This is a genomic window from Neobacillus sp. PVCKKU3, from assembly GCF_058323225.1.
Map to the genome: position 1 here is coordinate 1 of NZ_JBLVQN010000016.1, position 57,671 is coordinate 57,671.

54 protein-coding genes and 1 riboswitch (1 of these 55 running past the window's edge) are annotated in these 57,671 nt (G+C 43.9%); of the genes, 46 read left to right on the plus strand and 8 right to left on the minus strand.

Annotated features, from left to right (window positions below; genetic code table 11):
* Positions 1-32: 32 nt before the first annotated feature.
* Both ACNQGS_RS12410 and ACNQGS_RS12415 read right to left on the minus strand, forming a co-directional pair.
* Positions 33-1,307 (minus strand): TolB family protein, encoded by a 1,275-nt coding sequence (locus ACNQGS_RS12410; protein WP_491487563.1) that lies wholly within the window; start codon positions 1,305-1,307, stop codon positions 33-35.
* 399 nt (positions 1,308-1,706) lie between these two features.
* A complete protein-coding gene (locus tag ACNQGS_RS12415; RefSeq protein ID WP_491487565.1) occupies positions 1,707-1,859 on the minus strand; it encodes a hypothetical protein in 153 nt (50 codons plus the stop codon).
* Positions 1,860-1,905: 46 nt separating this feature from the next.
* Between ACNQGS_RS12415 and ACNQGS_RS12420 the strand changes: the two genes are divergently transcribed.
* The 15 genes from ACNQGS_RS12420 (at position 1,906) to purD (ending at position 16,616) form a co-directional block, all read left to right on the plus strand.
* Positions 1,906-2,775: a mechanosensitive ion channel family protein gene (locus tag ACNQGS_RS12420; protein ID WP_491487566.1), complete on the plus strand. Its 870-nt coding sequence runs from the start codon at positions 1,906-1,908 to the stop codon at positions 2,773-2,775.
* A 60-nt stretch (positions 2,776-2,835) separates the two neighbouring features.
* On the plus strand, positions 2,836-3,378 hold the full coding sequence (locus tag ACNQGS_RS12425) for a DUF2179 domain-containing protein (protein WP_491487567.1): 543 nt from the start codon (positions 2,836-2,838) through the stop codon (positions 3,376-3,378).
* Positions 3,375-3,572, plus strand: a complete 198-nt coding sequence (locus tag ACNQGS_RS12430; protein WP_491487568.1) for an NETI motif-containing protein — start codon at positions 3,375-3,377, stop codon at positions 3,570-3,572. Before ACNQGS_RS12425 ends, ACNQGS_RS12430 begins: the two co-directional genes overlap by 4 nt.
* A gap of 87 nt (positions 3,573-3,659) precedes the next feature.
* Positions 3,660-3,761: riboswitch (purine riboswitch) on the plus strand.
* Positions 3,762-3,896: 135 nt separating this feature from the next.
* Positions 3,897-4,385 carry a 5-(carboxyamino)imidazole ribonucleotide mutase gene (gene purE, locus ACNQGS_RS12435; protein WP_491487569.1) on the plus strand — a complete coding sequence of 163 codons (489 nt, stop codon included), beginning with the start codon at positions 3,897-3,899 and terminating at the stop codon, positions 4,383-4,385.
* A complete protein-coding gene (gene purK, locus ACNQGS_RS12440) occupies positions 4,372-5,526 on the plus strand; it encodes a 5-(carboxyamino)imidazole ribonucleotide synthase (protein WP_491487570.1) in 1,155 nt (384 codons plus the stop codon). Before purE ends, purK begins: the two co-directional genes overlap by 14 nt.
* Before the next feature lie 3 nt (positions 5,527-5,529).
* Complete coding sequence (gene purB / locus ACNQGS_RS12445; RefSeq protein ID WP_491487571.1) at positions 5,530-6,828, plus strand: adenylosuccinate lyase; 1,299 nt, start codon at positions 5,530-5,532, stop codon at positions 6,826-6,828.
* A 108-nt stretch (positions 6,829-6,936) separates the two neighbouring features.
* The gene (gene purC / locus ACNQGS_RS12450) at positions 6,937-7,650 is read left to right on the plus strand and encodes a phosphoribosylaminoimidazolesuccinocarboxamide synthase (protein ID WP_378587915.1); all 714 of its coding nucleotides are present in this window, start codon (positions 6,937-6,939) and stop codon (positions 7,648-7,650) included.
* Positions 7,643-7,897 (plus strand): phosphoribosylformylglycinamidine synthase subunit PurS, encoded by a 255-nt coding sequence (gene purS / locus ACNQGS_RS12455; protein WP_491487572.1) that lies wholly within the window; start codon positions 7,643-7,645, stop codon positions 7,895-7,897. The genes purC and purS overlap by 8 nt, the downstream gene beginning before the upstream one ends.
* The gene (gene purQ / locus ACNQGS_RS12460) at positions 7,894-8,577 is read left to right on the plus strand and encodes a phosphoribosylformylglycinamidine synthase subunit PurQ (RefSeq protein ID WP_491487573.1); all 684 of its coding nucleotides are present in this window, start codon (positions 7,894-7,896) and stop codon (positions 8,575-8,577) included. The genes purS and purQ overlap by 4 nt, the downstream gene beginning before the upstream one ends.
* Positions 8,561-10,792: a phosphoribosylformylglycinamidine synthase subunit PurL gene (purL, locus tag ACNQGS_RS12465; protein ID WP_491487574.1), complete on the plus strand. Its 2,232-nt coding sequence runs from the start codon at positions 8,561-8,563 to the stop codon at positions 10,790-10,792. Before purQ ends, purL begins: the two co-directional genes overlap by 17 nt.
* Positions 10,768-12,177, plus strand: coding sequence for an amidophosphoribosyltransferase (gene purF / locus ACNQGS_RS12470; protein ID WP_491487575.1), 1,410 nt, complete (start codon positions 10,768-10,770; stop codon positions 12,175-12,177). The genes purL and purF overlap by 25 nt, the downstream gene beginning before the upstream one ends.
* A gap of 5 nt (positions 12,178-12,182) precedes the next feature.
* Entirely contained in the window at positions 12,183-13,217 is a 1,035-nt protein-coding gene (purM, locus tag ACNQGS_RS12475) for a phosphoribosylformylglycinamidine cyclo-ligase (RefSeq protein WP_491487576.1), read from the plus strand.
* Positions 13,214-13,816 carry a phosphoribosylglycinamide formyltransferase gene (purN, locus tag ACNQGS_RS12480; protein WP_491487577.1) on the plus strand — a complete coding sequence of 201 codons (603 nt, stop codon included), beginning with the start codon at positions 13,214-13,216 and terminating at the stop codon, positions 13,814-13,816. Before purM ends, purN begins: the two co-directional genes overlap by 4 nt.
* On the plus strand, positions 13,794-15,329 hold the full coding sequence (gene purH / locus ACNQGS_RS12485) for a bifunctional phosphoribosylaminoimidazolecarboxamide formyltransferase/IMP cyclohydrolase (protein ID WP_491487578.1): 1,536 nt from the start codon (positions 13,794-13,796) through the stop codon (positions 15,327-15,329). Before purN ends, purH begins: the two co-directional genes overlap by 23 nt.
* Positions 15,330-15,344: 15 nt before the next feature.
* Positions 15,345-16,616 (plus strand): phosphoribosylamine--glycine ligase, encoded by a 1,272-nt coding sequence (gene purD / locus ACNQGS_RS12490; RefSeq protein ID WP_491487579.1) that lies wholly within the window; start codon positions 15,345-15,347, stop codon positions 16,614-16,616.
* 58 nt (positions 16,617-16,674) lie between these two features.
* Here purD and ACNQGS_RS12495 read toward each other — a convergent pair whose 3' ends face one another.
* Complete coding sequence (locus ACNQGS_RS12495; protein ID WP_491487580.1) at positions 16,675-16,986, minus strand: YgaP family membrane protein; 312 nt, start codon at positions 16,984-16,986, stop codon at positions 16,675-16,677.
* Positions 16,987-17,152: 166 nt separating this feature from the next.
* Between ACNQGS_RS12495 and ACNQGS_RS12500 the strand changes: the two genes are divergently transcribed.
* The 9 genes from ACNQGS_RS12500 to ACNQGS_RS12540 all read left to right on the plus strand — a co-directional run bounded on the left by ACNQGS_RS12500 (position 17,153) and on the right by ACNQGS_RS12540 (position 29,088).
* Positions 17,153-18,898, plus strand: coding sequence for an adenine deaminase C-terminal domain-containing protein (locus ACNQGS_RS12500; protein WP_491487581.1), 1,746 nt, complete (start codon positions 17,153-17,155; stop codon positions 18,896-18,898).
* A 72-nt stretch (positions 18,899-18,970) separates the two neighbouring features.
* Positions 18,971-20,023 (plus strand): DUF3048 domain-containing protein, encoded by a 1,053-nt coding sequence (locus ACNQGS_RS12505; protein ID WP_491487582.1) that lies wholly within the window; start codon positions 18,971-18,973, stop codon positions 20,021-20,023.
* A gap of 24 nt (positions 20,024-20,047) precedes the next feature.
* Positions 20,048-20,353, plus strand: a complete 306-nt coding sequence (locus ACNQGS_RS12510; RefSeq protein ID WP_491487583.1) for a YerC/YecD family TrpR-related protein — start codon at positions 20,048-20,050, stop codon at positions 20,351-20,353.
* 154 nt (positions 20,354-20,507) lie between these two features.
* Positions 20,508-21,191, plus strand: a complete 684-nt coding sequence (gene pcrB, locus ACNQGS_RS12515; protein ID WP_491487584.1) for a heptaprenylglyceryl phosphate synthase — start codon at positions 20,508-20,510, stop codon at positions 21,189-21,191.
* A gap of 71 nt (positions 21,192-21,262) precedes the next feature.
* Positions 21,263-23,584, plus strand: a complete 2,322-nt coding sequence (gene pcrA, locus ACNQGS_RS12520) for a DNA helicase PcrA (RefSeq protein ID WP_491487585.1) — start codon at positions 21,263-21,265, stop codon at positions 23,582-23,584.
* A gap of 99 nt (positions 23,585-23,683) precedes the next feature.
* A complete protein-coding gene (ligA, locus tag ACNQGS_RS12525; protein WP_491487656.1) occupies positions 23,684-25,690 on the plus strand; it encodes an NAD-dependent DNA ligase LigA in 2,007 nt (668 codons plus the stop codon).
* Positions 25,691-25,702: 12 nt separating this feature from the next.
* Positions 25,703-26,866 carry a CamS family sex pheromone protein gene (locus ACNQGS_RS12530; protein WP_491487586.1) on the plus strand — a complete coding sequence of 388 codons (1,164 nt, stop codon included), beginning with the start codon at positions 25,703-25,705 and terminating at the stop codon, positions 26,864-26,866.
* A 179-nt stretch (positions 26,867-27,045) separates the two neighbouring features.
* Positions 27,046-28,593, plus strand: a complete 1,548-nt coding sequence (gene pruA / locus ACNQGS_RS12535; protein ID WP_491487587.1) for an L-glutamate gamma-semialdehyde dehydrogenase — start codon at positions 27,046-27,048, stop codon at positions 28,591-28,593.
* Positions 28,594-28,902: 309 nt separating this feature from the next.
* Positions 28,903-29,088 carry a hypothetical protein gene (locus tag ACNQGS_RS12540; protein WP_491487588.1) on the plus strand — a complete coding sequence of 62 codons (186 nt, stop codon included), beginning with the start codon at positions 28,903-28,905 and terminating at the stop codon, positions 29,086-29,088.
* A gap of 112 nt (positions 29,089-29,200) precedes the next feature.
* Here ACNQGS_RS12540 and ACNQGS_RS12545 read toward each other — a convergent pair whose 3' ends face one another.
* A complete protein-coding gene (locus ACNQGS_RS12545) occupies positions 29,201-30,085 on the minus strand; it encodes an alpha/beta fold hydrolase (RefSeq protein WP_491487589.1) in 885 nt (294 codons plus the stop codon).
* Positions 30,086-30,290: 205 nt separating this feature from the next.
* On the opposite strand from ACNQGS_RS12545, the gene nirB reads away from it, so the two are divergent.
* The 8 genes from nirB to fosM all read left to right on the plus strand — a co-directional run bounded on the left by nirB (position 30,291) and on the right by fosM (position 39,588).
* Positions 30,291-32,717 carry a nitrite reductase large subunit NirB gene (gene nirB, locus ACNQGS_RS12550; RefSeq protein ID WP_491487590.1) on the plus strand — a complete coding sequence of 809 codons (2,427 nt, stop codon included), beginning with the start codon at positions 30,291-30,293 and terminating at the stop codon, positions 32,715-32,717.
* 6 nt (positions 32,718-32,723) lie between these two features.
* Positions 32,724-33,044 (plus strand): nitrite reductase small subunit NirD, encoded by a 321-nt coding sequence (nirD, locus tag ACNQGS_RS12555; protein ID WP_213147771.1) that lies wholly within the window; start codon positions 32,724-32,726, stop codon positions 33,042-33,044.
* A gap of 27 nt (positions 33,045-33,071) precedes the next feature.
* On the plus strand, positions 33,072-34,541 hold the full coding sequence (gene cobA, locus ACNQGS_RS12560) for a uroporphyrinogen-III C-methyltransferase (RefSeq protein ID WP_491487591.1): 1,470 nt from the start codon (positions 33,072-33,074) through the stop codon (positions 34,539-34,541).
* Positions 34,542-34,553: 12 nt separating this feature from the next.
* Positions 34,554-35,171, plus strand: coding sequence for an NAD(P)-binding protein (locus tag ACNQGS_RS12565; RefSeq protein ID WP_491487592.1), 618 nt, complete (start codon positions 34,554-34,556; stop codon positions 35,169-35,171).
* A 199-nt stretch (positions 35,172-35,370) separates the two neighbouring features.
* Positions 35,371-36,963: a malate synthase A gene (gene aceB / locus ACNQGS_RS12570; protein ID WP_491487593.1), complete on the plus strand. Its 1,593-nt coding sequence runs from the start codon at positions 35,371-35,373 to the stop codon at positions 36,961-36,963.
* Positions 36,964-37,038: 75 nt separating this feature from the next.
* Entirely contained in the window at positions 37,039-38,322 is a 1,284-nt protein-coding gene (gene aceA / locus ACNQGS_RS12575) for an isocitrate lyase (RefSeq protein ID WP_491487594.1), read from the plus strand.
* A 319-nt stretch (positions 38,323-38,641) separates the two neighbouring features.
* Positions 38,642-39,076 carry a YueI family protein gene (locus tag ACNQGS_RS12580; RefSeq protein WP_491487595.1) on the plus strand — a complete coding sequence of 145 codons (435 nt, stop codon included), beginning with the start codon at positions 38,642-38,644 and terminating at the stop codon, positions 39,074-39,076.
* 89 nt (positions 39,077-39,165) lie between these two features.
* Positions 39,166-39,588, plus strand: coding sequence for a FosM family fosfomycin resistance protein (gene fosM, locus ACNQGS_RS12585; RefSeq protein WP_491487596.1), 423 nt, complete (start codon positions 39,166-39,168; stop codon positions 39,586-39,588).
* 23 nt (positions 39,589-39,611) lie between these two features.
* Here fosM and ACNQGS_RS12590 read toward each other — a convergent pair whose 3' ends face one another.
* Positions 39,612-40,061, minus strand: coding sequence for an OsmC family protein (locus tag ACNQGS_RS12590; RefSeq protein WP_491487597.1), 450 nt, complete (start codon positions 40,059-40,061; stop codon positions 39,612-39,614).
* 96 nt (positions 40,062-40,157) lie between these two features.
* Between ACNQGS_RS12590 and ACNQGS_RS12595 the strand changes: the two genes are divergently transcribed.
* From ACNQGS_RS12595 to ACNQGS_RS12650, 12 genes are all read left to right on the plus strand, one after another.
* Complete coding sequence (locus ACNQGS_RS12595) at positions 40,158-40,640, plus strand: VanZ family protein (RefSeq protein ID WP_491487598.1); 483 nt, start codon at positions 40,158-40,160, stop codon at positions 40,638-40,640.
* Between the two features lie 171 nt (positions 40,641-40,811).
* Complete coding sequence (locus ACNQGS_RS12600; protein ID WP_491487600.1) at positions 40,812-41,558, plus strand: IclR family transcriptional regulator; 747 nt, start codon at positions 40,812-40,814, stop codon at positions 41,556-41,558.
* 151 nt (positions 41,559-41,709) lie between these two features.
* Positions 41,710-43,032 carry an ABC transporter substrate-binding protein gene (locus ACNQGS_RS12605; RefSeq protein WP_491487601.1) on the plus strand — a complete coding sequence of 441 codons (1,323 nt, stop codon included), beginning with the start codon at positions 41,710-41,712 and terminating at the stop codon, positions 43,030-43,032.
* Positions 43,033-43,156: 124 nt separating this feature from the next.
* Positions 43,157-44,035 (plus strand): carbohydrate ABC transporter permease, encoded by an 879-nt coding sequence (locus ACNQGS_RS12610; RefSeq protein WP_491487602.1) that lies wholly within the window; start codon positions 43,157-43,159, stop codon positions 44,033-44,035.
* Positions 44,032-44,853 (plus strand): carbohydrate ABC transporter permease, encoded by an 822-nt coding sequence (locus tag ACNQGS_RS12615; RefSeq protein WP_213147760.1) that lies wholly within the window; start codon positions 44,032-44,034, stop codon positions 44,851-44,853. The genes ACNQGS_RS12610 and ACNQGS_RS12615 overlap by 4 nt, the downstream gene beginning before the upstream one ends.
* Before the next feature lie 53 nt (positions 44,854-44,906).
* Positions 44,907-46,055 (plus strand): galactonate dehydratase, encoded by a 1,149-nt coding sequence (gene dgoD, locus ACNQGS_RS12620; protein ID WP_378587982.1) that lies wholly within the window; start codon positions 44,907-44,909, stop codon positions 46,053-46,055.
* 20 nt (positions 46,056-46,075) lie between these two features.
* The gene (locus ACNQGS_RS12625) at positions 46,076-47,017 is read left to right on the plus strand and encodes a sugar kinase (RefSeq protein WP_491487603.1); all 942 of its coding nucleotides are present in this window, start codon (positions 46,076-46,078) and stop codon (positions 47,015-47,017) included.
* Positions 47,018-47,038: 21 nt separating this feature from the next.
* On the plus strand, positions 47,039-47,695 hold the full coding sequence (locus tag ACNQGS_RS12630) for a bifunctional 4-hydroxy-2-oxoglutarate aldolase/2-dehydro-3-deoxy-phosphogluconate aldolase (RefSeq protein WP_491487604.1): 657 nt from the start codon (positions 47,039-47,041) through the stop codon (positions 47,693-47,695).
* 175 nt (positions 47,696-47,870) lie between these two features.
* Complete coding sequence (gene gatC, locus ACNQGS_RS12635) at positions 47,871-48,164, plus strand: Asp-tRNA(Asn)/Glu-tRNA(Gln) amidotransferase subunit GatC (protein WP_491487605.1); 294 nt, start codon at positions 47,871-47,873, stop codon at positions 48,162-48,164.
* A gap of 13 nt (positions 48,165-48,177) precedes the next feature.
* Positions 48,178-49,629 (plus strand): Asp-tRNA(Asn)/Glu-tRNA(Gln) amidotransferase subunit GatA, encoded by a 1,452-nt coding sequence (gene gatA / locus ACNQGS_RS12640; protein ID WP_491487606.1) that lies wholly within the window; start codon positions 48,178-48,180, stop codon positions 49,627-49,629.
* Between the two features lie 12 nt (positions 49,630-49,641).
* On the plus strand, positions 49,642-51,069 hold the full coding sequence (gene gatB, locus ACNQGS_RS12645) for an Asp-tRNA(Asn)/Glu-tRNA(Gln) amidotransferase subunit GatB (RefSeq protein ID WP_491487607.1): 1,428 nt from the start codon (positions 49,642-49,644) through the stop codon (positions 51,067-51,069).
* Positions 51,070-51,821: 752 nt separating this feature from the next.
* Positions 51,822-52,967 (plus strand): cation:proton antiporter, encoded by a 1,146-nt coding sequence (locus ACNQGS_RS12650; protein WP_491487608.1) that lies wholly within the window; start codon positions 51,822-51,824, stop codon positions 52,965-52,967.
* 505 nt (positions 52,968-53,472) lie between these two features.
* Here ACNQGS_RS12650 and ACNQGS_RS12655 read toward each other — a convergent pair.
* Positions 53,473-53,904, minus strand: a complete 432-nt coding sequence (locus ACNQGS_RS12655; RefSeq protein WP_491487609.1) for a VOC family protein — start codon at positions 53,902-53,904, stop codon at positions 53,473-53,475.
* 143 nt (positions 53,905-54,047) lie between these two features.
* Here ACNQGS_RS12655 and ACNQGS_RS12660 point away from each other — a divergent pair, with 143 nt between their 5' ends.
* A complete protein-coding gene (locus tag ACNQGS_RS12660; protein ID WP_491487657.1) occupies positions 54,048-54,581 on the plus strand; it encodes a DUF1697 domain-containing protein in 534 nt (177 codons plus the stop codon).
* Between the two features lie 655 nt (positions 54,582-55,236).
* Here ACNQGS_RS12660 and putP read toward each other — a convergent pair.
* Positions 55,237-56,715: a sodium/proline symporter PutP gene (putP, locus tag ACNQGS_RS12665; protein ID WP_491487610.1), complete on the minus strand. Its 1,479-nt coding sequence runs from the start codon at positions 56,713-56,715 to the stop codon at positions 55,237-55,239.
* Between the two features lie 223 nt (positions 56,716-56,938).
* Here putP and ACNQGS_RS12670 point away from each other — a divergent pair, with 223 nt between their 5' ends.
* Positions 56,939-57,487: a thioredoxin family protein gene (locus tag ACNQGS_RS12670; protein WP_491487611.1), complete on the plus strand. Its 549-nt coding sequence runs from the start codon at positions 56,939-56,941 to the stop codon at positions 57,485-57,487.
* A gap of 50 nt (positions 57,488-57,537) precedes the next feature.
* Here ACNQGS_RS12670 and plsY read toward each other — a convergent pair whose 3' ends face one another.
* Positions 57,538-57,671: the 3' end of a glycerol-3-phosphate 1-O-acyltransferase PlsY gene (gene plsY / locus ACNQGS_RS12675; RefSeq protein WP_491487658.1), read on the minus strand. 493 nt of this gene lie beyond the right edge of the window; 134 of the gene's 627 nt are visible here — the last part of the coding sequence; its start codon lies beyond the right edge, outside the window — the gene reads right to left on this strand; it ends in the stop codon at positions 57,538-57,540.

Here is a 57,671-nt window from a genome sequence, read left to right on the forward strand (position 1 = left end):
AGACAACCTGAAAAGGTTGTCTTTTTTGTTGGCTATTTAGGATTGAATGATGCATGAGAACCGTCCCCACGCATCACCCCAGTATATAAATCATATACCTCTTCCCAATTCCACTTTTCATAATAACTGCTTGGGACCGTAATGTTTTTAATCCAATGTTTTTCTATTTTATTAAAGCGGGAAACAAGTACGTCTGCTTTCTGTCGGTCAGTCCTTATCCAATAAAGCTGTCCCTTTCCAACCATTGGTACAAAATCACCTTTATTTTTTGGAGGAAAGGTAATTTGCTTTTGGTTCCCAGTAAGGAGATTTACCTCTAATAACTGAGGAAGAGGCCGTTCATCCAGTCTGCCCTCCTTACTTTCGACTGATCGGGAAACAACCACTACCGTTTCATTTTTCCAAACTAAATCCCGGTCGGCATATCCCTTAGCCTGCATTATAAGCTCTTTTTTCAAAGGAGTAGGCCTCACCAGCAACAAATGCTTATTATAAGTCGCTTCCCTTCCGACTCCGCCAATATAAGCTAAATTAGTCCCGCCAGGCGCCCACTGTATCCATTCCTCATAGCTTAACATCTCATCTACCTTTTTAAAAACAGCCCCATCAGCAGATAGCAAACAGAGCGTATTTGCATCTGCTGACATGGAAGCAGTCGGAATTAATAAAAAGCTAATCCAGCCCTTATCAGATGACCACTTAAACGAGCTTGTGCTGACAAAGTATTTATCCTCCCTAACTGGTATTGTAAACAGGTTCTTTACAACCGGCCTTTGCCTGTCCACCTCTAACATAACCCTTGATAAAATATTATCAGAATGAAGTTGTTCACTTTTTTTGGCGGAGATCAATAAACCATCCCCGTTAGGAATCCAAGAAAAGTTCTCCACGCCTTGAGCCAGCGTCGAAGCCAGAAAGGATTTAGAAGGTTTAGTATCTACTACATAAAGAGTCTTGTTGACGAGATAAGCAAGTTTATTTTCACGGATGGCCCATTGAAAGTTTTTGTTAACTTTTGAAGCCATCTTAAAATGTTTATTAGTATGAAGATTACAGAGCCATAGCTCGCCATCATAAACGATATTTCCATCCTGTTTAACGGCCTTTAAATAGGCAAGCCATTGTCCGTCATAGGACCACTTTGGGTACCTTACATATTCACCTTCCGTCAACTTCCTTTCTTTAGTGCCGGTTTTTATCCATAAATCATCATGGCGGATAAACGCGGTTTTTTCCTGATGTGCAGCAAATGCAGCATTTTGAAATGTACAAGTAAGCAAAATGGCAAGCAGAACGGTTCTAATCACGAAATCACCCCATTTGACCTGATGCAAAGGGCCGGTTCTAGACTGCTGAAAAACACGACCCTTTGCCTAGGTTTTTTTAAGACAATAAAATGGCTGAGTGGAAGTTGAGACATCCATTATTCGCCCTTCTTAAAAGACCATCATAAGGTCTTAAAGACTAAAATGGCACACGCCAAGTGAAAAAATGGTCTTCATAAGGTCAATGAAGACCAAAATGGCTCAAGCCAAGGAGGAAAATGGTCTTCATAAGGTCAATGAAGACCAAAATGGCTCAAGCCAAGGAGGAAAATGGTCTTCATAAGGTCAATGAAGACCAAAATGGCTCAAGTCAAGAAGGAAAATAGTCTTCATAAGGTCAATGAAGACCAAAATGGCTCAAGCCAAGAAGGAAAATGGTCTTCATGGTTCTTTTGCTTCACTTTCACGGCTTCTAAACAAAAAACGTCCCCATGCTTCACCTGTGTTTCCCCATGTTTCAATATTTTCCCCTAAAAATAGTAAATCCTGCGATTCTTTGTAAAGAATAAGGATATGCGGGATGAAGTGATGCACAAGAACCGTCCCTATGCTTCACCCATGCTTCACTGGAGGTGGAATGATGGCATGGTTTGATTGGCTTCATGAGTATAGATTGACGAGTATCTTTTTTGCGGCTGTGATTGCTTGGTTGGGTGTGTTTGTGATTAATCGGGTTATTCATAAGTTTTTTCAGCAGACGCATTTTATTGAGGAGCGGAAAGAGGAGACGATTGCGAGTATGGTCCGCTCCTTTACTCGATATTTAGCGACGATTGGGGTTATTTTCTACGCGCTCTCCCAATATGTCGATAATTTTGGGAGATTTCTCGCCGGCGCGGGAGTGGTCGGGGTCATTGTCGGTATTGGTGCACAAAGCTTGATTAGGGACCTTCTCTCGGGCACTTTTTTAATTTATGAAAAACAGCTCCATAAAGGAGATTTTATTACGATCAATAACACTTTCAGTGGAACGGTTGAGGAAATTGGTCTTAGGTTTATTAAAATTAGGGAGTGGAGCGGGAAGCTGTTAACGATCAGCAATGGGGAAATCAAACAAATTCATAATTATAATATTGAACAAATGCGCGTGATTGAAAACGTGGTGATCAGCTATCGGGAGAATCCCGAAGAGGTTTTATCGGTCTTGGAGCTGGCCTGTGAAAAAATAAATGAAGTTAATCAAGACTGTTTAAAGATGGACGGGGAAAATTGTATTGTAGAGCCCTTTAGCGTTTTTGGCATTACCGCCATCAATGCTAACTATCATGGGATTGAGTATACCATTACCGGACTGGTCGATGACGCTTTTTATTGGGAAGCCGGCATTAAGGCGAGAAGGATTATTGCCCAAACACTTTATGATCACGACATCATGCTTGCGGAGGATACGCTGTTCATTAAACAGGCAGCGAATCGGCTTGCCGGGGAAAAAAGCGAACGTCCCTTCTGACTGACCTTGGTGGGATGAATGTGTTAAAGTAGGGGAAGCACCGTTTAGGAGGTCTTTTGTATGTTAGAAAATAGTTATGTAATGGTAGCAATTATCCTCATTATTAATATTGTATATGTGTCTTTTTTTACTATAAGGATGATTCTAACTTTAAAAGGGCAGAGGTATTTGGCCGCGTTCCTTAGCATGATTGAGGTAGTCATTTATGTGATGGGGCTGGGTCTGGTTTTAAACAATTTAAATGAGATACAGAACCTGATTGCCTATGCAGTCGGTTATGGGATTGGCGTTATTGTCGGTATGAAAATTGAAGAGAAGTTGGCTCTCGGCTATATTACCGTCAATGTCATCACAGCGGAATATGATAAGAATTTGCCGAAGATTTTGAGGGAAAAGGGCTATGGCGTGACCGACTGGGAGGCGCATGGGCTGGAAGGAAACCGAATGGCCTTGCAGATACTCACTCCAAGAAAGTTTGAGTTAAGATTATATGATGCGATTAAAAATATTGATCCAAAAGCCTTCATCATTGCCTATGAGCCAAAAACTATTTATGGCGGTTTCTGGGTCAAATCTGTGAAACGAGGGAAATTATTTAAATGAGTAAAAAGAAAATGCAATTTGAGGTCCTTGAAAATGAGAGTATTGAGGAGTGTCTGAACCGAATCAAACAGCAGGGGTATACGCCTGTAAGCCGAATAGAGAAACCTATTTTTCAAGAGGTCAAGAAAGGCAATGAAACCGTTTATGAGCCAGCCGGGAGAAAAATTATCTTTGAGGCAAGGGTTATCGAGTAAAACACGAACATTACAGTAGTATTTGAAAATAATGTTCGATTATTGGTTGACAGCCTACCAAAATGCTTGGTAAGATAAGTTTAGAAATTACAAAATTATTCTTACCCTCATATATCAATGGGAATATGGCCCATAAGTCTCTACCCAATAACCGTAAATTATTGGACTATGAGGGAAAGTCAATATGTTCGGCACATAAGGGGTATCCCCCTTAGATTTGTGTTCTTGATTTTCCATGCCCGGACAAATGGCTTTCTCTTCTAGAGATACCATTTGTCCGGGTATTTTATTTTTCTAAAAAAGTTTTATAGGGGGACCAGCGGAATGAAGAACTTGGTCGGCGTAATTATGGGAAGCAAGTCGGACTGGGAAACTATGAAGCATGCATGCGATATTTTGGAAGAACTTGAAATCCCATATGAAAAGAAAGTCGTTTCTGCACATCGGACACCAGATTTGATGTTTTCATACGCAGAAGATGCCAGACAAAAAGGCTTAAAGGTAATTATCGCTGGAGCAGGCGGGGCAGCGCATTTGCCTGGCATGGTGGCTGCGAAAACAACTCTTCCTGTCATCGGTGTTCCTGTCCAGACGAAGGCTTTAAACGGACTCGACTCTTTGCTGTCAATTGTGCAAATGCCAGGCGGTGTACCGGTTGCGACGGTTGCGATTGGCAAGGCTGGCGCGATGAATGCCGGGCTTTTGGCGGCACAAATTCTCGCTGCCACTGACGTGGAGTTAGCGAGCAGATTAGAAGCAAGGCGGGAAGCGACTAAAAACGCAGTGTTAGAAAGCAGTGATGAACTTGAATAATAAAGTTATATTACCAGGCGCGACAATCGGTATTATTGGCGGCGGCCAGCTTGGCAGAATGATGGCGTTGGCAGCCAAGGCTCAAGGCTTTAGGATCGCCGTTTTAGAGCCGACAGCGGACTCTCCTTGCGGGCAAGTGGCAGATGTGGAAGTCATCGGCGCTTATGATGACCGTGAGGCAATCGGCCGGTTAGCTGCGGTAAGTGACGTGATCACGTATGAATTTGAAAATATTGATGCAGATACATTAAGCTGGCTTTGCGAACAAGCCTATGTTCCGCAGGGACCAAAGCTATTGACCATTACCCAGAACCGAATCACAGAGAAGGCGGCGATTCGGAACGCAGGGGCTGAAGTCGCTCCATACGAAGAGATTTATAGTGTGGAAGATTTATTTTTAAAAATTGAAGCCGTGGGCTATCCTGCTGTATTAAAAACGGCAAGAGGCGGCTATGACGGAAAAGGCCAGCTGGTCATAAAGGAACATAGTGATTTAGAAAAAGGGGAAGCCCTTATTAATCATGGCGAATGTGTGCTAGAGCAATGGGTCCCATTTGAAAAAGAAATTTCCGTGATTGTGACGCGCAGACTGGATGGGGAAACAGCGATTTTACCAGTAGCGGAAAACATTCACGTAGACAATATATTGCATCAGACGATTGTTCCGGCACGGATTTCAGAGGCAACAAAAGCCCTGGCGATTCAAAAGGCAAAACAGATTGCCGACTCCCTTGGATTAGTTGGTACGCTTGCGGTAGAGATGTTTGTGACTGCTGATGGTGAAATTTACATTAACGAATTGGCACCGCGGCCGCACAATTCCGGGCACTACTCCATTGAGGCCTGCCAGACATCGCAATTTGAGCAGCATATCCGCGCGATTTGCAGCTGGCCATTAGGAAGCACGGAGCTATTAAAACCAGTTGTTATGGTCAACCTATTAGGGGAGCATCTTGAAAGCTTATATCAAGAAATTCCGGCCATGAATGATTGGAAGGTTCACTTGTACGGAAAAAAAGAACCAAAGGTGAAGCGAAAAATGGGCCATGTTACTATTTTGCGTGATAATGTAGAAGATGCCCTTGACGAAATCCAAAAGAGCAGCATTTGGGCGGCTGCCACAGTAAAGATCGGAGGATAAAAGATGATTGATCGTTATACGAGACCAGAAATGGGAGCCATTTGGACGGAGGAAAACCGCTTTAATGCTTGGCTTGAAGTAGAGATTTTAGCCTGTGAGGCGTGGGCCGAGTTAGGCGAGATTCCAAAAGAGGATGTCAAGAAGCTGCGCGAAAATGCTTCCTTTAATATTGACCGGATTAAGGAAATTGAAGAAGAAACAAGACATGATGTCGTTGCCTTTACCCGTGCCGTATCTGAAACACTAGGTGAAGAGCGTAAATGGGTGCATTACGGCTTAACCTCTACGGATGTGGTTGATACAGCCCTCTCCTATGTTTTAAAGCAGGCCAATGCGATTTTATTTAAGGACATCGAAAACTTTATTGAGATTTTGCGAAATAAGGCGATTGAACATAAATATACGGTTATGATGGGCCGGACACACGGCGTACATGCGGAGCCAACAACGTTTGGCTTAAAGCTTGCCCTTTGGTATGAAGAAATGAAGCGGAACCTGGAGCGTTTTAAGCAGGCTTCCCAAGGTGTGGAGTTTGGGAAAATCTCCGGTGCAGTTGGAACGTATGCCAACATCGATCCGTTTGTCGAACAGTACGTTTGTGAAAAGTTAGGTATTCAACGGGCGCCGATTTCTACACAGACCTTGCAGCGTGACCGTCATGCTCATTACATGTCAACATTGGCGTTAATTGCCACTTCGATTGAAAAATTTGCCGTAGAAGTCCGCGGCTTACAAAAAAGTGAAACGCGTGAGGTAGAAGAGTTTTTCGCAAAAGGACAAAAAGGGTCATCGGCGATGCCGCATAAGCGCAACCCGATTGGTTCCGAGAATATGACAGGGATGGCCCGCGTGATTCGCGGCTACATGATGACGGCTTATGAGAATGTTCCACTATGGCATGAGCGCGATATCTCTCATTCTTCCGCTGAGCGGATTATCCTGCCAGATGCCACAATTGCGTTGAATTATATGTTGAACCGTTTTGGAAATATCATTAAGAATTTGACGGTTTATCCGGAAAACATGAAGCGCAATATGGATCGTACGCTTGGCTTGATTTACTCTCAGCGCGTGCTGCTAGCACTGATTGATAAAGGCTTATCCCGCGAAGCGGCTTACGACACTGTCCAGCCAAAGGCAATGGAAGCTTGGGAAAAGCAGGTTCCATTCCGCAGCTTAGTCGAAGCGGAAGAAAAAATTACCTCAAAGCTGTCTGCTGAGGAAATTGCCGATTGCTTTGATTACAGCTACCACCTACAGCATGTGGATACCATTTTTGATCGATTAGGATTAAATGCTTAAGGCAGCAAGTTAACACGAAAAAAATTAAACAGGGGCATCACTAACATGGTTATGCCCCTTTACCTATATTGAAGATTCCTAATATTGAAAAATAAGGAGCGACCCAAGATGAAAGAAATGCTATATGAAGGAAAAGCGAAGCGTATCTATTCAACTGAAGACCCGCAAATTGTTTTAATCGAGTATAAAGACTCTGCCACCGCTTTTAATGGACAAAAGAAGGCTGACATCACCGGTAAAGGCCGTTTGAATAACGAGATTACTAGTTCGCTATTTTTAAAACTTAAAGAACAAGGAATAGACTCGCATTTCATCAAACGCGTATCCGAAACCGAGCAATTAGTAAAAAAAGTCTCCATTATCCCACTTGAGGTCGTCGTCCGCAATATAGCTGCAGGATCCTTCTCAAAACGTTTGGGAGTCGAAGAAGGCCGCCCGCTATCAGCGCCAATCGTGGAATTTTATTTAAAAAACGATGACTTGGGTGACCCGCTCGTCACAAAAAGCCACATCCTCGAACTGAAAGCCGCAACAACTGAAGAAATCAGTATTTTACGAGATAAAGCACTGCAAATCAATGAAGTGTTAATAAACTTTTTCGATAACCTTGGCGTTAATCTTATTGACTTTAAACTTGAATTTGGCAAAGACCAAGATGGACAAATTTTATTAGCCGATGAAATTTCCCCTGACACCTGCCGCCTGTGGGATCAGAAAACAAACGAAAAGCTTGATAAGGACGTATTCCGCCGTGATTTAGGTAGCTTAACCGAAGCCTATGAAACTATTCTTAAAAGACTTGGAGGACATCAGCATGTATAAAGTTAAGGTATTCGTCACATTAAGAGAAAGCGTATTGGACCCGCAGGGAAAGGCAGTTACCCATTCCCTTCACTCTTTAAGTTACCCGGAAGTAGCTGATGTCCGCATCGGCAAATACATGGAATTGACTCTTGAAAAATCAGGACGGGATATCGATGAAGTCATCAACGAAATTTGCAGCAAGCTGCTTGCCAATCCGGTTATCGAAGACTACCGATACGAAGTAGAGGAGTGTGTCGCACAGTGAAATTTGCGGTCATCGTTTTTCCGGGATCCAACTGTGATATCGATATGTACCATGCCGTAAAAGACGAACTCGGTGAGGAAGTCGAATACGTTTGGCATGACACAGACAACTTAGACGAATTTGACGGAATTCTCCTCCCAGGCGGTTTCTCTTATGGGGATTACCTCCGCACAGGTGCGATTGCCCGCTTTAGCAAGGTCATGAAGGAAGTCATCAAAGCGGCCGAGGCCGGCAAGCCAGTAATGGGAGTATGCAACGGATTTCAAATACTCTTAGAAGCAGGTCTGCTGCCAGGGGGGATGAGACGAAACGAGAGTCTTTCCTTTATTTGCAAACCAGTAGAATTAAAGGTAGAAAATAACGAATCCATGTTTACAGGTGAATACGAACAAGGGCAAACCATCACCATTCCAGTCGCCCACGGCGAGGGAAATTATTATTGCGACGAAGCAACACTCGAACAATTAAAGGCAAATAACCAAATCGTCTTTACCTATCAGCAAAACCCGAACGGAAGTCTCGCTGATATTGCCGGAATCATCAATGAAAAAGGAAACGTGCTCGGAATGATGCCGCATCCAGAACGTGCTGTTGATAGCTTGCTCGGAAGCGCGGACGGTCTGAAAATGTTCCAATCAATCGTAAAGGCTTGGAGGGAAGCACATGTTGTTAAAGCTTGAACCAAATCCAGAACAGATTAAGCAAGAGAAACTATATCAGCAAATGGGTTTATCCGATGACGAATTTGCCTTGGTTGAAAATATCTTGGGCCGGACACCGAATTATACCGAAACAGGCCTTTTCTCCGTCATGTGGTCTGAGCACTGCAGCTACAAAACCTCAAAGCCTGTATTGAAAAAGTTCCCAATCAGTGGCCCGAAGGTTCTTCAAGGTCCTGGCGAGGGTGCAGGGATCGTTGACATTGGCGACGGTCAGGCGGTTGTATTTAAGATTGAAAGCCACAACCATCCATCTGCAATTGAACCATATCAAGGCGCAGCAACTGGAGTAGGCGGGATTATCCGTGATGTATTTTCGATGGGAGCACGCCCAATTGCCCTATTAAACTCGCTTCGTTTTGGAGAGCTGGATTCTTCCTCCAGAGTCAAATACCTTTTTAAAGAAGTCGTTGCCGGGATTGCCGGTTATGGAAACTGTATCGGAATCCCTACTGTTGGCGGCGAAATCCAATTCGAGGATTGCTATGAGGGCAACCCGCTCGTTAACGCAATGTGTGTTGGCCTTATCGACCACAAGGATATTAAAAAAGGCCAAGCGCACGGTGCTGGAAACACCGTTATGTATGTCGGCGCAAAAACCGGCCGCGATGGCATTCACGGAGCAACCTTTGCTTCTGTAGAATTAACCGAAGAGTCGGATAAAGACCGCCCAGCAGTTCAAGTCGGTGACCCGTTTATGGAAAAACTCCTTCTAGAAGCTTGTCTTGAGTTGATTCATTCCGATGCCCTTGTTGGCATTCAAGATATGGGTGCAGCGGGACTTACAAGCTCCTCTGCTGAAATGGCCAGCAAAGCCGGAATGGGTATCGAGATGAACCTTGACCTTGTTCCGCAGCGGGAAACTGGCATGACTGCCTATGAAATGATGTTGTCAGAATCACAGGAACGCATGCTGGTGGTCGTGAAAAAAGGCCGTGAGCAGGAAATCGTCGATCTTTTTGAAAAATATGATTTAGAGGCTGTTGCAATTGGAAAGGTAACGGATGACAAGAAACTGCGCTTGATTCATCACGGTGATGTGGTAGCCGACGTTCCGGTCGATTCCTTAGCGGAGGACGCGCCTGTTTACAACATGCCATCCATGGAGCCTGCATATTTTGCAGAATTCCAGGCGATGGAGAACGAAATTCCACAAGTAGAAAACTTACAAGAAACACTGGTAAAACTATTAAGCCAGCCAACTGTTGCCAGCAAGGAATGGGTTTATCAACAATACGATTATATGGTTCGCACCAATACAGTCATCGCTCCGGGATCGGACGCTTCCGTAGTAAGAATCCGCGGCACCCGCAAAGCACTGGCAATGACAACTGACTGTAATTCCCGCTTCGTCTATTTAGACCCGGAAACAGGCGGACAAATTGCTGTGGCGGAAGCAGCAAGAAATATCATCTGTTCTGGCGCGGAACCACTAGCGATTACCGATAACCTTAATTTCGGTAACCCGGAAAAGCCGGAAGTATTTTGGCAGATTGAAAAAGCGGCCGACGGTATCAGTGAAGCCTGCCGGGTATTAGAAACACCAGTTATCGGTGGAAACGTCTCTTTATATAACGAAACTAGCGGTACTGCGATTTATCCGACACCTGTTATTGGGATGGTTGGACTCATCGAAGACCTTGATCATATTACAACCCAGCACTTTAAAACCAGCGGTGACCTGATTTATTTAGTCGGAGAAACGAAGGATGAATTTGGCGGCAGCGAGCTGCAAAAACTCCTTAACAATGGCCAGGTTTTTGGAAAGGCACCGGAATTAAATATTCAAATCGAAAAAGACAGACAACAGCAAGTTCTTACAGCGATTCGTGCCGGAGTGGTTCAGTCTGCTCATGACTTGTCAGAAGGCGGCCTTTCAGTCGCTTTAGCAGAATGTCTGTTTGAAAATCCACAGCTTGGAGCGAAAGTGAATGTCGCTGGAAACCTAGTTTCTGCCTTATTCAGTGAAACGCAGTCCCGTTTCCTTTTATCTGTGAAAAAGGAACATCAAGCTGAGTTTGAAAGTTTAGTAGAAGCCGCCTTGATCGGCGAAGTGAATAATTCAGGAACAATGAGTGTGGTATCTGGAGAGCAAACTGTCCTTGAGTCGTCTGTGGAAGAATTAAAAGCTGCCTGGAAGGGGGCAATCCCATGCTTGCTGAAATCAAGGGATTAAACGAGGAGTGCGGAGTCTTTGGTGTTTGGGGCCATAAGGATGCAGCCCAGCTGACTTATTACGCGCTGCATGCCCTGCAGCACCGCGGCCAGGAAGGAACCGGCATTGTCGTTAATGACGGCAATACACTGAAAGTGGTCAAGGGCGAAGGACTGGTTACAGAAATTTTTACTGCTGATAGAATGGCTGAGTTAACTGGCAACACAGCGATTGGTCATGTCCGCTATGCAACAGCAGGCGGAGGGGGATATGAAAATGTCCAGCCCCTCCTGTTTCATTCGCAAACAGGGAGTCTGGCACTTGCCCATAATGGCAACCTAGTAAATGCGAATTCTTTAAAACATCAGCTCGAAGCCCAGGGCAGCATTTTTCAAACGAGCTCAGATACAGAGGTTCTCGCCCACTTAATCAGAAGAAGCGGATTTCCAAACATGAACGACAAGGTGAAAAACGCTCTTTCGATGCTAAAAGGAGCCTATGCGTATTTGATTTTGACCGAAACTGAATTAATGGTGGCACTCGATCCTCATGGATTACGGCCGCTTTCACTTGGCTGCCTTGGCGATGCTTATGTGGTCGCTTCGGAAACATGTGCGTTTGACGTAATTGGCGCCGAATATATTCGCGATGTTGAGCCAGGAGAGTTATTAATCATCAATGAAAATGGAATCAAGTCAGAGATGTTTTCGGTCAGTTCAACAAAAGCGATTTGTACGATGGAATATGTTTATTTTTCAAGACCGGACAGCAACATCCAGGGAATCAATGTGCATACCGCCCGCAAAAATATGGGGAAAAGATTGGCCATGGAGGCGCCAATTGAGGCAGATGTGGTGACAGGAGTTCCAGATTCCAGCATCTCTGCTGCAATTGGCTATGCCGAAGAGTCGGGTATTCCCTATGAGATGGGCTTAATTAAAAATAAATATGTCGGCCGGACTTTTATCCAGCCGTCCCAGTCGCTCCGTGAGCAAGGGGTAAAAATGAAGCTGTCGGCTGTCCGAGGGGTAGTCGAAGGGAAGCGTGTCGTCATGGTCGATGACTCGATTGTCCGCGGAACAACGAGCAGAAGAATTGTCAAAATGCTAAAGGAAGCAGGGGCAACTGAGGTGCATGTTGTCATCAGCTCACCGCCAATCAAAAACCCATGCTACTACGGAATCGATACATCCTCAAAGGAAGAATTAATTGCTTCAGATAAATCGGTTGAGGAGATCAGACAGCTGATTGGAGCAGATTCCTTAACGTTCTTAAGCCTTGAAGGGATGCTTGTCTCCCTTGGTCAGACAGAAGGAACAAACGGATGTTGCCTTGGCTGTTTTACCGGAAATTATCCGACTGAAATCTATCCAGATACACTTCAATACTACTACCAAAAGGGGTGACAGCAGTGGCTAATGCATACAAACAAGCTGGTGTTGATATCGAAGCAGGCTATGAAGCCGTAGCAAGAATGAAAAAGCATGTCCAAAAAACAGCCCGGGCCGGCGTCTTGGGCGGCCTCGGCGGTTTTGGCGGGATGTTTGATTTATCGACCCTAAACTTAAAAGAGCCGGTCTTGGTGTCAGGAACGGACGGGGTAGGAACTAAACTAAAGATTGCTTTTGCGATGGACCGCCACGATACAATCGGCATTGATGCCGTAGCGATGTGCGTCAATGATATTGTTGTTCAAGGTGCAGAGCCATTGTATTTCCTTGATTACATTGCAACGGGCAAAGCGCTCCCCGAAAAGATTGAAGCAATTGTCAAAGGGATTGCCGATGGCTGCGAGCAAGCCGGATGTGCCTTAATTGGCGGAGAGACAGCGGAAATGCCTGGACTCTACCGTGGAAATGAGTATGACCTGGCAGGTTTTGCGGTCGGAGCGTGTGAAAAGTCCAACTTGATTACCGGTGAAACGATTAAGGCCGGCGACGTCCTGATTGGTCTTGCGTCAAGCGGTATCCATAGCAATGGCTATTCCTTAGTACGGAAGGTATTTAACGATTGGTCATTGATTGAATTTGTGAATGAACTTGGCTGCACCTTGGGAGAAGAATTGCTGAAACCGACAAAAATCTATGTAAAGCCGATTTTGTCAGCATTGAAAAAATTCAACATCAAAGGCATGGCCCACATCACTGGCGGCGGATTTATCGAGAATATCCCAAGGATGCTCTCAGGCGGACTAGGGGCGGAGCTCGATGAGAAAAACTGGAATATTCCATATGTGTTTAAGCTGATCTCCGAGCTTGGACAAATTGACTATAAAGAGATGTATAATATTTTTAATATGGGAATTGGTATGGTAATAGCGGTGGATAAGGAAGATGCTGCTGATGTGCTTGAGCACTTTAAACAATGCGGCGAAACTCCTTATGAAATCGGAGTAGTAACTGATAGCGAAGGCATCAAAATTAATGGCAGGGGTGGACGTCGATGAAAAATATCGCAATCTTTGCATCCGGAAGCGGAAGTAATTTTCAAGCGATTGTCGACGCTGTCCAAGCGAAGCAGCTTTCAGCAAACCTCTCCTTGCTTGTTTGCGATCAACCGGGGGCTTATGTAATTGAACGGGCGCGGGAGGCTGAAATCTCCACATTCGTTTTTAACGCCAAAGACTATCCAAACAAGGAAGCTTATGAAGAAGAAATCGTCTTGTTATTGAAAAATAAACAAGTGGATTTGATAGTGCTGGCAGGCTATATGAGGCTGGTTGGCTCTACTTTATTAAGTGAATATGAAGGACGGATTATCAATATCCATCCTTCATTGCTTCCAGACTTCCCGGGCAAGGATGCGATTGGCCAGGCATTAGCTGCAAACGCCAAATGGAGCGGCGTGACCATCCATTTTGTCGATGAAGGAATGGATACAGGGCCGGTCATTGTTCGGGAACGGGTACGAATTGAGGAAAATGAAACGAGAGAAAGCCTACAGTGGAAGATTCAGGAGATTGAACACAAGCTATACCCATCCATTCTGCAGATGTTATTGACAAAAGGAGATGCATTACTAAATGAAAAAGCGCGCGCTAATTAGTGTATCAGACAAAAACGGGGTAGGCGAATTCGCTAAGGAATTGATCAATCTAGGATTTGAGATTGTTTCGACTGGCGGGACGAAAAAAATGCTGCAGGAGCAGGGGCTGCCTGTTCTTAGTGTAACGGACGTTACCGGATTTCCAGAAATTTTGGAAGGCCGTGTTAAAACATTAAATCCATTTATTCACGGCGGCTTGCTGGCGAAACATGGCGAAGCAGACCATCAAAAGCAGCTTGAAGAGCATCACATCGATCCAATTCAGGTTGTGTGTGTCAATCTTTACCCATTCCAGCAGACAATTGAAAAGCCGGATGTAACGGTTGAAGATGCGATTGAGAACATCGATATCGGCGGACCAGCAATGCTTCGCGCTTCGGCAAAAAACCATCAATATGTTACCGTGGTTGTCGACCCTGTTGACTATGAAACCGTACTTGCAGAATTAAAAGCTGACGGGGAAACAACACTAGAAACAAGACGTAAGCTTGCTGCTAAGGTTTTCCGTCATACTGCCGCTTATGATGCGTTAATTGCGGAATATATGACTAAACTTGCGCAGGAAGAAAATCCGGAGAAATTAACGGTTACCTATGAATTGAAGCAATCGCTTCGTTATGGAGAAAACCCGCATCAAAGGGCTTCCTTTTACAAAAAGCCGCTTGGTTCCAAATTCTCGATTGCTTATGCCGACCAGCTTCATGGCAAAGAGCTTTCCTATAATAACATCAACGATGCTGATGCAGCGCTGCAAATCGTGAAAGAGTTCACGGAACCAGCAGCAGTTGCAGTTAAGCATATGAATCCGTGCGGAGTCGGCACAGGTAAAACTGTATTCGAAGCCTTTGAAAAGGCGTTTGCTGCGGACCCTGTTTCCATCTTCGGCGGGATTATTGCCTTTAACCAGGAAGTGGATGCCGAGACGGCCCGCAAGCTCCATGAAATTTTTCTAGAAATTATTATTGCCCCGTCGTTCTCGAAGGAAGCGATTGAGGTTTTGACATCTAAAAAGAACCTGCGTCTGTTAACCATTCCTTTTGAACAGGGACAAAAAGTGGAGCGGAAAATGACGACGATTGAAGGCGGACTGCTCGTGCAGGACCAAGACCGCTATAGCCTGGATGATGCCAATATCACGATTCCAACGAAGAGACAGCCGACTGACGCTGAGTGGGCTGCATTAAAGCTGGGCTGGAAGGTTGTTAAGCATGTGAAATCCAATGCGATTGTCGTTTCTGACAAGGACATGACGCTTGGAATCGGTGCTGGACAGATGAACCGTGTCGGCTCAGCAGAGATTGCCCTTAAGCAGGCAGGTGCAAAGGCTGAAGGTGCGGCGCTTGCTTCCGATGCTTTCTTCCCAATGGACGATACTGTCGAAGCTGCAGCCAAAGCAGGTATTACAGCGATTATTCAGCCGGGCGGCTCCATCCGTGATGCGGATTCAATTAAAAAAGCGGACGAATATGGAATTGCCATGGTGTTTACTGGCGTCAGACATTTTAAACATTAATCGGGGTGAAGAACAGTGAAGATTATGGTAATTGGCCGCGGTGGTAGAGAGCATGCGATTTGCCGGAAAGCGAGCGAAAGCCAGCAGGTGGAGAAAGTGTTTGCTGCCCCTGGCAATGCTGGCATGACCGATGTGGCAGAGCTTGTTGCGATTGAGGAATCCAGCCACGAACAACTGATCCAATTCGCCAAGGAACAGGGCGTCGCCTTGACGATCATCGGTCCAGAGGTGCCGCTTCTTGAGGGATTGGCCGACAAGTTTACTGAGGCAGGGCTAAGAGTATTTGGACCGCGTCAGGCGGCTGCTGAAATCGAAGGAAGCAAGTCATTCGCCAAGGAGTTAATGGAGAAATACCAAATTCCAACGGCTGATTATGCTGTCTTTACTTCGTATGACGAGGCCCGTCTGTATGTTGAAAAGAAGGGTGCTCCAATTGTCATAAAGGCGGATGGGCTGGCAGCAGGGAAAGGTGTTACCGTGGCCATGACCATGGAGGAAGCACTGGACAGCCTCAAAAGCATGTTATTGGATAAACAGTTCGGCGCTGCTTCTGCCCGGGTAGTGGTTGAGGAATTTTTGGACGGAGAAGAGTTTTCCTTAATGGCTTTCGTCAATGGCGAGGTAGTGGTTCCGCTTGAAATCGCTCAGGATCATAAACGGGCTTTTGACGGCGATAAAGGGCCTAACACCGGCGGGATGGGTGCCTATTCACCGGTGCCGCAAATTGACGCAGAAATTGTTCAGACAGCCGTTGAAACTATACTGAAACCAGCGGCCAAAGCTATGGTTCAAGAGGGTAGAAGCTTTTGCGGGATTTTATATGCCGGTCTAATTAAAACGGAGAACGGTCCGAAGGTAATTGAGTTCAATGCCCGTTTTGGCGATCCGGAAACTCAGGTGATTTTACCGCGCTTGAAATCAGACTTAGTTCAAGTGGTGAATGAATTGTTGGATGGCGGCACTCCTGTTCTGGAGTGGGATGAAGAGGCCATGCTGGGAGTGGTGGTCGCTTCCAAAGGATATCCTGGGGATTACGAAAAAGGTGCTGTACTAGACGGTTTAGCAGATTTGGACCCTGAACAGGTTTATGTTTTTCATGCGGGAACCGCTAAAAACGAATCCGGTGAGTTTGTGACCACTGGAGGCCGAGTTCTTTTGGTTGGTGCTAAGGCTGGGAACTTAGCAGAAGCACAGGAAAAAGTTTATGCTGAGCTTGTAAAATTAACGTCCGAAGGTGTTTTTTACCGGAGGGATATCGGTTTTAAGGCTATCGCGCACGTCTTCTAGATTCAAGGGCTGCCGCACCTGCGGACAGCCCTTTTTTTAGAACTTTACTAATTTAACATCAGGTCGGATTATACGGCATGGCATCCCCGGTCAACCCTTCAACCCCATCAGCGGCATCAATGTTTCCATCAACAGATCCGCCGAGTTTCCCTTCATCGGCCATACACTGATACTTTTCAAATAATGCCGTCATCGGACAGTAGCGGACAATTCCCTCCGCCACCTTCATGGCCGCACAAAGAGCGACGAACAAGTAGGAATCTCTCCATGGCTGCTTCACCAATTTAGCAGTACACCAAGAAAGCAAGGTAAGTCCAACGGTAATACGGATTAGGGCGTTTAAAATCCCTATGTTTGGTGTGATTTTCATTTTTGTTCACTCCTTCACAAAAGTTTTACAATATTTATCATTTTCTTTACTGCTTTAAATTACAAAATATGATAGTATAATAACTAAGAAATTTGTAAGGGTTTTCTTTATTGTGAAATCAAACAATTTATAAATAGATACGTTTCATTTTAGGGAGGGATTTTGTATGCTGGAACAGCGCTACCGCTGGAAAAACAGACAGTTACGCATGCATGTATCCGTTTTGGATGGGACAACAGCCCCCACCATTCTGTTAAAAAACGCCTTATACTTGAATCAGACGTTTAAGAAATGGATGCGTGCCAATATTTGGATATATGACGATCGGATTGTTTATGTTGGCGAGAACCTGCCTGCCAACACAGAAAACTGTGAAATCATTGATTGTACGGAACAGATCCTTGTTCCGGGTTATATTGAACCGCATGCCCATCCGTTTCAATTATATAATCCCCATACTCTTGCGGCCTATGCATCGCAATTTGGAACCACGACATTAATTAATGACAATATGGCCCTTGCTTTGAATTTACCAAAAAGGGAAGCGTTTTCATTGTTGCGGGATTTCCGCTCGATTCCATCCACCATGTTTTGGTGGTGCCGGTTTGATTCGCAAACAGAAATTTTGTATGAGGAAGAAACTTTTTCACACAGTAATATTAAGTCCTGGCTAGAGCACGACGCGGTCCTTCAGGGCGGAGAGCTGACGGGCTGGCCTAAGCTTTTAAACGGCGATGATCTGATGCTTCATTGGATTCAAGAGGCAAAACGGATGCGCAAGAAAATCGAAGGCCATTTTCCTGGCGCTTCGGAAAAAACCTTGGCAAAGATGATGCTTTTGGGGGCTGATTGTGACCATGAGGCAATGACGGGTGAGGAAATTTATAACCGCCTCATGCAGGGCTATATGGTTTCCCTGCGCTATTCGTCAATTCGCCCTGATCTGCCTGATATTCTTGATGACATGAAGCGGATGGGAATTGACGCATATGATAGATTAATATTTAATACGGACGGAGCTACTTCGACTTTTTACGAGCAGGGCATAACCGATGCGATGATTCGGATTGCAATTGAAAAAGATGTTCCGGTTATTGATGCCTATAATATGGCCTCAGTTAATATTGCTAGATACTACGGCATCGACCACCTTCTCGGGAACATTGCCACAGGCAGGGTAGCAAATATTAACTTCTTATCAAGCGTTGAAAATCCGACACCGGTATCTGTACTGGCTAAAGGAAAATGGGTAAAACGGAATGGAATGAAGGTTGAGGAAGCCTACCCTTCTGTTGATTGGTCACAGTACGGCTTAAAGCCGATGGAATTAGACTGGGAATTAACAATGGACGACTTGCAATTTTCCATGCCGTTCGGAATTAAAATGGAGAATTCTGTTATCACGAAACCATATTCCATCGCCATTGATGTTTCGGGAGATGAATTGACAACCGATCATGATGAGTGTTTCTTTACCTTGATTGACCGCAAAGGGAAATGGCGGATTAACACGATGTTAAAAGGATTTGCCAATAATTTATCTGCACTGGCGAGTTCCTTTTCCAATACAGGGGATATCATTTTAATTGGAAAAAACAAGCAGGATATGCTTTTGGCATTTAATAGAATGAAAGAATTGGACGGAGGGATCGTCCTGGTCGAAGACGGGGAGGTTGTTTGCGAGCTGCAGCTGCCATTGGCTGGAATTATGTCAAATCTTCCGATGGAGGAGTTAATGGTCCAGGAGAAACGTCTGCTTGAAGAATTGAAAAATCGAGGCTACAGCTTTTCCGATCCGATTTATAGCTTGTTGTTTTTCTCAACGACGCATTTGCCGTATATTCGGATTACCCAGCAGGGGATGTATGATGTGATGAACAAAACAGTACTCTTTCCATCGATAATGCGTTAAACTATAATTAAGTTAATGATTTAACGCGCGAAAGTGACTGGATGTATGAGAGGAAACAGGGGTGTTGACTGGATGAAAAAATGGGCTGTTGCAGCAGCAGCGCTTCTTTTACTGTTCTCCGGATGCAGTAAGAAAGAAGAAACGGTAAAACCACTGGAACCAAAAGAAAAAGTGGTTGACAAGGTAGTGGAAAAAGAAGAAAAGAAGGAAGAAGTCGCCTACTATTTTCCTCTTACTGGCGTAAAATCAGAAACGAAAACAGATGGAAGAGCAGTTGCAGTCATGATTAATAATCACCCAAAGGCTAGGCCGCAATCAGGCTTGTCTAAGGCGGATATTGTCTATGAACTTATTGCAGAAGGGGATATGACCCGTTTCTTAGCTGTCTTTCAAAGTGAAAGGCCGGCAAATATAGGCCCGGTAAGAAGTTCAAGAGCCTATTATATTGATCTGGCCAAAGGTCTAAACGCTCTTTATATCGCCCATGGGTACAGTGAAGAAGCAAGGCAGATGCTTGAGAGCAACTATGTTGATAACTTAAATGGAATGCAATATGATGGTACATTGTTTAAGCGGTCCAGTGCCCGCAAAGCACCGCATAACTCGTACATTACGTACGAAAACATTTTAAAGGGTGTTGAACAAAAGCACTATACGATGGATAAAACACCACCAAGCTTTACATTTTTAAAAGAGGACGAAAAAAGTAAGGTCACAGGAAATGACGCAAAATCTGCCATGATCTCCTACTCAAAAGGAGGCATCTCCGATTCGACCTTTACGTTTGATCCCCAGTCGGGCAAGTACAAACGCTTTTCTGGCGGTGAACAGACTGTGGATTTAGAAAATAATGAGCCAGTCCTACTGGATAATATTTTTATCATCGAAGCAGTTCACCAGGTTTATGATTCGGCAGGCCACCTGAAAGTAGATTTACAATCCGGAGGCAAAGCCTACCTGTTGCAAATGGGAAAAGTAAACGAAGTGAATTGGGCGAACAAGGATGGACGAATTGTTCCAGTTAAGGATGGGCAAGAGGTTCCTCTCGTTCCAGGAAAAACGTGGGTCAATGTAGTGCCGAGTAAACCAGGCCTTTCTCAAAGCGTCTCATTTGATGTACAATGATTTATACGGTAAAGGGGAAATCATATGCAAATTAATAAATTACGTGGTAAAGAGCTTGACCAATTGTTTAAAGCCGTTCTTTCATTGAAGGACCTGGAGGAATGCTATCGTTTTTTCGATGACTTATGTACGATTAACGAAATTCAAGCTTTAGCCCAGCGCCTGGATGTAGCCAGAATGCTCCGTGATGGAAACACGTACCACAAAATTGAATCGGAAACTGGAGCAAGCACAGCTACCATTTCACGCGTAAAACGATGCTTGAACTTTGGAAACGACACCTATGAAATGGTCTTAGAGCGGATAAAGGAAGAAAACAGCCAGGCATAACCTAAATATCAAAAAACCGGAGTGAGAGACTTTCCGGTTTTTTTCTTTTTATTGTACCGGTATTTTCCAAAAATAGTTTCATTGTATTGTTTTTGTATCGAATGCTCTAGTGCTATAATGGTTTAATGGAATTATGAATTGGGGGGCTTAATAGATGTATGATGTTCACGCGTGGCGCCACGTGTTCAAACTCGACCCAAATAAAGAAATATTGGACGAACAGCTTGAAAAAATTTGCGAATCTGGTACGGATGCCGTGATTGTCGGCGGAACGGACGGAGTCACGCTTGAAAATGTTCTTGATTTGATGGCTAGGATCCGTCGCTATACTGTGCCCTGTGTACTTGAAATATCAAACATCGAAACCGTAACCCCCGGCTTCGATCTTTATTTTATCCCAACCGTCCTAAATAGTACCGATACAAAATGGATTACCGGCCTTCATCATCAAGCGGTGAAGGAGTTTGGTGAAATTATGGATTGGGGAGAAATAGTCATGGAGGGCTACTGCATCCTTAACAGCGATTGCAAAGCAGCTAAACTTTCCTCCGCCAATGCACAATTGACCATTGATGATGTTAAGGGCTATGCCATGATGGCGGAAAAAATGTTTAATCTGCCCATTTTTTATTTAGAATACAGTGGCAAATACGGCGACTTGCAATTGGTTGCTGACGTGAGAAAGGTGCTTAATAACACGAAGCTGTTTTATGGCGGCGGCATTTCAACTCCTGAACAGGCAGCAGAAATGGCCAAGCATGCGGATGTAATTGTAGTAGGAAACGCTATTTATGATAACTTTGACCTAGCATTAGAAACCGTGAAGAGTGTCCGATAAAATTTGCTTATGGACACAGATTCCGTTATGATAAAAATAAGAACAAATGTTTGTATTTGGTGGTGGATAGATTGCAATATTTAACTGATAAATTGATAAACGGCTTGAACCCGGAACAGCAAAAGGCTGTAAAAGCCACGGACGGACCGCTGTTGATCATGGCCGGGGCCGGAAGCGGCAAGACGAGAGTGTTAACACATCGAATTGCTTATTTAATTGTGGAAAAACGGGTTAATCCCTATAATATTTTGGCTATTACATTTACGAACAAAGCTGCCCGAGAGATGAAAGAACGGATTGCGAAAATGATGGGCGGCGCTGCAGAAGAAATTTGGATTTCTACCTTTCACTCGATGTGTGTCCGCATTTTACGCCGTGACATCGACCGCATCGGGTTTAACCGAAATTTTACGATTTTGGATTCAAGCGACCAGCAATCCGTCATTAAAGGTATATTAAAGGAAAAGAACATTGATCCAAAGAAATTTGACCCGCGGGCGATTTTGGGTTCCATCAGTTCGGCTAAAAACGAACTCATCGACCCGGAAGAATATGCAAAAACTTCTGGGGGCTATTTCGAACAGGTTGTCAGCGATGTGTACGAAGAATACCAGAAACGCCTCCGGAAAAATCAGGCCCTGGACTTTGATGACCTGATCATGAAGACGATTCAATTGTTCCAGCGTGTGCCGGAAGTATTGGAGTACTACCAGCGCAAGTTCCAGTATATTCACGTGGATGAGTATCAAGATACGAACAAAGCGCAATATTTACTGGTCAAACTGCTGGCAAACCGCTTTAAAAACCTTTGTGTTGTCGGCGACTCCGACCAGTCCATTTACCGCTGGAGAGGTGCGGATATTGCCAACATCCTTTCCTTTGAAAAAGATTATCCAAACGCTACAGTCATTCTTCTTGAACAAAACTACCGCTCTACCAAAAGGATTCTTCTGGCAGCCAATAAAGTGATTGAAAAGAACTTTAACCGTAAGGCGAAAAATTTATGGACGGAAAATCCTGAAGGAAACAAAATTGTTTATTACCGTGCCGACAGCGAGCAGGGCGAAGCACAGTTTGTTACAGGCAGAATTAAGGAACTGACCCGCGATGGGAAGTACAAGCTTTCGGACATCGCCATTTTGTACCGTACGAACGCCCAGTCCCGTGTAATGGAAGAAGTCCTGCTTAAATCAAACATCGGTTATGCCATTGTCGGCGGTACGAAGTTCTATGATCGAAAAGAAATCAAGGATATGCTTGCCTATTTGCGATTAATCTCCAATCCAGATGATGACATCAGCCTGCAGCGAGTAATCAATGTTCCGAAACGCGGTATCGGTTCAAGCTCGCTTGATAAAATTATTGATTTTGCCGCAATGCATGATCTGTCGATTTTTCAAGCGCTTGACTCTGTGGATTTAATTGGTTTAAGCCCAAAAATAACAAAAGCGGCAGCAGAATTCCGCGATTTAATCAAAAATTATACGAATATGCAGGAGTTTCTATCCGTAACTGAATTAGTGGAAGAAGTCCTCGATAAAACCGGCTATAGCGAAATGCTAAAGGCAGAAAAATCCATAGAAGCGCAAAGCCGCTTGGAGAACCTTGAGGAATTGTTATCTGTTACGAAAAATTTTGAAGAAACAAATGATGATAAAACCCTAGTTGCCTTTTTAACTGATTTAGCTCTTGTTGCCGACATTGATTCCATGGATGATGACGGGGAAAAGGCAGACTCAGTTGTTTTGATGACCTTGCATTCCGCAAAAGGACTCGAGTTCCCCATTGTATTCTTAATTGGTATGGAAGAAGGGGTTTTCCCGCACAGCCGCTCCTTGATGGAAGAGGTGGAAATGGAGGAAGAACGCCGTCTTGCCTATGTAGGAATCACAAGAGCAGAGCAAAATCTGTTCCTTACAAATGCCCAAATGAGAACCCTGTTTGGACGGACTAATATGAATCCAGCGTCTAGGTTTATTAGTGAAATTCCCGAAGACCTTTTGGAAGTCTTTGAACCGGAAAGACGAAATTCGCCGTTTGGCTCAAGAGGTTCTTCTTTTTCATCGGGCGGCAGTTCATTTGGCTCGAGCCGTTCTTCCTTTGGAGGGTCACGTTCTTCCTTCGAATCAGCCGGGGCTTCAGGAACCGGCAGGAGTACATTTGGCACTCCTGCCTCTCCACGTAAGCCAGTTATGCGCCCAGTTTCAGCTGCTTCCGGCGGTGAGGGAGCTGACTGGAAGGTTGGCGACAAAGCTGAACATGGAAAATGGGGCATTGGGACCGTTGTCAGTGTGAAAGGACAGGGAGAAGGCACCGAACTCGATATTGCTTTCCCAAGTCCAACTGGCATCAAACGTCTGCTTGCCAAATTTGCACCGATCAAAAAAGTGTAACAATTTTTCCTGAAAAATCGTCTTAAAGTAAGTGAAAAATAGGTTTCCTCATTTTTATTGGGGAACTTGCTGCAATTAGATGAGGAAAGGGTTGGATATATGGACCTTCAAACCGCTGAACAAAAAATATCCGAAGTGCGGACACTATTAAACCAATACGGTTATGAATACTATGTCTTAGACAAACCATCCGTACCAGATGCTGAATATGACCGATTAATGCAGGAGCTATTGGAGCTTGAAGAGAAGTTCCCCCAATTAAAAACACCTGACTCTCCGTCTGTAAGGGTTGGCGGAGAGGTTCTCGATGTTTTTGAAAAAGTCGAGCATCGAACACCGATGCTGAGCTTGGGCAATGCTTTTAACGAACTGGACTTAAGAGACTTTGACCGCCGTATCCGTCAGGCTGTAGGGGATGACTTTTCATATGTCTGCGAGTTAAAGATTGACGGCCTTGCAGTTTCTTTACGTTACGAAGACGGTTTGTTTATCCAGGGGGCTACCCGCGGTGATGGTACAATTGGCGAAGATATAACGGCAAATCTAAGAACAATTAAATCCATTCCGCTCCGCCTCACAGAACCTGTGTCCTTGGAGGTCCGCGGTGAGGCCTTTATGCCGAAGCGTTCCTTTGAAGCGCTGAATGAGGCAAGGAAAGAGCGGGGAGAGGAACTATTTGCCAACCCAAGAAATGCGGCGGCAGGCTCACTCCGCCAGCTTGACACGAAAATGGCGGCTTCCCGGAGACTGGATATCTTTTTATACGGAATTGGAAATCCAGGGGACCTTGGCGTCGTCTCGCATAGCGAAGGCTTAGATTACTTGGACAAACTTGGGTTTAAAACGAATAAAGAGCGGAGAAAGTGCGTCAATATCGATGAGGTAATTGACTATGTAAATGGCTGGGTGGAAAAGCGCCCGCATCTGCCTTATGAAATAGACGGGATCGTTATTAAGATTGACTCCTTAGAACAGCAGGCTGCTCTTGGAACGACTGCCAAAAGCCCGCGCTGGGCAATAGCCTATAAGTTCCCGGCTGAAGAAGTTGTCACGACTTTGAAGGATATTGAATTAAGCGTCGGCCGCACCGGCGTTATTACCCCTACAGCTATTTTAGAACCGGTTAAAGTAGCTGGAACAACTGTGCAGCGTGCTTCCTTGCACAATGAGGATCTAATCCGAGAGAAGGATATCAAAATTGGCGACAAGGTCGTCATTAAAAAAGCCGGCGACATTATCCCGGAAGTCGTCAATGTTTTGGCTGATCAGCGCACGGGAGAAGAAGTCGATTTTCATATGCCGACACACTGTCCGGAATGTGAAAGCGAACTAGTTCGACTAGAAGGCGAAGTGGCCCTTCGCTGCATTAATCCGAAATGCCCGGCGCAAATCCGTGAAGGTTTAATCCATTTCGTTTCACGGGATGCGATGAACATTGATGGCCTTGGGGAAAAGGTCATCAGCCAGTTGTTTGCCGAAAAATTAATCAGCGATGTGGCTGATATTTATAAGCTATCCTATGACCAGCTTATTGCCCTTGAAAGAATGGGAGATAAGTCGGTTTCCAATCTGTTAAAAGCGATTGAAGCCTCTAAGGAAAACTCGCTAGAAAAACTGCTTTTCGGGCTTGGCATCCGTCATGTCGGGGCAAAAGCGGCAAAAACTTTGGCCCAGGAATTTGGGGCAATGGAAAGATTAGCGTCTGCTTCCAAAGAAGATCTGATCGCCATCAATGAAATTGGTGATAAAATGGCTGATTCCATCGTCAGCTTTTTCGAACAGGAAGAAGCAACGGAACTGCTTCAGGAATTAGCTTCTTTCGGAGTGAACATGGAATTTAAAGGGGCAAGAAAGGTATCCGCCGAGGAATCAAATTCCATTTTTGCCGGCAAAACGGTGGTATTAACCGGTAAACTGGAACGCTTATCGAGAAATGAAGCAAAAGAAAAGATTGAGGCGTTAGGCGGAAATGTGGCGGGAAGTGTAAGCAAGAAAACCCACTTGGTCATTGCTGGTGAAGATGCAGGCTCCAAGCTCGCAAAAGCACAGGAACTGGGAATTGAAGTGTGGGATGAAGAGAAGCTCCTTGAAGAATTAAATAAGTAAGAGGTGTCAGTTTTGAGAAAACTCTCATTGCTCGCGCTTTCCCTTGTCTTTTTGCTGAGTGCCTGTGCACCTACTTTTCAAAAGCAAAATGAAGAAGTGCAAACAAAGGAGAAGGATAAAGGGAAGGCGATTATTCCGAAATATAATATTTCAGATAAATATTACCGGACCATTCTGCCGTTTGAGCCGGGGCAGGCCCGCGGATTGGTCGTCAATAATATCAATACAAGATATGATTTGAACGAGTTCGAAATGGGTTTAATGCGTATAGCCCAAAATAGCTTTGATACCGATAAATATTATTTCCGTGAAGGACAGGAAATCAAGGAAAAAACGGTAAGACAATTGCTGAGCCGACAATATACAGAGGAACAGCTAAAGGCAAAAAGCCTGAAGGCAGCGGATAATATCGGATTAAACCCTGTTGATACAGGCCCGCCGGGCGAACCGAGCAGTCCGATTTATTTAGCCCATATTTTGGAGCATGATTATTTAACAAAAGATGATAAAGGTAACGTTTCACTTGGCGGAATTACCATTGGCCTTGCCCTTAATTCAACCTACTATTACAAGGTTCAAGTCGATAGCGGTACTGTTGAAAAAGAGCAGCATATTGACTTTGCAGACATGGAACGCGAAGGAAAGAAAATAGCGGAAGAAATGATCAAACGAATTAGGACCATGAAAAATGTAAGCGACGTTCCAATCACGATTGCATTATTCGCCCAGCAAAGCAAATCTTCTGTTGTGCCAGGAAATTTTATTGCCTATACAACCGTTGATAAAGGCAGCTCAAGTTTAAACTCATGGGAAAAAGTCGACGAAAAATATTATTTATTCCCATCCAGTGACGCCCAGGAAGCACACCGCGATGATACAATCGCCTTTTTAAACTTTAAACAGGATGTTGAAGAATATTTTCCAAACTTCAACGGCGTGATTGGCCGGGCGTTTTACGTCGGCGATCAGCTGCAAAATTTAGATATCACGATTCCAATTCAATTTTACGGAAAAACAGAGGGAATTGGATTTACCCAATATGTCACAGGATTGGTCATGGAGCATTTTCCTGAATACATTTCGGTATCAGTAAACGTGACCTCCGTGGACGGCCCTGAAGCACTGATTGTCCGTAAAGCCAATGAAAATGAACCGTTTGTGTATATTTACCAATAAGATTCGGCCGGCGGCCGGGTCTTTTTTTTGGTTAACAATCTAGTTTTCGAGGCAAAATAGGATTGTTTCTCTGCGAAATTCGCCGCCTCCTGAAAGAGGGGGTTTTCAGTGTATTTTTAGACAACCTATTATTTTTTCCTCAAGGATTAAATGATTGATTACATAGGAGGAATTTTAGCATGGTACAACCATATAAACATGAGCCATTAACAGATTTTACTGTGGAAGAAAACCGCCAAGCCTATCTTCAAGCCTTAAAAACAGTTGAAGGCTATTTAGGACAGGATTATCCCTTAATCATTGGCGGTGAAAAGGTAACTACCGAAGAAAAAATCGTTTCCTATAATCCCGCCAACAAAGAGGAAGTAGTCGGCCGTGTGTCAAAGGCCAATAAAGAACTTGCAGAAAAAGCGATGCAGGCGGCCGTTGAGGCATTTAAAACATGGAGAAAGACCAAGCCGGAAGTCCGTGCAGATGTGCTTTTTAAAGCGGCAGCGATTATCCGCCGCCGCAAGCATGAGTTCTCTGCTTTGATGACGAAAGAAGCGGGTAAGCCGTGGAGAGAAGCAGATGCTGACACGGCAGAAGGAATTGACTTTTTAGAATTCTATGGCCGGCAAATGCTTGTCTTAAAAAATGGTGTGCCTGTACAGAGCCGTCCTAACGAATTTAACCGTTATGATTATATTCCACTTGGTGTGGGCATCATCATTTCACCTTGGAATTTTCCCTTTGCCATCATGGCAGGTACTACCGTTGCCGCGATTGTTTCTGGCAACACGGTACTGTTGAAACCTGCATCCACGACACCAATTATTGCAGCTAAATTTGCGGAAGTAATGGAAGAAGCAGGACTGCCAAAGGGTGTACTAAACTTCGTTCCAGGCAGCGGCGCCGAGGTGGGCGACTACTTAGTTGATCATAAGGATACACGTTTCATCAGCTTCACTGGTTCCCGAGATGTCGGCCTGCGCATTTTCGACCGCTCTTCCAAAATCAGCGAAGGACAGCTTTGGATGAAGCGATTAATTGCCGAGATGGGCGGTAAGGATACGATTGTTGTGGACAGTGAAGCAGATCTTGAATTGGCTGCACAATCCATCATGGCATCAGCATTCGGATTCTCCGGTCAAAAGTGTTCTGCATGTTCTCGGGCTGTTATTGTTGAGGACGTATATGATCAAGTATTGAATCGCGTCGTGGAATTGACTAATCAAATAAAAGTTGGCGAGCCATCTGAACAAGATACTTTCATGGGCCCTGTTATTGATCATAATGCTTTCAAGAAAATCATGGAATACGTTGAAATCGGTAAGTCAGAAGGCAAATTGATGACTGGCGGCGAAGGAGATAGCTCCAAAGGTTACTTTATCAAGCCAACTATATTTGCTGATTTAGACCCGAAGTCCCGCATCATGCAAGAGGAAATTTTCGGACCGGTGGTAGGTTTCTCAAAAGCGAAGGATTTCAACGAAGCGCTTGAGATTGCCAACAATACTGACTATGGCTTAACTGGGGCGGTTATTACTAAAAACCGTGCCCATATGGAGCAGGCACGTGAGGACTTCCATGTCGGTAACCTTTACTTCAACCGCGGCTGTACGGGCGCCATTGTCGGCTACCAGCCATTCGGCGGCTTCAACATGTCCGGAACCGACTCCAAAGCTGGCGGCCCTGACTACTTGCTTCTTCATATGCAAGGCAAAACAACATCGGAATTGTATTAGTTATATAGGAGACCTCTTCCTACAGTTTGTGGGAAGGGGTTTTCGTTTTATGAAGGACAAAATTAGTTGTTTTGAGCTGGATATTGGCCTTCATCGGGGTTATGAAGGACAAAATAGAGTGTGGTAAATCTGAAAGTGTCCTTCATCGAGGTTATGAAGGACAAAATAGAGTGTAGTAAATCTGAAAGTGTCCTTCATCGAGGTTATGAAGGACAAAATAGAATGTGGTAAATCTGAAAATGTCCTTCATCGGGGTTATGAAGGACAAAATAGAGTGTGGAAAATCTGAAAATGTCCTTCATCGAGGTTATGAAGGACAAAATAGAGTGGGTAAACCTGAAAGTGTCCGTCATCGAGGTTATGAAGGACAAAATAGAGTGTGGAAAATCTGAAAATGTCCTTCATCGAGGTTATGAAGGACAAAATAGAGTGGGTAAACCTGAAAGTGTCCTTCATCGAGGTTATGAAGGACAAAATAGAGCGTGGAAAATCTGAAAATGTCCTTCATCGGGGTTATGAAGGACAAAATAGAATGTGGTAAATCTGAAAATGTCCTTCATCGAGGTTATGAAGGACAAAATAGAGTGGGTAAACCTGAAAGTGTCCTTCACCAACCATAATGAAATCTTAAAAACTCTTTTATTTTCCCATTAATTACAACCAACTGTTCTTCTGATGGGATATGCCCCATATTAAACACTTCATAGTTTGCTAGATTGGGGATGATTTCCTTAGCTGCCGGACCTATTTTCTTCTCTGGAAAAAACACATCCTTACTGCCGGCGATAACCATGGTAGGAGCGGTGTAACGCAGCAACTCCCTCTTTTCCGTCAGCTTAGGCATATCCTGTTCAAGCTTCGTATAGTTGAAGATGCTGCCGATAATCTCTTTATCTATTTTTTTCATAAAGCCATCAGACATATTATCCGCTATTTTCTGCAGTTGGGCTGCCGACTTGGTTCCCTTGAAAATCATCAACGGAACTAAGATTTTTCTAATCATCTCTAATTTTGAACCAAGTGCAATCCCTGCTGGACAAAATAACACCGAACAAGCTATCTTCTCAGGCAAATACGCAGCGAGCCTTAAACAGATTCCGGCACCATAGGATGGACCTGTAAAAGCCGCTTTCTCTACACCGAAATAGGTCATTAATTCTGAAATCCAGCGGGCAAAACTATCATCTTTTGCCGAAATCCTATTCTCTGCACTATATCCGGGATGACCAATCGTATCAGGTGCATAAACCCTGTAGTGATCAAAAAGAGGGTTAAACCATGACAATGTCATCGGGTTAATGCAATTTCCCCCTTGAAAAATAAACAACGGTTTCCCGTCTTTTGGTCCCGTAATCAATACATGTGTCCTGCCGAAAGAAGTCTCCACATAAACTCTTTCCATTTCTATCCCAAATGAGTCCACGTAATTCTTATAGAATCTAAGAATCTTTTGTTTACCTTCAACACTTTTATAAATCGTGTGTTCCGCCATTTCACACCTCAGTCACCATTAATTATTCCAATATTATCCACCAAATAACTGGTTTATGACAATAATGTGAAATCATTCACAAACAACAAGGGATTGTGACGAACCTCACAAATTTTCAAAAGACAGGAGTTTACAATTTAACTATAAATGAAACCTTAATAACCATTAAAAATAACTAAACAAAACATATAGGGAGCGGCCCAACATGAAAAAATTAGTAATGATCGGTAACGGAATGGCTGGAGTCAGGACAATCGAAGAAATCCTTAAACTTGCACCTGAACATTTTGAAATCACCATTTTTGGAGAAGAACCACATCCAAACTATAACAGAATTAAGCTATCAAATATTCTTCAAGGCGATACTAGTTTCGATGAAATTATTATCAACCCGTTGGATTGGTACAAAGAAAACAATATTCAATTATATATAGGCGAAGCTATTGTAAAAATTGACGCAGAAGCCAAACGGGTCATCAGTGACCAAGGCCGTGAAGTGGAGTACGATGAATTAATTATCGCAACAGGATCCAAGTCTTTTATTCTGCCAATTCCAGGTGCGGATAAACAGGGTGTGACCGGTTTTCGTGATATCCATGATTGTGAAATGATGATCAAATCATCAAAGGAATACAAAAAAGCTGCTGTTATCGGCGGCGGTCTGCTTGGCCTTGAAGCTGCAAGAGGCCTGCTAAACCTGGGAATGAAAGTGGATGTCGTTCATTTAATGCCGTCGCTAATGGAACGCCAACTGGACCATATTGCAGCATCTATGCTTAAGGCAGAACTAGAAGCCCAGGGTATGAACTTTTTAATGGAAAAGGAAACCGTTGAAATCCTTGGAGATGAGCGGGTAACCGGAATACGCTTTAAAGATGGTTCAGAAGTAGAAGCCGACCTAATCGTCATGGCAATAGGCATCAAATCAAACACAGAAGTGGCCAAAAACAGCGGCATCTATGTAAACAGAGGCATTGTCGTAAATGACTTTATGGAAACCAGCGTTCCCCACATTTACGCAGTCGGAGAATGTGCCGAACACAGGGAAATTGTTTATGGTTTAGTGGCCCCATTGTACGAACAAGGGAAGATCCTGGCGAATCGCATCAGCGGCTTCGAAGTGGAGCCGTATAAGGGTTCAGTAACAGGCACCCAGCTTAAGGTGGCAGGGGTTGACCTTTTCTCAGCGGGAGAAATTTTTGAAGACGGCACAACGAAATCAATCATGGCCTACAATGAATATGACGGTATTTATAAGCGGATTTTAACAAGAGATAACAAAATTGTCGGGATTGTCCTTTACGGTGATACAAAAGACAGCACAAAACTGTTCCGTATGCTGACGAAACAGGAAGACATCAGCGGGATGACCAGCGTATCGATTCTTCAGTCAGAATGCAGTGCAAGCGGCTCCTCCAGTGATGACATTGCCTCCGTGCCAAATGATGAACTTGTGTGCGGCTGTAACGGGGTAACCAAAGGAGCCATTGTCGAGGCGATCAAAACACAAGGATTGACCACTCTAGATCAGGTCAGCCATTGCACAAATGCCGGCCGCTCATGCGGACGCTGTAAACCAATAGTCGCAAGCATACTAGAACATACTCTCGGCGACCAATTTGACGCAGCAGCAGCTCAAAAAACAAGCATTTGCGGTTGCACAACCTTAAGCCGCGAGGAATTGGTTCAAGAAATCAAAGTAAAGGGCTTAACAAGTGTCAAAGAAGTCATGAACGTTTTAGGCTGGAACAACGAGGAAGGCTGTACAAAATGCCGTCCCGCGATTAATTACTACCTCGGCATGATTTACATGGACGAGTATAAGGATGACCGCGATTCCCGCCTTGTTAACGAAAAAATGCACGCCAATATCCAAAAGGACGGAACCTATTCCGTTGTGCCGCGAATGTACGGCGGGGTAACAACACCACAGGATTTAATAAAAATTGCCAAAGCGGCCGAGAAATACAATGTTCCATTAGTAAAACTAACAGGCGGACAGCGGATTGGCTTGTTTGGCATCAAAAAAGAAGACCTGCCAAGCATTTGGGAAGAGCTTAATATGCCATCAGGGTATGCTTACGGAAAAACGCTTCGCACCGTCAAAACCTGCGTCGGTGCCCAATTCTGCCGCTATGGTACACAGGACTCAATGGCACTTGGCATTGAGCTTGAAAAGAAATTTGAGCGTCTTGATACGCCGCACAAAGTGAAGATGGGGGTATCTGCTTGCCCTAGAAACTGCTCTGAAGCAGGAATCAAGGATATCGGTTTCGTCGGCATTGATGGCGGCTGGGAAATCTATGTCGGCGGAAACGGAGGAGTTGACCTTCGCGCTGGCGACCACTTATGCACAGTGAAAAGCCAAGAAGAGGTTATCGAAATGACCGGAGCCTATCTGCAATACTATCGTGAGACAGCAAACTATCTGGAGCGTACTTCCAAATGGCTAGAGCGCCTGGGCTTGGAGCATATCCAAGGGGTCTTGGTAAACGAGGAAACACGCAAAGCCTTAAACGAACGGATGGACATAACTTTGAAAAAATATATCGAGCCATGGGATGAAGCCATTCATAGTGAAGAGATTCAAGAGAAATATTATACCAAACATACCATTAAGGTCGGGGAGTGAAGCAAAATGCTGCAAACAATAACTCGTATACCTGTTGCAAACTATTCAAACCTAAAAGCTAGAGCTGGTTATTCCATTAAAATCGATGACAAGGAAATTGTCCTCTTTAAAACATCTAATGGCAATGTCTATGCCTTGGAAAACCGCAGTCCCCATCCGAAGGGCGGTGTCCTTTCGGAAGGGCTTGTCAGTGGTGATTATGTTTTTTGCCCTGTTTATGATTGGAAAATCTCCTTAAAAGACGGGCTTGTACAGGCTCCGGATACCGGCTATGTCAAAATATTTAACATAGAAATAGAAAAAGATATTATATTTGTCGTATTATAGAAGGAAAACACGGAAGGATGCTGCACGATGGGAACTGGAAAAGTTTTTTTAGTAGGAGCAGGACCGGGGGACGTTGGACTAATTACGGTGAAAGGGCTTGAAGCCATCAAGCAGGCCGAGGTTATTCTATATGACCGGCTGGCCAACCCGAAGCTTTTGGAGTTTGCTCCGGACAATTGTGAACTGATTTACGGGGGGAAATTGCCAGACCGCCATTTTTTACGACAAGAAAATATAAATGACGTTTTGGTGGCTAAAGCATTGGAAGGTAAAACAGTAGTTAGACTTAAAGGCGGCGACCCGGGTGTATTCGGCCGGGTTGGCGAGGAAGCGGAAGCCTTGGCGAACCACCAAATACCATTTGAAATTGTCCCAGGTATCACATCAGGAATGGCTGCCCCTCTTTATGCCGGAATCCCTGTTACCCATCGCGAACATGCGGAATCATTTACGGTCGTAACGGCCCATGATAAATCACAGGAAGGCAAGCCGCTCCTTGACTGGGCAAGCCTTGCCCGGGGGATGGATACAATCGCTTTTTACATGGGAGTCCGGAACTTGCCATACATTTGTGAAAACTTGATTGCCCACGGGAAGCCAGCCGAAACCCCAGTAATTTTAATTCAATGGGGCACCTTCGGCCGTCAGAAGACATTGCAGGGGACATTGGCTGATATTGCCGCCAAGGCTGAAGAGGCGAAGTTTAGCAATCCTGCGATCATTTTGGTTGGATATGTCGCATCTCTCCGTGAAAAAATAAGCTGGTTTGAGAAAAAGCCATTACATGGCCGGCAGATTCTTCTGGCGCGCACGAGCGAAGGCGAGAGCGAGTTAGCGAAGGAACTGATGCGTCAAGGTGCGGATGTAATCGAGTTTCCAAGGTGGAAAAGAATCGCAGCACCTGTTAACGAAGAGATTATGGGTACTATATCCAGTTATCAAAAAATCCTATTCACATCGCCTGAGAGTATCGAAGAATTTTTCACGGCGTTAAAGAATCATGGGGTGGATATTCGGAAAATTACAGCAGACCTTTTCGGTTTTTCTATCAAAACCATCAATGCCTTAAAAGAACGTGGATTCGTTCCAGGCTTGATCGATGAAATGTCCGATGGGGGAAAAATGCTTGTAGTTGGAGATGGCAGGGCTCAGGTACAAAAATATGAAAACGCTGATTTCTGGAAAACAAGCGACAAAAAAATAGATGAACAGTTCTTTTCAATTTTTAAAAGAATGATGGACGATGCGGATGTAAATACAGTCGTTTTCCCTTCGAGCGCCTCTGTTGAGCCATTTATAACAGCTTTGCAAAAATTCGGCATCGAAACAGAAGCCTTTTTGAAAAATGTCCAAGTTGTCGGAATGGGCAAACAAACGATGGGCGAAGTGGCCAAACTAGGTCTCATGGGTAGCGGCATGCCAAAAAAGGCCACTAAAGAGGCGCTAGTCGAGTATTTAACTGGTCCTTGGCCGGAAAAGACTCCTGCCAATAGATAATGGAGGGTCAGAATGAACGGTTATTACCCAATTATGCTGAAGCTTGAAGGAAAAAAGGTAATCGTGGCCGGCGGCGGCAAGGTAGCTGAGCGGAAGGTAAAAGGCTTGCTGGAAACGGGAGCAGCCATTACAGTCATTAGCCCGGAAAGTACGCCTGTTATACAACATTTGGCCCACGAAGGAAAAATAGCCTGGAAGCAAAAGCTGTTTGCCAAGTCGGACATCCAGGAGGCGTTTCTCATCATAGCGGCCACGAATGACCCGCACACCAACAATCTGGTGAAGGAAGAAGCGGCGGAGCATCAGCTTGTATCCATTGCGGACAATCCGGTGGAGTCTGATTTCCATCTGCCTTCCCATCTGAAGCGGGGCCGCTTAAGCATTGCGGTGTCCACAGGAGGAGCAAGCCCAATCCTAGCGAAACAGATCCGCAAGCAGCTTGAGCAGCAGTTTGACTCCCGGTACGAGGATTATCTAGAATTTCTTTTTTCAAAACGGCAATGGATTTTGAAAAATGTTGAGGATGCGGATTTAAAAAGAAAATTGTTAACTGCCATCGTCAGCCCGGAATTTTTGAACAGCGGCGACTGGGATGAGATGTTTCAGCGTTTATATGAACAAATGATTTAAAGCAGCTACCTAAGTAAGAGGTATCTGCTTTTTTTATTGTGTTAAGAATCTAGTACTATCAAGGATTTTTTTATCTACGCAGGGGAATTTTACCTATTTTTTAAAATTTTTCAGAAAAGTAGTTCCATTTTTCAAAAGTGTGTTATATAATACAAAACGAGGATAGTTACTGTATTATAACAAAGAGGTGATCAAGTTCGTGTCGACGCAAACAAGGGGGATGGAAGTGGTTGGGGCATTGAAAGCCCAATACGACGGTATTTTAACGCCAGATGCTTTGAAATTTATTGAAGAACTTGAAACCAAATTTGGCCCAAGGCGGGCTGAACTGTTACAGTCCAGACAGAAACGCCAAGAGGAATTTAATAACGGCAAGCTTCCTGCTTTCCTCCCTGAGACGAAGCACATCAGAAATGGTGACTGGAGGATTGCACCACTGCCTCATGACCTTCAGGACCGCAGGGTGGAGATTACCGGGCCGACTGACCGAAAAATGGTCATCAATGCCTTAAACTCCGGAGCTAAATTGTTCATGGCTGATTTCGAGGATGCCACGTCACCAACATGGGAGAACCTCGTTGAAGGGCAAATCAACTTACGGGATGCCGTTAATCGGACGATTAACTTTGAAAATCCAGACGGAAAAAAATACGAACTGAATGAAAAAACAGCTGTACTAATTGTCAGACCCCGCGGACTTCATCTCGAGGAAAGGCATGTGTTATTAGACGGCAGAACCATTTCAGGAAGCTTTTTCGATTTTGGATTGTATTTTTTCCATAACGTAAAGGAACTGCTGGCAAGAGGAACCGGTCCTTACTTTTACCTGCCAAAGCTTGAAGGCCACTTGGAAGCACGGCTTTGGAACGACGTATTTGTATACGCACAGGAAAGGCTCGGGATTGCCCAAGGCACCATCAAAGCAACTGTGTTAATTGAAACCATCCTAGCCGCTTTTGAAATGGAAGAGATTCTTTATGAATTAAGGGAACACTCAGCCGGATTAAACTGCGGAAGATGGGATTATATTTTTAGCTATTTGAAAAAACTGCGTAACCAAGATGATGTTATTTTACCGGATCGTTCGCAGGTGGCGATGACAGTGCCATTCATGCGTTCGTACTCCTTACTTACGATTCAAACCTGCCACCGCCGCAAGGCACCGGCAATAGGGGGAATGGCAGCACAGATTCCAATCAAGGATAACCCCGAGGCAAACGAAGAGGCATTTGCCAAGGTTCGCGCTGACAAAGAGCGCGAGGCACGGGACGGTCACGATGGGACGTGGGTTGCCCACCCTGGACTTGTTCCGGTGGCGATGGAGGTTTTCAACCGCGAAATGCCAACTCCAAACCAAATCCATACGATGAAACAGCAGAGGATTACCATTACAGCTAGTGATTTATTGGAAGTGCCAACGGGTACGATTACTGAGGAAGGTGTCCGTACCAACATCAATGTTGGTATTCAATATGTGGCTTCCTGGCTTTCGGGCCGCGGAGCAGCACCGATTCATAATTTAATGGAGGATGCGGCAACCGCCGAAATTTCACGGGCCCAGCTGTGGCAGTGGATCCGTCATCCAAAGGGCGTCTTAAAAGACAACCGGAAGTTAACTTCCGAATTATATGAACAGCTAAAGGCCGAGGAACTTACGAAAATCAAGCGGGAAATTGGGGACCAAGCCTACTTGAACGGGCGGTTCGACGAAGCCGTTAACCTGTTTGACAACTTAATCTTAAATGACGATTTTGCAGATTTCTTAACTATTCCAGGTTACCAACAACTATAGGGATTTGAGAGTTTTTAACTCTTCAAAAATATATTTTTAAAAAATACTTTAATAGGTTGATAGGAGGATTTTAAAATGACTGAAGCAAGAGTAGCGCAATTACAAGAAAGCTGGGAAATGGATGCACGTTGGAAGGGGATTACACGTCCATATACTGCAGAGGATGTAATCAAACTTCGCGGTTCTATCGATATTGAACATACATTAGCACGCAAAGGTGCTGAAAAGCTTTGGAAACTAGTAAACGAAGAAGACTATATCAACGCTCTTGGCGCTTTAACTGGTAACCAAGCGGTTCAGCAGGTTAAAGCTGGTCTTAAGGCTATCTACTTAAGCGGCTGGCAGGTTGCTGCAGATGCTAACCTTTCCGGTAACATGTACCCTGACCAAAGTTTATACCCTGCAAACAGCGTTCCGGCTGTTGTTAAGCGTATCAACCAAGCACTTCAGCGCGCTGACCAGATCACTCATGGAGAAGGCGACAATTCTATCGATTGGTTCGCTCCAATCGTGGCTGACGCTGAAGCAGGCTTCGGCGGCCAGCTAAACTGCTTCGAACTAATGAAAGGCATGATTGAAGCAGGTGCTGCGGGCGTTCACTTCGAAGACCAGCTTTCTTCTGAGAAAAAATGCGGCCACTTAGGCGGTAAAGTATTGCTTCCTACACAAACTGCGGTTCGCAACCTGATTGCTGCCCGTTTAGCAGCTGACGTTATGGGCGTTCCAACTGTTTTAGTTGCCCGTACAGATGCTAACGCTGCAGACTTAATCACAAGCGATATCGATGAAAACGATGCTGAGTTTATTACTGGCGAACGTACAGCTGAAGGTTTCTTCCGTACAAAAGCAGGTCTTGATCAAGCAATCAGCCGCGGATTGGCTTACGCTCCATATGCCGACCTAATCTGGTGCGAAACTTCCGAGCCAAACCTTGAAGAAGCACGCCGCTTTGCAGAGGCAATCCATGAGAAGTTCCCTGGCAAACTGCTTGCCTACAACTGTTCACCTTCTTTCAACTGGAAGAAGAAGCTTGACGATGAAACGATCGCAAAGTTCCAACAAGAGCTTGGCAAAATGGGTTACAAGTTCCAATTCGTTACACTTGCAGGCTTCCATGCTCTAAACCACAGCATGTTCGAACTTGCCCGCGGTTACAAAGAAAACGGCATGGCCGCTTACTCTGTCCTGCAGCAGGCTGAGTTCGCCAGCGAGCAATACGGCTACACTGCTACTCGTCACCAGCGCGAAGTTGGTACTGGTTACTTCGACCAAGTATCTATGGTAATTTCCGGCGGTACTTCTTCAACTACTGCATTAAAAGGCTCTACTGAGGAAGAGCAGTTTACTGGTTCTAAATAATATAGTGATCGGACGTGAATCCTTCCCTCCTTAATGGAGGGAGGGATTTTTTCTTTGTGGCTGGGGGGTTACTCTCGGATAAGCGGTGAATACTCTCGGATAAGGTATGTTTACTCTTGGATAACGCGGGAATACTCTCGGATAACCGTGAATTACTCTCGTAACCGCAAATTACTCTCGGATAGGAGCGGAATACTCTCGGATAAAGTGAAAATACTCGCGGATGATCATCATTTACTCTCAGAGATGCTGAGATTGGAACGTTTTCTATACAGAAATCATACATAGTAATTAGCCTTTTAAATGGAGTTGATTCTTTTTGAAAAAGCCTACCGTTGACGAGGTCTTGCAGCAAGGCATCTATGGAACGATTGAAACCAAGCCTGAGGAAAGACGGAAATTTTTAGGATCTTTACGCGAACGAATTATTGTCGCTCTTACGAAAAAACAGGTAGCTGAAACCGAAGTGTACCCTCAAGTAGGGCAGTTAATGAAGAAAAACCCTGGTGCCCATCTCTTTCTAAACGGAAATATGGGTTACGACCAATTATCCAAATATGTAAAAGTCGCATCCAAACACAAGATTGGCCACACCATTGTCACCAACAAGGAGCATGACACCGACATCGGCTTAGTTTTAGCAATGAATCATGCTATTGATAAAGAAGAAATTTACCTTACAAAAAAGGAAATGGTGATTCCAAAGCAAAATAAGAAGAAAGGACTTTTTGCAAAGTTATTTAAAAGAAAATAAAGCTAATCAGCTCATGGAATAAAGGTGCCATGGGTTTTTTTATGTCCAAAAGTAAAATTGTGGTAATATTTAGGAGGGGAGGATGAACCATGACTATTAAAGGAATAAACCACATTTTGTTTTCCGTTTCCAATCTAGAAAAATCCATCCAATTCTATCAAAGCGTGTTTGGCGCCAAATTGCTAGTGAAAGGAAGGACCACCGCCTATTTTGATCTAAACGGCATATGGCTTGCCCTGAATGAGGAGAAGGATATACCGAGAAATGAAATACATCAATCCTATACGCATCTGGCTTTTTCAATCGCAGAGGAAGACTTCCTTAAGATGTTCGAAAAACTGAAACAACTCCAGGTCAACATTCTGCCGGGCCGCCAAAGAGACGAACGAGATAAACAATCGCTATATTTTACCGACCCGGATGGACATAAATTTGAGTTTCACACAGGTACACTACAAGACAGACTAGATTACTATAAACAAGAAAAAAAGCATATGGAGTTTTTCAATTGAAAAAGGGGCCCTAAAGCCCCTTTTTAGTTTGACGCCTCGACCGCAGCGCGCAATTCTATCTCCACATTTCCTTGCACCGCCCTGCTGATCATACAGGAGGTTTCCGCCTTCTTGGCAAGCCTGTGCGCTAATGCAAAATCCTTTTCGGCAGCATCTGCTTTCAAAACGATAAGTGGTTTATGAATGATTTTTTTATAGGTAATAACCCCATTGGTCACATCGACAATCCCTTCCGATTTCATCGTTAAGCCCGCCTTATCAAGCCCGCTCCGCTGCATCATGGCGGCAAGCGTGATGATATAGCAAGTCGCAGCCGCACCCAGCAGCATTTCATCGGGGTTCGTCCCGACCCCCGGGCCGTCCATTTCCGGCGGGATGGATACCTTCGTTTTCAGGTTTGCGGTTTCAATTTCACCTACATCATTTCGAAGCCCAGGCCAGTTTGCTTTTAATAAAAATCGATGTTCAGCCATCCAAAAACCTCCAGTGAAATATTTCTTGTATAAAAACCCGATGATTTTTAAAATATGGTATGGTTAGTTTATTAATTTAATGGAGCAGCAAAAAATATGAACCTAATAAAGAAGCTATTTCTGTTTTTAATACTTTGCCTATATTTAGCCATTCTTACGAAACTTGTATTATTTAAATATATCCCGCTATCACAGATTATCAATCATTTTAATTTCACCTATGATGGATACCACTGGCGCTCAAATAATTTTGTTCCCTTTAAAACCATTAATTTTTATTTATTTATAGCCGATGTCAATTTCGATATTCGGGTGAAGAATTTAGCTGGAAATGTAATCGGCTTTATCCCGCTTGGCTTTATCTTACCACTCTTGGCAAAAAAGTTTCAAAGACTTAGAACCGTTACGCTAGCCGCATTCAGTTTAAGTTTATCCTATGAAATACTGCAGTTGGTGTTCGAATTTGGCAGCTTCGATGTGGATGACTTAATTTTAAATACCTTTGGCGGAATTTTGGGCTATATCCCGTTTAAAATTTTGCAGTTTTTTTCCCGCCCCAAAAGGAAAAGAAAAAAATAGGCAAACTAAACCGAAATTATGTTGAAATCTGCAACGTTTTTTAAAAATTTGCAGATTTTTTAGTTTATCAGAAAAAAATGTGTTGTAAGGGTTTACACAGTGTAGTAATATGAGTATTGAAATCACATACGTGATAAGAAATCACATATATGATTTCAGGGAGGGTACAAGATGGCTGTTAAATCAGCAGAACGCGTCTTAAAAGTGTTTGAGTTGCTTGCACAGCACCCAGAAGGATTAACAATCAAAGAAATAAGCGAGACACTTGCTTTTCCGCAAAGCAGTACATCAGGTTTGATTGAGACATTATTTCAAGCAAACTATTTGACGGTCGATTTTTCAAAAAAGTATAGGCTTGGACCGAAGCTTATACCCCTTGGGAGCATAGCAATGAATTGTCTGGATGTTGCGGCCCAGGGATTGCCTTTTCTAAAAAAATTAATGGAAGAGGTACAGGAAACTGTCTTTATGGCTGTTTTATCAGATTCTGAACTTAACTATGTGGCGAAGATCAACAGCAACAGATCCATTCGTACCACAGCAGAACCTGGAAAAAGCAAGCCATTGTATTGCACAGGATTAGGCAAGGCCTTCTTAACCTTTCTTCCAAATGAACACAGAGAGGAAATTATCAGAAACTTAGCACTTAAGCCAATTACACCAAAGACGATAACGGACAAAATCTCTCTCATAGAGCAATTGGACATGTTTGCTAAGCAGGGCTACTCCATTGATGATGAGGAGAATGAAGAGGGGTTATATTGTCTGGCTGCTCCTATATATGGAGTAGAATGTACGATTCAGGCCGCAATTAGTGTAGCAGGACCCAAAGAAAGAATGTTAAAAAATAAAGAACAAATTGTGGAAAACTTACTCCAAACTTCCATGAAGATTTCTGACAGTATCGGATACAGATAACCACAACTTATGGATTTATTTAAAACTTTGAAAGGGGGACTTGCATGTAGGAAGGGTCGCTATGATTCCATTATGTACCAAGAAGCAATTAATCGCACTTTAAAATGAAACCGTTATCACTTTATTGAAAATAAATGCAAGGGGGAAAATTATGAAAACGAGTTTTGTAGGTTTTAAGAAAGCTGCTGGTGTTCTTGCTTTAGCCGTTGGTCTTAGCTCTGCACTAGCTGGGTGCAGCGGATCAGATTCCTCAACAGGTTCAAAGGCGCCTGAGAAGACTGCTGAGAAAAAGGTTCAAGAAATCCGCTTGGTTGCTGCTAACCATCCTTGGACTGAAGCAATTAAGGCACAATTGCCAGAGTTTGAGAAAGAGACAGGCATTAAAGTAAAAATCGACAGCTACTTTGAAGACCAATTAACACAAAAAACTTCCGTTGAGTTTGCCTCTAACTCTAAGAACATCGATGTTGTTATGTTCCGTCCGCTTCAAGACGGTAAGATGTTCCATAAGAGCGGCTACTTTGCAGACATGACTGGTTATATTTCTAAAGAACAAGACTATACAAAGGATTTTATTCCTTCTTCCCTAGGAAGCGTGCAACAGGACAAAAAATACTTTGGATTACCGCTTGTAACAGAGACGGAAGTTCTTTACTACCGTAAAGACCTGTTAGAAAAAGCCGGCATCGAAGTTCCAAAGACATTAGAAGAGCTTGAAGCAGCGGCTAAGAAGTTAAACGACCCTGCAAATGGCGTTGCTGGATTTGTTGCCCGTGGTAAACGTGCTGCAGCAGTTACACAATTCTCCAGCTTCCTTTATGGCTTTGGCGGAGACTTTATGAAGGATGGAAAATCCACCCTTACTTCTCCAGAAGCACTTAAGGCGTTTGAATATTATGGAAACCTATTAAACAAGTATGGCCCTAAAGGTACGTTAAACATGAGCTGGCCTGAAGCAATGGCTGTGTTCACTCAAGGAAAAGCTGCTTTCTATACAGATGCATCTTCCTTGTTCACAAACGCAACTGATCCATCAAAATCTGCTGTGGCTGACAAAGTTGGTTTTGCTCCGTTCCCAGCTGGTGCTAATGGCTCTAAGCCATACAACGTAACATCTTGGGCACTTGGTATTGGCGCTAACTCTGAGAAGAAAGATGCGGCATGGCAATTCATTAAGTGGGTAGAAAGCAAAGAAATGGTTACGAAGCTTCAAGCTGAAGGAAATCCTGGCGCACGTATTTCTGTTTGGGAGTCTGCAGAAGGAACTGCTAAATTCCCGAAAGATTTAGCGGCAGCGATTGCTGAAAATGGTAAAGCTGGTACTTCTTATGACCGTCCAGTGGTAATCAACGTAGGAAGCGCACGTGATTCCATCGGCGATATCATCATTGCTGGTATCGAAGGCAAGGATGTTAAGGCTGCTGCAGAAAAGGCAGACGGAGAATTCCAAAAGATTCTTGACAGTGAGAAGTAATCCGTTCTAATTAGCACAAATTTTTAATCGGCTTTCGGTCAGCAATCTAGGTTGTAATACTGGATCATGCCCGAAAGCCGTTTGTTTTAAGAAAACCATAATCTTTTCCGGGAGGAACAAAAGAATGACAAATTGGATTGACCGTCACATCAAGTGGGTTTTTACCTTGCCGGCTGTACTTTTTGTAGGATTAATGATGGTCATGCCTGTGGGCTATACATTTTGGCTGAGTTTTCATGAGTGGAGCATGTCGAATGTGACTCCTCCGTTATGGGTGGCTTTGGATAATTATATCGCATTGTTTAAAGATGAACTTTTTCTTAAATCACTTTGGTTAATGTTTTATTTTACTATTGTAGCTGTGTTGATCGAAACGGTATTAGGGATTGGAATTGCAATCCTCATGAATCAGAATATCGTTGGAAAAGGCGTTGTCAAAACCTTATTCCTGCTCCCAATGGTAGCAACTCCAGTTGCTGTCGGTTTAATTTGGGTACTGATTTATGAACCGAATATTGGGATTCTTAACATATTCTTAAGCAAACTTGGAATTCCGGGTCAGGAATGGTTAACCTCACAAAGTCTCGTTATGCCTTCGTTGATTTTTATTGATGTTTGGGAATGGACCCCGATGATTGCCTTAATCGTTCTTGCAGGTCTTGTTTCCCTGCCGAAGGATCCTTACGAAGCAGCGATGATTGACGGGGCGACTCCTTGGCAGTCGTTTACAAAAATTACCCTTCCGTTGTTAAAACCGACGCTATATTCCGCTGTTTTATTAAGGATGATAGACGCGTTAAAAACGTTTGATATTATTTATGCTACAACTCAGGGCGGACCGGGGACTTCGTCACAAACGACCAACATTTACGGGTACGTTTTAGGCTTCCAATACTTCAAGATTGGCCAAGCCTCCGCATTATTGATGATTTTCTTTATCATTGTTCTTTCAATTAGTATTTTCACGATTATTTTACGGAAAAGGGCGGGTGTACAGCTATGAGTGAAAAACAAAGTCCTATTAAATCCATTTTCACCCATTTCGGCGTTTATTTTGTACTGTTTTTGTTCTTACTCCCGTTCCTGTGGATGTTGCTCGCTTCATTTAAAACACAAGTACAAATTCTTAATACCAATAAAATCTTTGAAATTACCGCGAATTTTAATAACTATATTAATGTATTTAAAGAATATAACTTTCTTAGTTTTATATGGAACAGCTTTGTCGTTGCAGCAGGGGCGACCCTATTTGGGCTCATCCTTGGCCTTCCTGCCGCTTATTCAATTGCAAAATTCAAGCAGCAGGGCTTTGGTCTTTTAATTCTTGTAGCAAGGATTGTACCGGGAATTTCTTTCCTTATCCCATGGTTTATTATCTTTTCAAAACTCCAATTAATTGACACATACACGTCGCTAATCCTAAGCCATATGCTTGTCACCATGCCGTTTATTATCTGGGTTATGATTCCGTTTTTCGAAGGACTTCCGCATGAACTGGAGGAATCCGCACGTGTAGATGGCTGTTCCATTCCGGGTGCGTTTGTCAAAGTCATGCTGCCAATCTCAGGACCGGGGATTGTGACATCATCCATTTTGGCGTTCATCTTCTCATGGAATAACTTTATGTTTTCATTGATTTTAGCAGGCGATAATACGAAGACCTTACCGATTGCCATCTTTAATTTCCTATCCTATTCGGAAATTAACTGGGGCGGTCTGATGGCGGCATCTGTCATCATTACGGCACCTGTACTAGTCATCGCACTATTTGCCCAACGTTATATCATTGCAGGATTAACAGGCGGAAGTGTGAAAGGTTAATAGTCTTAGCATATGCGTGATTTAAAAAATAATATAAACGAGGCGAATTTACTATGAAAATCACGAATCTAACATTATACAAAGTTCCTCCACGCTGGCTTTTTCTAAAAATTGAAACGGATAACGGCTTAGAAGGCTGGGGCGAGCCAATCGTAGAAGGCCGGGCGAGCACGGTAGAGGCTTGTGTAAAGGAACTTAGTGACTATTTAATCGGTCAGGACCCGCGGAAAATTGAAGATCTTTTTCAGGTGATGTACCGTGGGGGATTTTATCGCGGCGGTCCAATCATGATGAGTGCCATTTCTGGAATTGAGCAGGCACTGTGGGACATAAAAGGGAAATTCTACAATATGCCTGTTTATGAAATGCTTGGCGGGGCGGCACGTGATAAAATCCGCGTCTACTCATGGATCGGCGGCGACCGCCCAAGCGACGTAGCGAACGAAGCGAAAGAAAAGATTAAGGCAGGTTTTACAGCAGTAAAAATGAATGCCACTGAAGAAATGGAATACATTGATAATACTTCCAGCGTGGAAAGTGTCATAAATAGAATTGCTGCTGTCCGTGAAGCGGTAGGCAAAGATGTGGGAATAGGCATGGACTTCCACGGCCGTGTCCATAAAACAATGGCAAAAATCATTGCGAAAGAATTGGAGCCATACCGTCCAATGTTTATTGAAGAACCAGTTCTTCCGGAAAATAACGAGGCATTACGTGAAATTGCCAGATATACATCAACTCCAATCGCGACTGGAGAAAGACAGTATACACGCTGGGGCTTTAAGCAACTGTTGATGGATGGATATGTTGACATAATCCAGCCGGATGTTTCCCACGCTGGCGGAATTCTCGAAATGAAGAAAATCGCGGCTATGGCGGAAGCCTTTGATGTCGCCGTTGCACCGCATTGTCCGCTTGGTCCAATTGCTTTAGCTTCATGCTTACAGGTAGACTTCTGTACGCCAAATGCAATTATTCAGGAGCAGAGCTTAGGAATTCATTACAATCAGGGCAGCGATTTGCTTGATTACCTTAAGGATCGTTCTGTCTTTAAATATGAAAATGGGTATGTGAACATTCTTGAAGGCCCAGGTTTGGGGATAGAAGTGGATGAAGAGCATGTAAAGGAAATGGCGAAGGTTGGGCACGATTGGAAAAATCCAATTTGGCGCTATAAAGATGGCAGCGTTGCCGAGTGGTAATGAATAAGGGGGAAAATTAAATGGATGTGATTACCTTTGGTGAAACAATGGTCCTATTAAACCCCTCAAAAGCAGGGCCGCTAAGATATGTCAGCCAATTTGAAAAGACCATCGGCGGAGCTGAGTCAAATGTGGCCATCGCTCTTGCCAGACTTGGGCATCGGGTAAGCTGGGCGAGTCGTCTCGGTGAGGATGAATTCGGTCTATACATCCGTAACTTTATTCGTGGTGAAGGGGTCGATACCAGTTTGGTTACCTTTGACCCTGCCTCCCCGACAGGAGTATTTTTTAAGGAACGGCAAGATGGAAGAGATCCGAAAGTAAATTATTTCAGGGCCGGTTCCGCGGCAAGCAGAATGGGGAAAGCTCATTTGCAGGAAAGTGAAATTGCCAATGCGAAAATCCTGCATATTACAGGTATCACACCAGCTCTAAGTCCAACCTGCAAAGAGCTTGTCTATCATGCGATTGATGCAGCCAAACGAAATATGGTGACGATTGTTTTCGACCCGAATATTCGCCTGAAGCTTTGGACAAAGGAAGAAGCGCGTGAAGTGTTAATGGATATTGCCGGTAAATGCGATATCGTTTTGCCAGGTATTGAAGAAGGTCTGATTCTTACAGGAGAAAAGACACCGGAGAAAATAGCTGAGCGATTAATTAAAAATGGATCAAAAGCGGTCGTTGTGAAGCTTGGGGATACCGGTGCCTATTACAATGATGGGGATAAGCAGGAATACGTCGACGGGTACAGAGTTGAGAAGGTAGTCGACACTGTTGGTGCTGGCGATGGGTTTGCTGCCGGCTTCATATCGGGCTTGCTTCGCGGCTGGTCCTATAGGGATGCTGTTTCCCTTGGAAACCGGGTAGGCGCTTCTGCTGTAACGGTGGCGGGTGATGTGGAGGGTTATCCATATTGGGCTGAAATTGCTCCCGACCGTTCAGAAGAAATCTTGAGATAGTTGTGGGAAGGAGAGATTTTAGTGATACCGAAAGTTCAGCTGCTGGAGAAATTGGTCGAAAGCGGCATTATCGCAGTCATCCGCAGGTTGCCCGAGGAGATCGTCGGACAGGTGATTGAAAGCCTTGTCGAGGGCGGAGTGACGGCACTCGAAGTGACTGTAGATTCACCACATGCATACCGAACAATTGAAAAATACTCGCAGATGTTTAAAGGTCAAGCTCTTATCGGAGCGGGAACGGTTATTGACCGTGAATCCGCTCAGCGCGCTATCTCGGCAGGTGCAGATTTTGTTTTTAGCCCTAGCCTTTCTGAAGAGGTGATTAGAACGGCACTGCGTTATGGCAAAATAGCGATTCCGGGTGTGATGACCCCAACAGAAATGATTCAAGCGGTTGAATGGGGTGCAGATGCAGTGAAGGTTTTCCCAGCTGGGAATCTTGGACCAAAGTATATTAAGGATGTCGGGGCACCGTTTCCTCATATTCCTATCATCCCTACAGGCGGCGTTTCTTTAGAAAATATTGAGTCCTATATTAAAGCCGGCGCAGTAGCTTGTGGAATCGGAGGGAGCTTGGTCAATTCTAAATTAAAAGAAGAACGCAACTTCAGCGAACTAAAAGAAAAAGCAACTGCATATGTTGAGGCAGTACGAGCTGCACGTAACTTGATCAAATAACAAGGCACCCATCGCCTGAATAGGGTGCTTTTTCTTTTTGGAAAAAGCACTTCCAATGTCCGAATTGAACTAAAATTAAAAACTCTTGTCCATACTTAAAGAGTAATCATTGCAGTAAAGCGAAAAAGTTTGGTATCATCAATATTAAATGACAATAATCGGAGGTAACTTAGACATGTCGCGAATTTCAACCGAACAGGTGAAGCACGTGGCCAATTTGGCGCGTCTTGCGATTACCGAGGATGAGGCAGAAAAGTTCACCAAGCAGCTTGATGCCATCATCACATTTGCTGAACAGTTAAATGAACTGGATACGGACAATGTGGCTCCTACATACCATGTGCTTGATATGAAAAATGTTCTGCGCGAGGATATCCCAAAGCAAGGGTTGCCGCGTGAGGAAGTATTGAAAAATGCGCCGCAGCATCAGGACGGCCAATTCAAAGTGCCATCTATTTTAGGGGAGTAGGAGGATTATTAGTGTGAGTTTATTTGACCATAAAGTTTCAGATCTTCATGAGCTTTTACATAAAAAAGAACTGAAGGTCTCCGATCTTGTTGATGCATCCTATAAGCGGATTGCAGAGGTCGAGGACAAGGTTCAGGCGTTTTTAACATTGGATGAAGAGCGTGCCAGACAAGCGGCAAAGGCCCTGGATGACAATCTGGATGCCACAAAAGGGTTGCTTTACGGCATGCCAATCGGCGTGAAAGACAATATCGTCACAAAAGGTCTTCGGACAACCTGTGCAAGCAAAATACTCGAAAACTTTGATCCAATCTATGATGCGACCGTTGTTCAAAAGCTGCAACAGGCAGAAACGATAACGATTGGTAAGTTAAACATGGACGAGTTCGCGATGGGGTCTTCCAACGAAAATTCCCGTTTCCAAAAGACTCGGAATCCATGGAATCTTGACCGGGTCCCAGGAGGTTCTTCAGGCGGTTCAGCGGCATCCGTTGCAGCTGGAGAAGTGCTATTTTCACTGGGCTCTGACACAGGCGGTTCCATCCGTCAGCCGGCTGCTTTTTGCGGCGTTGTCGGCATGAAGCCAACCTATGGCCGGGTTTCCCGCTTTGGGCTCGTCGCTTTTGCGTCATCGCTTGATCAAATCGGTCCAATCACACGTACAGTCGAGGATAATGCCTATTTATTACAGGCCATTTCCGGACTAGACCCTATGGACTCCACTTCAGCAAACGTGGACGTTCCAAACTTTGCTGGAGCCTTAACAGGCGATGTGAAGGGTCTAAAAATCGCTGTACCGAAAGAGTATCTTGGCGAAGGGGTACAAGAATCTGTCCGCCAGTCTGTTTTGGATGCACTTAAGGTTCTTGAAGGTCTTGGTGCTGTGTGGGAAGAAGTTTCTCTTCCGCACTCCAAGTACGCATTGGCAGCCTATTATTTAATTTCTTCATCAGAAGCATCTGCCAACCTGGCTCGCTTTGATGGTGTCCGCTACGGTTACCGAACACCTGATGCAGAGAATTTACTTGATTTATATAAGAAGACACGGGCAGAAGGCTTCGGTGATGAGGTAAAGCGCCGGATTATGCTCGGAACCTTTGCGCTAAGCTCCGGTTACTATGATGCCTACTATAAAAAGGCGCAAAAGGTACGTACATTGATTAAACAGGATTTTGAGCAGGTCTTTGAAAAATATGATGTTATCATAGGGCCAACTACGCCAACTCCTGCTTTTAAAATTGGTGAAAAAATCGATGATCCATTGACGATGTATGTGAACGATATTCTGACAATACCAATGAACCTTGCCGGTGTGCCGGGAATCTCAATTCCATGCGGCTTTGAAGGCGGACTGCCGTTAGGACTGCAAATTATTGGCAAGCATTTTGACGAAGCAACTATTTATCGTGTTGCCCATGCGTTCGAGCAGGCAACCGACCATCATAAAAAGAAGCCGCAATTGTAGGGGGTGAATAGAATGGAATTCGAAACAGTGATTGGACTTGAGGTCCATGTAGAGCTAAAAACAGAATCAAAAATTTTCTCGTCCAGCCCAAACCACTTTGGTGCTGAGCCGAATACAAATACAACTGTCATCGACCTTGGCTATCCAGGGGTGCTGCCTGTTCTGAACAAAAAGGTAGTCGATTATGGGATGAAAGCGGCAATGGCGCTGAATTGCCAAGTTGCCACACATACGAAGTTTGACCGGAAGAACTATTTTTATCCAGACAACCCGAAGGCATACCAAATCTCGCAATTTGACCAGCCGATCGGCGAGCATGGCTGGATTGAAATTGAAGTGGACGGTTATACAAAACGGATTGGCATAACCCGGATTCATCTGGAAGAGGATGCCGGCAAGCTGAACCATGAAAAAGGCTATTCATTAGTGGACATTAACCGTCAAGGAACGCCGCTGATTGAAATCGTTTCTGAACCGGATATTCGAACTCCAAATGAAGCTTATGCCTATTTGGAAAAATTAAAGTCCATTATCCAATATACAGGCGTTTCCGATTGTAAAATGGAAGAGGGCTCACTTCGCTGTGATGCCAATATTTCGATTCGTCCAGTCGGGCAAGAGGAATTCGGAACAAAAACAGAGTTGAAAAACCTGAACTCGTTCAATTTTGTACGAAAAGGACTTGAATATGAAGAAAAACGTCAGCGCGAGGTTGTCTTGGACGGTGGAAAAATCGATCAGGAAACACGCCGCTTTGATGAAGCAACTGGTGCGACTATTCTGATGAGGGTAAAGGAAGGCTCCGATGATTATCGTTACTTCCCGGAACCGGACCTTCTCGAATTATATATTGACGAAGACTGGAAATCCCGGATTCGTGCCGAAATTCCTGAGCTTCCAGATGAGCGTCAAAAGCGTTATATCGAAGAGCTTGGCCTCCCGGTTTATGATGCAAAAGTATTGACTGTAATTAAAGAAACAGCTGATTTCTTTGAAGCGACAGTAGCAGCAGGTGCGGAAGCAAAAATGGCGTCCAATTGGATCATGGGTGAGGTTTCTGCTTACTTGAACGCCGAGGGCAAAGAACTTCATGATGTTCCGCTAACGCCAGAAGGCCTAGCCGGTATGATTAAGTTGATTAACAATGGCACAATATCCTCGAAGATTGCCAAGACTGTCTTTAAGGAGTTAATCGAAAACGGCGGAGATGCCGAGCAGATTGTTAAAGATAAAGGGCTTGTGCAAATTTCCGATGAAGGAACGCTTTTGAAGATTATTGGTGAGATTCTTGATAACAATCCGAAATCGATTGAAGATTTCAAGGGTGGTAAGGCAAAAGCCACCGGCTTCCTTGTTGGGCAAATCATGAAAGCGACAAAGGGACAAGCCAACCCGCAATTGGTGAATCAGTTGTTAGTGCAGGAATTGAATAAGAGATAAGCTTGCAAGCCGGCAGAATTTTTTCTGCCGGTTTTTTGCATGCTGTAAAGGAGGTTCTTTGCAGATAATGTCGGTGCAATATTCGACAATCGCTGCACCATTTCCCGGGAAAAAATCCTTTGTTGAAAAGGATTCTTGGGAAATCTAACCAAACGTTTGGGTGATGTTGCAAATTGGGATTATGTGTCGAAGGATGGGAAATAAGTCGAGATGCTTTATTTTTCGAGTTGATTTGAGACTTTCATATGAAATACAAGATATGTGAAACGACATTATTCCGCCCTTGTAGGAGAGAAAAGCTATATTTTTCTAAGAAGAACTGGTGATTCAATCAAACGTTTGATTGGAGGCGTTTTTCGGCAGGATTTATTAAGGTGTTTTTTTATTTAATCCTTATTTTAAAGGTGTTTAATGCTATTTAATTAAACGTTTGATTGACATGGAAATATCAAATTTAAATGAGTCCTGGGGAAATGTGAAAATACCATTTGCCAAAAGGCGACGGCTTTTTGAACAAGTCATAGGGAAACATTGATTTACCGGTATTCATGGAATTTAATCAAACGTTTGATTGGGACGCATGTTTTCGACAAAGTATTAAGGTTAATTTTCTCTGAATCCTTGAATTAATAAGGATTATTATCTTTTTAATTAAACGTTTAATTAGCAGGGGAGAGGGGGAGAATTTGTCGGTAGTGTTGAATTTATGGCTTGCTTAAAACAAATGCTAACAATTGAGAGAGAGGTGTAATATGTTAATTCTCCAGTTAGCTATCATTTTAATTGCTTCTAAAGTTGCCGGAAGTCTAAGTGTCAGATTAGGACAGCCATCCGTTCTCGGCACCCTTTTGATTGGCATTGTTTTGGGACCTTCCGTATTGGGATTGGTCAATGAAACGGAGACGTTATCGGAATTCAGTGAAATTGGTGTTATCCTGCTTATGTTTATCGCTGGATTGGAAACGGATCTGGACGAATTTAAGAGGACAGGAAAAGCATCAACGTATGTTGGGTTTGGCGGGATAATATTCCCTCTTGTTTTCGGTTATGTTGCTGGAATTTTACTCGGAATGTCAGCGCCACAATCTTGGTTTTTAGGGCTGGTTCTTTCAGCTACTAGTGTTAGCATCTCCGTGCAAGCGCTAAAAGAAATGAATCAGCTAAAAACCCGGGAAGGCACTACTATCTTGGGAGCGGCAGTAATTGATGATGTAGTGGTCATTATAGCGTTGGCCTTTTTAATGAGCCTCTCAGGCGGGGATGTGAATCTAACTGCCGTCATCTTAAAAAAGGTAGCATTTTTCGCAGGGGCGCTTTTAATCGGCTGGTCAGTCGTCCCGTTATTTTTAAAAAGATTCTCTGTTTTAAAGGAATCAGAAACGGTTATATCGTCAGCCTTAATAGTTTGCTTTGTTTATGCTTATTTAGCGGAATTTACCGGTGTTGCAGCTATTATTGGTGCTTATATAGCGGGTGTGGCGATTAGTTTGACGGATTTCAAGCACGAGATTTTTGAGAAGGTCGAAACAATCAGTTATTCCATCTTTGTACCGGTGTTCTTTACCTCAATTGGTGTGACCGCACAGTTCGGCGGCATTGGGGAAAACATTATTCCAATCATATTATTGAGTATTCTAGCTATTTTAACGAAATTAATTGGTGCATCTCTTGGTTCAGTTTTAGCGGGATTTTCTTGGGGCAGTGCTTTGGGAATTGGTGCTGCGATGGTATCCCGCGGCGAGGTGGCATTGATCATTGCCAATATTGGGTTGGAGACCAAGCTTCTAAGTCAGGACATGTTCGCCATAATTGTTGTTGTGACTTTGGTGTCCACGTTGGTTACTCCGCCGATGATGAAATTATTCTTTAAGAGGGCGGCTAGGCAGATCATTGGATAAATAGTGGCAGGGAAGGGTTCATAACACCCGAGAGGTGGTTGAACCCGTGGCCCAGGTAGTTATGAAAGGGTTCATAACGCCTGAGAGGCAGTCGAGCCCGTGGCTCAGGTAGTTATGAAGGGTTCATAACGCCCGAAAGGCAGTCGAGTCCGTGGACCAAGTAGTTATGAAAGGGTTTATAACACCCGAAAGGTAGTCGAACCCGTGGTCCAGGGAGTTATGAAGTGCTTCATAACGCCCGAAAGGTAGTCGAACCCGTGGCCCAGGTAGTTATGAAAGGGTTTATAACGCCCGAAAGGCAGTCGAGTCCGAGGCCCAGGTAGTTATGAAAGGGTTCATAACGCTCGAAAGGTAGTCGAACCCGTGGCCCAGGTAGTTATAAAGGGTTTATAACGCCCGAAAGGTAGTCGAACCCGTGGCCCAGGTAGTTATGAAGGGTACATAACGCCCGAAAGGTAGTCGAGCCCGAGGACTAGGTAGTTATGAAAAATATAAATCAAAATAATTAGAAAGAAATCATAGCTCCCCGCTCATCAAACACCGAACTTGGGTTCCAGGCGACTTCCCAAAGGTTATTTTCGGGATCGGCGAAGTAGGCTGTCCGCCCTCCCCAAAAGGCATCACTTGGTTCCCTTAAGATTCGGGCCCCTGCCGTGCGGATTTTTTCGATAACTTCATCTACCTGTTCCTTATGGTCCACATTAATCGCCAAGGTAACAGGTCGATAATGTTCAGCAGAGCCTCCAAACTCAATCCCGGCATCCTTCGCCAGCTCCTCAATAGGAAATAGAGAAAGAAGCACCCCAGCCGTTTTAAAAACAGCATATTGGTCAGAACTGATCTCAGTTTCCTTCCAGCCCAAAGACTTATAAAAGACACGCAGTGCAGGCAGATTATAGGCACCAATGGTAACCAGGCTTACTCGTTGTGGAATCATCAATAAAACCTCCAAAAAATGTTTATTACTTATTTTTTCTCTAAACTTCCAAAAAACTCCTTCCCATACAAGTTTCAATTCGTTTATCCATGATAAGAAATGGTAAGATTGAAAGAAAAGCGGGTAAAAGTGAGGGGCATACAATGACCATTTATATTGCTCTGTTAAGAGGCATAAATGTTGGCGGGCACAATATCATCAAAATGGCAGACTTAAAAAGTCTATTGGAAGAGCTAGGGCTAAAAAAGGTCAAAACCTATATTCAAAGCGGGAACGTCCTATTTGAATCAAACGAGAAGCAGGAAAAGCTTACCCAACTGTTGGAAGATGAAATCGCCAAGAAATTTGGATTTCCGGTCCCAGTTGTTTTAAGGACAGCGGAGGATTTTGAACGAATTATCCGGACATGCCCATTCTCGACGGAGTCTTTAAAAGAAGATGAAAGTGTACAGGTAGCTTTTTTGGCAGGAGAACCGTCACAGGAAGGAATCCAACAATTAGCCTCCATCCAAAGTAATCAGGATGAATTTATAATAGAGGGGAAAGATGTCTATTTGTATCTCCGTCAAAGCATTCGGACCTCCAAGCTGGCACAACAGCTTCCGAAGTTAGGGGTTCCTGCGACCGTGAGGAACTGGAAGACGGTAGTTAAACTCGATTCCCTAGCAAAAGCATAAAGGTTGAGAACATTGGTGTTTTTTGTGGCTGGAACCGTATTCTTTTCAATGTGTTCAGTAGCATATAAAGGCTATATGAGCTCGAACCGATGAACCCCATAACAGTTCGGTCGCATATAAAAGCTATATGAGCCCAAACCAACGAACTCCAGAAAAGTTGAGTAGCATATAAAGGCTATATGAGCCGGAACGGACGAACTTCAGAAGAGTTGAGTAGCATATAAAGGCTATATGAACCCGAACCAACGAGATCCAAAAGAGTAGGGTAGCATATAAAGGCTATATGAGCCCGAATCGACGAACTTCAGAAGAATTGAGTAGCATATAAAGGCTATATGAACCCGAACCAACGAGATCCAAAAGAGTAGGGTAGCATATAAAGGCTATATGAGCCCGAACCGACGAACTTCAGAAGAGTAGGGTAGCATATAAAGGCTATATGAGCCCGAACCGACGAACTTCAGAAGAGTAGGGTAGCATATAAAGGCTATATGAGCTCGAACCGACGAACTTCATAAGAATTGAGTAGTATATAAAAGCTAAATACAACCGAACCCGGCAATTTTTTCTACTTAAATGGGGAAAACCCCACAATCTGCAATAAAAATGAAAAAAAACGCTCGGATCAAATATTCCGAGCGTTTCCCTCATAAAACTATTCCTGTTTCAACAACCGTACGCTTTCCTCAAACTCTTTCTCAACTACATCATTTTTCTTATATGTGATCATGCTGACAACAACAGATACGACAAGGTTGAAAACAAAGCCTGGGACGATTTCATACAGCGTATCGCCAAGTCCGGTATTTTTCCAAACGATAACTGTGACAGCCCCTACAATCATTCCAAACAGGGCGCCCCAGTTCGTCATCTTTTTCCAGAACAAGCTTAACAGGATGACAGGACCGAACGCGGCACCGAAGCCAGCCCATGCATAAGCAACAAGGTCTAAGATGGTGCTATTTTGCTTAAAGGCAAGTGCAGCGGCAACAACAGCTACGATAAGTACTGCCATTCTTCCTAAGAAAACTAAGTGTTTATCAGATGCTTTTTTATTCACAACCACTTTGTACAAATCCTCAACCAGTGCACTGGAAGTAACAATCAACTGGGAAGAAATTGTACTCATAATCGCTGCCAGAATTGCGGCTAGGGCAAAGCCTGCAAATAATGGGTGGAATAAAATCTGGCTAAGTGTAATAAAGACAGCTTCCGGGTTTTTTAACACATTCTCAGTATGTTGGTGGAAGTAGGCAAGTCCAATAAATCCGGTAAAAATTGTTCCGATCAGCGAGATAATCATCCAGCTCATACCGATACGGCGGGCACTTTTTGTTTCTTTAACGGTTTTGATGGCCATAAAGCGGACAATGATATGCGGCTGGCCAAAGTAGCCAAGTCCCCAAGCCATTGCTGAAATAATTCCTAGAGTAGTAGTTCCTTTAAAGAAGTCAAGTAAGGTCGGGTCGATGGCGCGAATCGTATCAAACGTTTCTGCTGGGCCACCTGTTTTAAAAATTCCAAGTGCAGGAACAAGAAGTAAAGCGACCAACATCATTAAGCCTTGAATGAAGTCAGTATAGCTTACGGCTAAGAATCCGCCGAACAAGGTGTAGGCCACAACAACGCCGCCAACAATATAAAGTCCGGTATGATAGCTTGTACCGAAGGAGTTTTCAAAAAAGACTGCTCCAGAAACCATCCCTGATGAAACATAGAAAGTAAAGAAAATAAGAATAACAATACCTGAAACTATGCGGAGCAATTTCGTGTTGTCTTTAAAGCGGTTTTCTAGATAGCTAGGAATTGTGATGGAGTCATTTGCTACTTGCGTATAAGAGCGAAGGCGAGGTGCAACTAATAACCAGTTCAGGTAAGCACCAATTGTTAAACCGATGGCAATCCAGGCATCAGCTAAACCGGTTACATAAATTCCCCCAGGCAGTCCCATTAAGAGCCATCCACTCATGTCGGCAGCACCGGCACTTAAAGCGGTTACAGCAGGACCCAAAGAACGTCCTCCGAGCATGTAATCAGTTAAGTTACTTGTTTTTCGATAGGAATACCAGCCAATAAACAGCATCGCGGCCAAGTAAATTCCAATCGAAACAAGTTGTAAAGTTTCATTGGACATACATTTACCCCCTTTTTTAAAAAACAGAAAATATTTAGAATAATATTTTCTACAATATTTATATTTTATCTGTTTGCTGTATAAAATTCCACTACCAAAATATTGATTTATTAAAATAATGAAAAATATTTTTAGAATAATATGATACCCCGCTGCAAGCGGTGTTTTTGTAATTCATATTTAAAATGTTTATCATAAAAGAAAAAAGAAAGGTTGGGAAATGATGAATTTAAATGATTGGTTTGAAAAAGGAATGTCGGCCGATGAGTACATTGACGCGATGACTCGAAATAAGGAACAAATGCTATCTATTTATGAGAAGTTTGCTTTAAAGGAAGAGGATAAAGACCGGCTGGAAACCTTTAAGTCACGTAAGCTCAGGGCAATCGTATTGACAGAGGATTGGTGCGGGGATGCGATGCTTAACAATCCTGTATTGCTCCGTATTGCCGAAGCGGCAGAGATAGAGGTACGGATGCTTCTTCGTGATCAAAATTTGGAATTGATGGACCATTACTTAACAAACGGAACCTCCCGTGCGATTCCAATCTTTATTTTTATCGACCAAGAAGGTAATGAGGTTGGAGTCTGGGGCCCGCGTGCGCCGGAAATACAAGCGAGGGTGGAGAAGGAACGTGCTTCACTTCCAGATAAGGATGCTGAGGATTTTCAGGAAAAGCAGCTTGCCATTTACAAACAGCTGGGTGCCTCCTATCAAACCGATGCTTCTATTTGGCAGACAGTAGCCGACAGCATCATGACTGTTTTATAGAAATAAAAATGAAGGCCCCGGAGACAACAGCTGTCATTACGGGGCCTTTTCTACAATTTAATCCCGCCATTTTTAGGCGGTATCCTGTCTTTGTTTAAATTTTTGTCATTGATTTTAGGTTCAATGCCAAGAATGAAGTTTCGGATATTGGAACGGTGCAGAAAAATTAATAAGAAAAAGAATA

Bases quoted from the DNA above. Each gene is read 5' to 3' on its own strand.
- aceA (WP_491487594.1), top strand. From the start codon at position 37,039: ATGACTGAAGCAAGAGTAGCGCAATTACAAGAAAGCTGGGAAATGGAT.
- putP (WP_491487610.1), bottom strand. From the start codon at position 56,715: ATGTCCAATGAAACTTTACAACTTGTTTCGATTGGAATTTACTTGGCC.
- purN (WP_491487577.1), top strand. From the start codon at position 13,214: ATGAAAAATATCGCAATCTTTGCATCCGGAAGCGGAAGTAATTTTCAA.
- dgoD (WP_378587982.1), top strand. From the start codon at position 44,907: ATGAAAATCACGAATCTAACATTATACAAAGTTCCTCCACGCTGGCTT.
- gatB (WP_491487607.1), top strand. From the start codon at position 49,642: ATGGAATTCGAAACAGTGATTGGACTTGAGGTCCATGTAGAGCTAAAA.
- purB (WP_491487571.1), top strand. From the start codon at position 5,530: ATGATTGATCGTTATACGAGACCAGAAATGGGAGCCATTTGGACGGAG.
- ACNQGS_RS12670 (WP_491487611.1), top strand. From the start codon at position 56,939: ATGAATTTAAATGATTGGTTTGAAAAAGGAATGTCGGCCGATGAGTAC.
- nirD (WP_213147771.1), top strand. From the start codon at position 32,724: ATGCTGCAAACAATAACTCGTATACCTGTTGCAAACTATTCAAACCTA.
- ACNQGS_RS12510 (WP_491487583.1), top strand. From the start codon at position 20,048: ATGCAAATTAATAAATTACGTGGTAAAGAGCTTGACCAATTGTTTAAA.
- ligA (WP_491487656.1), top strand. From the start codon at position 23,684: ATGGACCTTCAAACCGCTGAACAAAAAATATCCGAAGTGCGGACACTA.
- ACNQGS_RS12540 (WP_491487588.1), top strand. From the start codon at position 28,903: ATGAAGGACAAAATAGAGTGGGTAAACCTGAAAGTGTCCGTCATCGAG.
- ACNQGS_RS12610 (WP_491487602.1), top strand. From the start codon at position 43,157: ATGACAAATTGGATTGACCGTCACATCAAGTGGGTTTTTACCTTGCCG.
- ACNQGS_RS12655 (WP_491487609.1), bottom strand. From the start codon at position 53,904: ATGATTCCACAACGAGTAAGCCTGGTTACCATTGGTGCCTATAATCTG.
- fosM (WP_491487596.1), top strand. From the start codon at position 39,166: ATGACTATTAAAGGAATAAACCACATTTTGTTTTCCGTTTCCAATCTA.
- pruA (WP_491487587.1), top strand. From the start codon at position 27,046: ATGGTACAACCATATAAACATGAGCCATTAACAGATTTTACTGTGGAA.
- ACNQGS_RS12565 (WP_491487592.1), top strand. From the start codon at position 34,554: ATGAACGGTTATTACCCAATTATGCTGAAGCTTGAAGGAAAAAAGGTA.
- purC (WP_378587915.1), top strand. From the start codon at position 6,937: ATGAAAGAAATGCTATATGAAGGAAAAGCGAAGCGTATCTATTCAACT.
- purE (WP_491487569.1), top strand. From the start codon at position 3,897: ATGAAGAACTTGGTCGGCGTAATTATGGGAAGCAAGTCGGACTGGGAA.
- ACNQGS_RS12595 (WP_491487598.1), top strand. From the start codon at position 40,158: ATGAACCTAATAAAGAAGCTATTTCTGTTTTTAATACTTTGCCTATAT.
- ACNQGS_RS12425 (WP_491487567.1), top strand. From the start codon at position 2,836: ATGTTAGAAAATAGTTATGTAATGGTAGCAATTATCCTCATTATTAAT.
- ACNQGS_RS12660 (WP_491487657.1), top strand. From the start codon at position 54,048: ATGACCATTTATATTGCTCTGTTAAGAGGCATAAATGTTGGCGGGCAC.
- ACNQGS_RS12650 (WP_491487608.1), top strand. From the start codon at position 51,822: ATGTTAATTCTCCAGTTAGCTATCATTTTAATTGCTTCTAAAGTTGCC.
- ACNQGS_RS12590 (WP_491487597.1), bottom strand. From the start codon at position 40,061: ATGGCTGAACATCGATTTTTATTAAAAGCAAACTGGCCTGGGCTTCGA.
- purK (WP_491487570.1), top strand. From the start codon at position 4,372: ATGAACTTGAATAATAAAGTTATATTACCAGGCGCGACAATCGGTATT.
- purH (WP_491487578.1), top strand. From the start codon at position 13,794: ATGAAAAAGCGCGCGCTAATTAGTGTATCAGACAAAAACGGGGTAGGC.
- purS (WP_491487572.1), top strand. From the start codon at position 7,643: ATGTATAAAGTTAAGGTATTCGTCACATTAAGAGAAAGCGTATTGGAC.
- pcrB (WP_491487584.1), top strand. From the start codon at position 20,508: ATGTATGATGTTCACGCGTGGCGCCACGTGTTCAAACTCGACCCAAAT.
- purF (WP_491487575.1), top strand. From the start codon at position 10,768: ATGCTTGCTGAAATCAAGGGATTAAACGAGGAGTGCGGAGTCTTTGGT.
- ACNQGS_RS12505 (WP_491487582.1), top strand. From the start codon at position 18,971: ATGAAAAAATGGGCTGTTGCAGCAGCAGCGCTTCTTTTACTGTTCTCC.
- nirB (WP_491487590.1), top strand. From the start codon at position 30,291: ATGAAAAAATTAGTAATGATCGGTAACGGAATGGCTGGAGTCAGGACA.
- ACNQGS_RS12605 (WP_491487601.1), top strand. From the start codon at position 41,710: ATGAAAACGAGTTTTGTAGGTTTTAAGAAAGCTGCTGGTGTTCTTGCT.
- ACNQGS_RS12615 (WP_213147760.1), top strand. From the start codon at position 44,032: ATGAGTGAAAAACAAAGTCCTATTAAATCCATTTTCACCCATTTCGGC.
- purL (WP_491487574.1), top strand. From the start codon at position 8,561: ATGTTGTTAAAGCTTGAACCAAATCCAGAACAGATTAAGCAAGAGAAA.
- ACNQGS_RS12625 (WP_491487603.1), top strand. From the start codon at position 46,076: ATGGATGTGATTACCTTTGGTGAAACAATGGTCCTATTAAACCCCTCA.
- gatC (WP_491487605.1), top strand. From the start codon at position 47,871: ATGTCGCGAATTTCAACCGAACAGGTGAAGCACGTGGCCAATTTGGCG.
- ACNQGS_RS12420 (WP_491487566.1), top strand. From the start codon at position 1,906: ATGGCATGGTTTGATTGGCTTCATGAGTATAGATTGACGAGTATCTTT.
- ACNQGS_RS12500 (WP_491487581.1), top strand. From the start codon at position 17,153: ATGCTGGAACAGCGCTACCGCTGGAAAAACAGACAGTTACGCATGCAT.
- ACNQGS_RS12545 (WP_491487589.1), bottom strand. From the start codon at position 30,085: ATGGCGGAACACACGATTTATAAAAGTGTTGAAGGTAAACAAAAGATT.
- cobA (WP_491487591.1), top strand. From the start codon at position 33,072: ATGGGAACTGGAAAAGTTTTTTTAGTAGGAGCAGGACCGGGGGACGTT.
- ACNQGS_RS12495 (WP_491487580.1), bottom strand. From the start codon at position 16,986: ATGAAAATCACACCAAACATAGGGATTTTAAACGCCCTAATCCGTATT.
- ACNQGS_RS12600 (WP_491487600.1), top strand. From the start codon at position 40,812: ATGGCTGTTAAATCAGCAGAACGCGTCTTAAAAGTGTTTGAGTTGCTT.
- ACNQGS_RS12430 (WP_491487568.1), top strand. From the start codon at position 3,375: ATGAGTAAAAAGAAAATGCAATTTGAGGTCCTTGAAAATGAGAGTATT.